This is a genomic window from Pseudomonas sp. JL2 (genome assembly GCF_031570495.1).
GTDB lineage: Bacteria > Pseudomonadota > Gammaproteobacteria > Pseudomonadales > Pseudomonadaceae > Aquipseudomonas > Aquipseudomonas rhizophila.
This window is the reverse complement of the sequence record NZ_JAKUDH010000027.1, coordinates 1-54,880: the sequence shown is the minus strand read 5'-3', so window position 1 is coordinate 54,880 and position 54,880 is coordinate 1. Positions and strand designations below refer to the sequence as shown.

General features: G+C 59.6%; 58 protein-coding genes and 1 pseudogene (1 of these 59 cut by a window edge). 26 read left to right on the top strand and 33 right to left on the bottom strand.

Annotated elements, in window-relative coordinates:
• The 11 genes and pseudogenes from def to MKS85_RS25370 all read left to right on the top strand — a co-directional run.
• Positions 1-115, top strand: the 3' end of a protein-coding gene (def, locus tag MKS85_RS25420) for a peptide deformylase (protein WP_003196300.1). It extends 392 nt beyond the left edge of the window; only the last 115 of its 507 coding nucleotides appear in the window; its start codon lies beyond the left edge, outside the window; it ends in the stop codon at positions 113-115.
• A gap of 69 nt (positions 116-184) precedes the next feature.
• Positions 185-1,144, top strand: a complete 960-nt coding sequence (gene fmt / locus MKS85_RS25415) for a methionyl-tRNA formyltransferase (protein ID WP_160891474.1) — start codon at positions 185-187, stop codon at positions 1,142-1,144.
• The gene (gene rsmB / locus MKS85_RS25410; RefSeq protein WP_188252226.1) at positions 1,141-2,451 is read left to right on the top strand and encodes a 16S rRNA (cytosine(967)-C(5))-methyltransferase RsmB; all 1,311 of its coding nucleotides are present in this window, start codon (positions 1,141-1,143) and stop codon (positions 2,449-2,451) included. The genes fmt and rsmB overlap by 4 nt, the downstream gene beginning before the upstream one ends.
• Before the next feature lie 24 nt (positions 2,452-2,475).
• Complete coding sequence (trkA, locus tag MKS85_RS25405) at positions 2,476-3,849, top strand: Trk system potassium transporter TrkA (protein ID WP_047229820.1); 1,374 nt, start codon at positions 2,476-2,478, stop codon at positions 3,847-3,849.
• A 176-nt stretch (positions 3,850-4,025) separates the two neighbouring features.
• On the top strand, positions 4,026-4,337 hold the full coding sequence (locus tag MKS85_RS25400) for a tetratricopeptide repeat protein (protein WP_047229821.1): 312 nt from the start codon (positions 4,026-4,028) through the stop codon (positions 4,335-4,337).
• A gap of 429 nt (positions 4,338-4,766) precedes the next feature.
• Entirely contained in the window at positions 4,767-6,755 is a 1,989-nt protein-coding gene (locus tag MKS85_RS25395; protein WP_188252227.1) for a M10 family metallopeptidase C-terminal domain-containing protein, read from the top strand.
• Between the two features lie 336 nt (positions 6,756-7,091).
• Positions 7,092-7,570, top strand: a pseudogene (locus MKS85_RS25390) (hypothetical protein).
• 12 nt (positions 7,571-7,582) lie between these two features.
• Positions 7,583-7,825, top strand: coding sequence for a hypothetical protein (locus tag MKS85_RS25385; protein ID WP_139048732.1), 243 nt, complete (start codon positions 7,583-7,585; stop codon positions 7,823-7,825).
• A gap of 82 nt (positions 7,826-7,907) precedes the next feature.
• A complete protein-coding gene (locus MKS85_RS25380; RefSeq protein ID WP_139048733.1) occupies positions 7,908-8,318 on the top strand; it encodes a hypothetical protein in 411 nt (136 codons plus the stop codon).
• Between the two features lie 157 nt (positions 8,319-8,475).
• Complete coding sequence (locus MKS85_RS25375; RefSeq protein ID WP_139048734.1) at positions 8,476-8,793, top strand: DUF6966 domain-containing protein; 318 nt, start codon at positions 8,476-8,478, stop codon at positions 8,791-8,793.
• 236 nt (positions 8,794-9,029) lie between these two features.
• Positions 9,030-9,707: a DUF2459 domain-containing protein gene (locus tag MKS85_RS25370; RefSeq protein ID WP_139048735.1), complete on the top strand. Its 678-nt coding sequence runs from the start codon at positions 9,030-9,032 to the stop codon at positions 9,705-9,707.
• Between the two features lie 95 nt (positions 9,708-9,802).
• On the opposite strand, the gene MKS85_RS25365 is transcribed toward MKS85_RS25370, so the two are convergent.
• A complete protein-coding gene (locus MKS85_RS25365; RefSeq protein WP_139048736.1) occupies positions 9,803-10,324 on the bottom strand; it encodes an AAA family ATPase in 522 nt (173 codons plus the stop codon).
• A 303-nt stretch (positions 10,325-10,627) separates the two neighbouring features.
• Here MKS85_RS25365 and MKS85_RS25360 point away from each other — a divergent pair, with 303 nt between their 5' ends.
• Together MKS85_RS25360 and MKS85_RS25355 are read left to right on the top strand one after the other, a co-directional pair.
• The gene (locus MKS85_RS25360; protein WP_139048737.1) at positions 10,628-11,146 is read left to right on the top strand and encodes a hypothetical protein; all 519 of its coding nucleotides are present in this window, start codon (positions 10,628-10,630) and stop codon (positions 11,144-11,146) included.
• 531 nt (positions 11,147-11,677) lie between these two features.
• Positions 11,678-12,841 carry an ATP-binding protein gene (locus MKS85_RS25355; protein WP_107323203.1) on the top strand — a complete coding sequence of 388 codons (1,164 nt, stop codon included), beginning with the start codon at positions 11,678-11,680 and terminating at the stop codon, positions 12,839-12,841.
• A 60-nt stretch (positions 12,842-12,901) separates the two neighbouring features.
• Here the strand turns inward: MKS85_RS25355 and MKS85_RS25350 are convergent, their stop codons facing one another.
• The 6 genes from MKS85_RS25350 to MKS85_RS25325 form a co-directional block, all read right to left on the bottom strand.
• A complete protein-coding gene (locus MKS85_RS25350) occupies positions 12,902-13,261 on the bottom strand; it encodes a DUF6124 family protein (RefSeq protein WP_139048738.1) in 360 nt (119 codons plus the stop codon).
• 685 nt (positions 13,262-13,946) lie between these two features.
• Complete coding sequence (locus MKS85_RS25345) at positions 13,947-14,582, bottom strand: SCO family protein (RefSeq protein ID WP_076383131.1); 636 nt, start codon at positions 14,580-14,582, stop codon at positions 13,947-13,949.
• On the bottom strand, positions 14,579-15,478 hold the full coding sequence (gene cyoE, locus MKS85_RS25340; protein WP_107323205.1) for a heme o synthase: 900 nt from the start codon (positions 15,476-15,478) through the stop codon (positions 14,579-14,581). Before cyoE ends, MKS85_RS25345 begins: the two co-directional genes overlap by 4 nt.
• Positions 15,466-16,545, bottom strand: a complete 1,080-nt coding sequence (locus tag MKS85_RS25335; RefSeq protein WP_188252228.1) for a heme A synthase — start codon at positions 16,543-16,545, stop codon at positions 15,466-15,468. The genes cyoE and MKS85_RS25335 overlap by 13 nt, the downstream gene beginning before the upstream one ends.
• Positions 16,546-16,555: 10 nt before the next feature.
• The gene (locus MKS85_RS25330; RefSeq protein ID WP_107323207.1) at positions 16,556-17,149 is read right to left on the bottom strand and encodes a hypothetical protein; all 594 of its coding nucleotides are present in this window, start codon (positions 17,147-17,149) and stop codon (positions 16,556-16,558) included.
• Positions 17,115-17,852: an SURF1 family protein gene (locus tag MKS85_RS25325; RefSeq protein ID WP_047230050.1), complete on the bottom strand. Its 738-nt coding sequence runs from the start codon at positions 17,850-17,852 to the stop codon at positions 17,115-17,117. Before MKS85_RS25325 ends, MKS85_RS25330 begins: the two co-directional genes overlap by 35 nt.
• 70 nt (positions 17,853-17,922) lie before the next feature.
• Here MKS85_RS25325 and MKS85_RS25320 point away from each other — a divergent pair, with 70 nt between their 5' ends.
• On the top strand, positions 17,923-18,126 hold the full coding sequence (locus MKS85_RS25320; RefSeq protein ID WP_014335867.1) for a twin transmembrane helix small protein: 204 nt from the start codon (positions 17,923-17,925) through the stop codon (positions 18,124-18,126).
• Positions 18,127-18,150: 24 nt separating this feature from the next.
• Here MKS85_RS25320 and MKS85_RS25315 read toward each other — a convergent pair whose 3' ends face one another.
• The 4 genes from MKS85_RS25315 to coxB form a co-directional block, all read right to left on the bottom strand.
• Positions 18,151-19,038, bottom strand: a complete 888-nt coding sequence (locus MKS85_RS25315) for a cytochrome c oxidase subunit 3 (protein ID WP_188252229.1) — start codon at positions 19,036-19,038, stop codon at positions 18,151-18,153.
• A gap of 24 nt (positions 19,039-19,062) precedes the next feature.
• The gene (locus MKS85_RS25310; protein WP_188252230.1) at positions 19,063-19,614 is read right to left on the bottom strand and encodes a cytochrome c oxidase assembly protein; all 552 of its coding nucleotides are present in this window, start codon (positions 19,612-19,614) and stop codon (positions 19,063-19,065) included.
• 121 nt (positions 19,615-19,735) lie between these two features.
• A complete protein-coding gene (gene ctaD / locus MKS85_RS25305; RefSeq protein ID WP_047230053.1) occupies positions 19,736-21,322 on the bottom strand; it encodes a cytochrome c oxidase subunit I in 1,587 nt (528 codons plus the stop codon).
• 82 nt (positions 21,323-21,404) lie between these two features.
• Entirely contained in the window at positions 21,405-22,532 is a 1,128-nt protein-coding gene (gene coxB / locus MKS85_RS25300) for a cytochrome c oxidase subunit II (RefSeq protein WP_188252231.1), read from the bottom strand.
• Between the two features lie 374 nt (positions 22,533-22,906).
• Between coxB and MKS85_RS25295 the strand changes: the two genes are divergently transcribed.
• Positions 22,907-23,557 (top strand): hypothetical protein, encoded by a 651-nt coding sequence (locus tag MKS85_RS25295; RefSeq protein ID WP_047230055.1) that lies wholly within the window; start codon positions 22,907-22,909, stop codon positions 23,555-23,557.
• Between the two features lie 164 nt (positions 23,558-23,721).
• Here MKS85_RS25295 and MKS85_RS25290 read toward each other — a convergent pair whose 3' ends face one another.
• The 3 genes from MKS85_RS25290 to MKS85_RS25280 form a co-directional block, all read right to left on the bottom strand.
• Positions 23,722-25,251, bottom strand: a complete 1,530-nt coding sequence (locus MKS85_RS25290; protein WP_188252232.1) for a SulP family inorganic anion transporter — start codon at positions 25,249-25,251, stop codon at positions 23,722-23,724.
• A 93-nt stretch (positions 25,252-25,344) separates the two neighbouring features.
• A complete protein-coding gene (locus MKS85_RS25285; RefSeq protein ID WP_047230057.1) occupies positions 25,345-26,076 on the bottom strand; it encodes a carbonic anhydrase in 732 nt (243 codons plus the stop codon).
• 203 nt (positions 26,077-26,279) lie between these two features.
• Positions 26,280-27,338, bottom strand: a complete 1,059-nt coding sequence (locus MKS85_RS25280) for a PA0069 family radical SAM protein (RefSeq protein WP_188252233.1) — start codon at positions 27,336-27,338, stop codon at positions 26,280-26,282.
• Between the two features lie 180 nt (positions 27,339-27,518).
• Here MKS85_RS25280 and MKS85_RS25275 point away from each other — a divergent pair, with 180 nt between their 5' ends.
• A complete protein-coding gene (locus MKS85_RS25275) occupies positions 27,519-28,199 on the top strand; it encodes a tyrosine-protein phosphatase (protein WP_188252234.1) in 681 nt (226 codons plus the stop codon).
• Here MKS85_RS25275 and MKS85_RS25270 read toward each other — a convergent pair.
• The 3 genes from MKS85_RS25270 to prlC form a co-directional block, all read right to left on the bottom strand.
• On the bottom strand, positions 28,180-30,192 hold the full coding sequence (locus MKS85_RS25270; protein ID WP_310663158.1) for a M3 family metallopeptidase: 2,013 nt from the start codon (positions 30,190-30,192) through the stop codon (positions 28,180-28,182). The two genes, MKS85_RS25275 and MKS85_RS25270, sit on opposite strands and share 20 nt — an antisense overlap.
• A gap of 115 nt (positions 30,193-30,307) precedes the next feature.
• The gene (locus MKS85_RS25265) at positions 30,308-30,586 is read right to left on the bottom strand and encodes a YheV family putative zinc ribbon protein (RefSeq protein WP_047230061.1); all 279 of its coding nucleotides are present in this window, start codon (positions 30,584-30,586) and stop codon (positions 30,308-30,310) included.
• Complete coding sequence (gene prlC / locus MKS85_RS25260; protein WP_188252236.1) at positions 30,583-32,661, bottom strand: oligopeptidase A; 2,079 nt, start codon at positions 32,659-32,661, stop codon at positions 30,583-30,585. The genes MKS85_RS25265 and prlC overlap by 4 nt, the downstream gene beginning before the upstream one ends.
• Positions 32,662-32,733: 72 nt before the next feature.
• Between prlC and MKS85_RS25255 the strand changes: the two genes are divergently transcribed.
• Positions 32,734-33,279: a gamma carbonic anhydrase family protein gene (locus MKS85_RS25255; RefSeq protein ID WP_139048747.1), complete on the top strand. Its 546-nt coding sequence runs from the start codon at positions 32,734-32,736 to the stop codon at positions 33,277-33,279.
• A gap of 28 nt (positions 33,280-33,307) precedes the next feature.
• The gene (locus tag MKS85_RS25250) at positions 33,308-33,958 is read left to right on the top strand and encodes an HAD family hydrolase (RefSeq protein ID WP_047230063.1); all 651 of its coding nucleotides are present in this window, start codon (positions 33,308-33,310) and stop codon (positions 33,956-33,958) included.
• Between the two features lie 112 nt (positions 33,959-34,070).
• On the opposite strand, the gene MKS85_RS25245 is transcribed toward MKS85_RS25250, so the two are convergent.
• Positions 34,071-35,162 carry an aminopeptidase gene (locus MKS85_RS25245; RefSeq protein ID WP_139048748.1) on the bottom strand — a complete coding sequence of 364 codons (1,092 nt, stop codon included), beginning with the start codon at positions 35,160-35,162 and terminating at the stop codon, positions 34,071-34,073.
• A 59-nt stretch (positions 35,163-35,221) separates the two neighbouring features.
• Here MKS85_RS25245 and MKS85_RS25240 point away from each other — a divergent pair, with 59 nt between their 5' ends.
• On the top strand, positions 35,222-35,635 hold the full coding sequence (locus MKS85_RS25240) for a hypothetical protein (RefSeq protein WP_188252237.1): 414 nt from the start codon (positions 35,222-35,224) through the stop codon (positions 35,633-35,635).
• A gap of 38 nt (positions 35,636-35,673) precedes the next feature.
• Entirely contained in the window at positions 35,674-36,099 is a 426-nt protein-coding gene (locus MKS85_RS25235; RefSeq protein ID WP_188252238.1) for a hypothetical protein, read from the top strand.
• Positions 36,100-36,105: 6 nt separating this feature from the next.
• Here MKS85_RS25235 and MKS85_RS25230 read toward each other — a convergent pair whose 3' ends face one another.
• On the bottom strand, positions 36,106-36,339 hold the full coding sequence (locus MKS85_RS25230; RefSeq protein WP_092399797.1) for a DUF1161 domain-containing protein: 234 nt from the start codon (positions 36,337-36,339) through the stop codon (positions 36,106-36,108).
• Between the two features lie 129 nt (positions 36,340-36,468).
• The gene (locus MKS85_RS25225; protein WP_047230069.1) at positions 36,469-36,900 is read right to left on the bottom strand and encodes an OsmC family protein; all 432 of its coding nucleotides are present in this window, start codon (positions 36,898-36,900) and stop codon (positions 36,469-36,471) included.
• Positions 36,901-37,138: 238 nt separating this feature from the next.
• Here MKS85_RS25225 and MKS85_RS25220 point away from each other — a divergent pair, with 238 nt between their 5' ends.
• Positions 37,139-38,140, top strand: coding sequence for an LLM class flavin-dependent oxidoreductase (locus MKS85_RS25220; protein WP_058544936.1), 1,002 nt, complete (start codon positions 37,139-37,141; stop codon positions 38,138-38,140).
• A gap of 52 nt (positions 38,141-38,192) precedes the next feature.
• Here MKS85_RS25220 and MKS85_RS25215 read toward each other — a convergent pair whose 3' ends face one another.
• Positions 38,193-38,417: a DUF1161 domain-containing protein gene (locus tag MKS85_RS25215; RefSeq protein WP_188252239.1), complete on the bottom strand. Its 225-nt coding sequence runs from the start codon at positions 38,415-38,417 to the stop codon at positions 38,193-38,195.
• Between the two features lie 116 nt (positions 38,418-38,533).
• Entirely contained in the window at positions 38,534-38,749 is a 216-nt protein-coding gene (locus tag MKS85_RS25210) for a dodecin (protein ID WP_003177209.1), read from the bottom strand.
• Between the two features lie 156 nt (positions 38,750-38,905).
• Between MKS85_RS25210 and MKS85_RS25205 the strand changes: the two genes are divergently transcribed.
• Positions 38,906-39,232: a YqjD family protein gene (locus MKS85_RS25205; RefSeq protein ID WP_003196426.1), complete on the top strand. Its 327-nt coding sequence runs from the start codon at positions 38,906-38,908 to the stop codon at positions 39,230-39,232.
• Here MKS85_RS25205 and MKS85_RS25200 read toward each other — a convergent pair.
• Entirely contained in the window at positions 39,205-40,122 is a 918-nt protein-coding gene (locus MKS85_RS25200; protein WP_047230072.1) for a LysR family transcriptional regulator, read from the bottom strand. The genes MKS85_RS25205 and MKS85_RS25200 overlap by 28 nt on opposite strands.
• Before the next feature lie 112 nt (positions 40,123-40,234).
• Between MKS85_RS25200 and trpB the strand changes: the two genes are divergently transcribed.
• Positions 40,235-41,467 (top strand): tryptophan synthase subunit beta, encoded by a 1,233-nt coding sequence (trpB, locus tag MKS85_RS25195; protein ID WP_047230073.1) that lies wholly within the window; start codon positions 40,235-40,237, stop codon positions 41,465-41,467.
• Entirely contained in the window at positions 41,467-42,279 is an 813-nt protein-coding gene (gene trpA, locus MKS85_RS25190) for a tryptophan synthase subunit alpha (protein WP_188252240.1), read from the top strand. The genes trpB and trpA overlap by 1 nt, the downstream gene beginning before the upstream one ends.
• A 66-nt stretch (positions 42,280-42,345) precedes the next feature.
• Here the strand turns inward: trpA and MKS85_RS25185 are convergent, their stop codons facing one another.
• The 10 genes from MKS85_RS25185 to MKS85_RS25140 form a co-directional block, all read right to left on the bottom strand.
• A complete protein-coding gene (locus MKS85_RS25185; protein WP_076383121.1) occupies positions 42,346-44,307 on the bottom strand; it encodes a DUF4105 domain-containing protein in 1,962 nt (653 codons plus the stop codon).
• Complete coding sequence (locus MKS85_RS25180; RefSeq protein ID WP_047230076.1) at positions 44,304-44,624, bottom strand: DUF2388 domain-containing protein; 321 nt, start codon at positions 44,622-44,624, stop codon at positions 44,304-44,306. Before MKS85_RS25180 ends, MKS85_RS25185 begins: the two co-directional genes overlap by 4 nt.
• Positions 44,625-44,650: 26 nt before the next feature.
• Entirely contained in the window at positions 44,651-44,959 is a 309-nt protein-coding gene (locus MKS85_RS25175) for a DUF2388 domain-containing protein (RefSeq protein ID WP_047230077.1), read from the bottom strand.
• A 108-nt stretch (positions 44,960-45,067) separates the two neighbouring features.
• Positions 45,068-45,385, bottom strand: coding sequence for a DUF2388 domain-containing protein (locus MKS85_RS25170; RefSeq protein WP_139048752.1), 318 nt, complete (start codon positions 45,383-45,385; stop codon positions 45,068-45,070).
• A 328-nt stretch (positions 45,386-45,713) separates the two neighbouring features.
• On the bottom strand, positions 45,714-45,929 hold the full coding sequence (locus MKS85_RS25165; RefSeq protein WP_047230079.1) for a DUF1127 domain-containing protein: 216 nt from the start codon (positions 45,927-45,929) through the stop codon (positions 45,714-45,716).
• A 318-nt stretch (positions 45,930-46,247) separates the two neighbouring features.
• The gene (locus tag MKS85_RS25160) at positions 46,248-47,741 is read right to left on the bottom strand and encodes an acetyl-CoA hydrolase/transferase family protein (RefSeq protein WP_139048753.1); all 1,494 of its coding nucleotides are present in this window, start codon (positions 47,739-47,741) and stop codon (positions 46,248-46,250) included.
• Between the two features lie 198 nt (positions 47,742-47,939).
• The gene (locus MKS85_RS25155; RefSeq protein ID WP_047230081.1) at positions 47,940-49,376 is read right to left on the bottom strand and encodes an NAD(P)(+) transhydrogenase (Re/Si-specific) subunit beta; all 1,437 of its coding nucleotides are present in this window, start codon (positions 49,374-49,376) and stop codon (positions 47,940-47,942) included.
• On the bottom strand, positions 49,376-49,699 hold the full coding sequence (locus MKS85_RS25150; RefSeq protein ID WP_003187010.1) for an NAD(P) transhydrogenase subunit alpha: 324 nt from the start codon (positions 49,697-49,699) through the stop codon (positions 49,376-49,378). Before MKS85_RS25150 ends, MKS85_RS25155 begins: the two co-directional genes overlap by 1 nt.
• Before the next feature lie 15 nt (positions 49,700-49,714).
• The gene (locus MKS85_RS25145) at positions 49,715-50,836 is read right to left on the bottom strand and encodes a Re/Si-specific NAD(P)(+) transhydrogenase subunit alpha (RefSeq protein WP_310663157.1); all 1,122 of its coding nucleotides are present in this window, start codon (positions 50,834-50,836) and stop codon (positions 49,715-49,717) included.
• A gap of 434 nt (positions 50,837-51,270) precedes the next feature.
• Positions 51,271-52,167, bottom strand: coding sequence for a LysR family transcriptional regulator (locus tag MKS85_RS25140; protein ID WP_076386503.1), 897 nt, complete (start codon positions 52,165-52,167; stop codon positions 51,271-51,273).
• A gap of 157 nt (positions 52,168-52,324) precedes the next feature.
• Between MKS85_RS25140 and MKS85_RS25135 the strand changes: the two genes are divergently transcribed.
• The gene (locus MKS85_RS25135) at positions 52,325-53,506 is read left to right on the top strand and encodes an acyl-CoA dehydrogenase (RefSeq protein WP_025216186.1); all 1,182 of its coding nucleotides are present in this window, start codon (positions 52,325-52,327) and stop codon (positions 53,504-53,506) included.
• A 13-nt stretch (positions 53,507-53,519) separates the two neighbouring features.
• Complete coding sequence (locus tag MKS85_RS25130; RefSeq protein ID WP_139048755.1) at positions 53,520-54,740, top strand: CaiB/BaiF CoA-transferase family protein; 1,221 nt, start codon at positions 53,520-53,522, stop codon at positions 54,738-54,740.
• Positions 54,741-54,880: the final 140 nt, after the last annotated feature.

Genomic DNA, 54,880 nt, shown 5'->3' with positions numbered 1-54,880 from the left:
CATCCAGCATGAGTGCGACCACCTCAACGGCAAGCTGTTCGTGGACTACCTGTCTACCCTCAAGCGTGACCGGATCAAGAAAAAACTGGAAAAACTTCATCGCCAGAATGCTTGACGCCCCCTTCAAAGGCTTGCCGCGGCAAGCCTTTTTCTTTTGCGACTGCTTTGTAAATGAGAGCTTCCCATGACTGAGCCACTGCGCATCGTCTTTGCCGGCACTCCCGAGTTCGCCGCCGAACACCTCAAGGCCCTGCTGGCCAGCCCCCATGAAATCATCGCGGTCTACACCCAGCCGGATCGGCCGGCCGGTCGCGGGCAAAAACTGATGCCCAGCCCGGTCAAGCAACTGGCCCTGGAGAACGGTCTGCAGGTCTTGCAGCCGCCGACCCTGCGCGACGCTCAGGCCCAGGCCGAATTGGCCGCGCTCAAACCCGACTTGATGGTGGTGGTCGCCTACGGCCTGATCCTGCCCCAAGTGGTGCTGGACATTCCGCGCCTGGGTTGCATCAACAGCCACGCCTCGCTGCTGCCGCGCTGGCGCGGTGCGGCGCCGATCCAGCGCGCCGTGCAAGCCGGCGATGCCGAGAGCGGCGTCACCGTGATGCGCATGGAAGCCGGTCTGGACACCGGGCCGATGCTGCTCAAGGTCAGCACGCCCATCAGCGCCGAAGACACCGGCGGCAGCCTGCACGACCGCCTCGCACTGATCGGCCCGCCCGCCGTGGTCCAGGCCATCGCCGGCCTCGCCGCCGGCACGCTGGAAGGCGAAGTGCAGGATGACAGCCTCGCCACCTACGCCCACAAACTGAACAAGGACGAAGCACGCATCGACTGGAGCCGCCCGGCCATCGAGCTGGAGCGTCTGGTGCGTGCCTTCAACCCGTGGCCGATCTGCCACAGCACCTTGAACGGCGAGGCTCTGAAAGTGCTGGCGGCAAGCCATGTCGAGGGGCAGGGCGCGCCGGGTGAAATCCTTGGTGCCAGCAAGGACGGCCTCGTCGTCGCCTGTGGCGAGCAGGCGCTGTGTCTGACACGTCTGCAATTACCCGGTGGCAAGGCGCTGAACTTCAGCGATTTGTACAACAGCCGCCGTGAGAAATTTGCCGTCGGCACAGTGCTGGGCCAAGCGGCGGACGCTTCATGAACCCGCGTCTGGCCGCCGCCAAGGCGCTTGCTGCGGTCCTGAGCGGAAAAGCCTCACTCAACAGTTCCCTGCCGACCCAACTGGACAAGGTTGAAGACCGTGATCGCGGTTTCACCCAGGACCTGGCATTCGGCACCGCCCGTTGGCAGCCACGGCTGTCGGCCCTGGCGGCGAAGCTGCTGCAGAAACCGTTCAAGGCCGCCGATGCCGACGTCGAAGCGCTGCTGCTGGTGGGGCTCTATCAATTGCTCTACACCCGCGTGCCTGCCCACGCCGCCATCGGTGAAACCGTGGGCTGCGCCGACAAACTGAAAAAGCCGTGGGCCAAGGCCCTGCTCAATGCCGTGCTGCGCCGCGCCCAACGGGAAAGCGAAACCCTGTTGGCCGAGCTGGAACACGACCCGGTGGTGCGCACTGCCCATCCGCGCTGGTTGCAAAAATCCCTGAAAGCCTTCTGGCCCGAGCAGTGGGAGGCCATCTGCGCGGCCAACAATGCCCATCCGCCGATGATCCTGCGGGTCAACCGTCGCCACCATACGCGCGATGCCTACCTGGCGTTACTGGGCGAGGCTGGTATCCCGGCCATCCCGTGCCAGTACAGCCGCGACGGTATCGTGCTGGAAACCCCCGGCGATGTACGCACGCTGCCGGGCTTTGCCGACGGTTGGATCAGCGTCCAGGACGAAGCCGCGCAACTGGCTGCCGACCTGCTGGAGCTGGCGCCCGGCCAACGCGTGCTGGATGCCTGCTGCGCACCGGGTGGCAAGACCTGCCACATCCTCGAGGCCGAGCCGAAACTGGCCGGCGTGGTGGCGGTGGACCTGGAAGCCAAGCGCCTGGTGCGCGTGAAGGAAAACCTCGAACGCCTTGGCCTGGACGCCGAACTGATTGCCGCCGATGGCCGCGACACCGCCAGCTGGTGGGATGGCAAGCCATTTCAACGCATCCTGCTGGACGCACCGTGTTCGGCCACCGGCGTGATCCGCCGTCATCCCGACATCAAGCTCACTCGCCAGCCGGACGATATCGCCGCACTGGCGGTATTGCAGGGGCAATTGCTCGATGCGTTGTGGATAACCCTGGAAGTGGGCGGCATGCTGCTGTATGCCACGTGTTCAACGTTGCCGACCGAGAACACCGAAGTGATCGAAGCATTCCTCGCCCGTACCCCCGGTGCCCGGGAGCTGGACATTGCCAGCCAGGCCGGGGTGAAGCAGCCCCATGGTCGGCAGTTGCTGGCCCAAGAGGGCGGCCACGACGGGTTCTACTACGCCAAACTGATCAAGATCGCCGCCGCACGCGGTTAAAACCGATTCGATAGGAGTGACCGGATGAAAATCATCATCCTCGGCGCAGGGCAGGTCGGCGGTTCGCTGGCTGAACATCTGGCCAGTGAAGCCAACGACATCACCGTGGTCGACACCGACGGTGACCGCCTGCGCGATCTCGGTGACCGCCTCGACATCCGTACCGTACAGGGCCGTGGCTCATTGCCTACGGTGTTGCGTCAGGCCGGTGCCGACGATGCCGACATGCTGGTGGCTGTCACCAACAGCGATGAAACCAACATGGTGGCCTGCCAGGTCGCTCACACGCTGTTCCACACCCCGACCAAGATCGCCCGGGTGCGCGAGGCGGCCTACCTGACCCGCGCCGACCTGTTCGACAACGAAGCGATCCCGGTGGATGTACTGATCAGCCCCGAGCAAGTGGTGACCAACTACATCAAGCGCCTGATCGAACACCCGGGCGCCTTGCAGGTGATCGACTTTGCCGAAGGCAAGGCGCAATTGGTCGCGGTCAAGGCCTACTACGGCGGACCGCTGGTGGGCCAGCAACTGCGCCAGCTGCGCGAGCACATGCCGAATGTGGAGACGCGGGTCGCGGCGATTTTCCGACGTGACCGGCCGATCCTGCCCCAGGGCGATACCGTGATCGAAGCGGACGACGAGGTATTTTTCATCGCCGCCAAGGCCAATATTCGCGCGGTGATGAGCGAAATGCGCCGTCTCGACGAAAACAACAAGCGCATCGTGATTGCCGGCGGCGGGCAGATCGGCGAGCGTCTGGCCGAAGCCATCGAAAGCCGCTATCAGGTCAAGATCATCGAGATGAACCCGGCGCGCTGCCGTTACCTCTCGGATAACCTCGACAGCACCGTGGTGTTGCAGGGCAGCGCCTCGGACCGTGACTTGCTCCTGGAAGAAAACATCGCCGACGCCGACATCTTCCTGGCCCTGACCAACGACGACGAAGCCAACATCATGTCGTCGCTGCTGGCCAAGCGCCTGGGGGCGAAGAAGGTGATGACCATCATCAACAACCCGGCCTACGTCGACCTGATCCAGGGTGGCGAGATCGACATCGCCATCAGCCCGCAACTGGCAACCATCGGCACCTTGCTGGCCCACGTGCGGCGCGGCGACATCGTCAGCGTGCACTCCCTGCGCCGTGGCGCGGCCGAAGCCATCGAGGCGATTGCCCATGGCGATGCCAAGTCCAGCAAAGTCATCGGCAAGGCCATCCGCGACCTCGGCCTGCCGCCAGGCACCACCATCGGCGCGATCATCCGCGACGAACAAGTGCTCATCGCCCACGACGACACCATGATCCAGACCGGCGACCATGTGATCCTGTTCCTGGTGGATAAAAAGCATATTCGCGATGTCGAGAAGCTGTTCCATGTGGGATTGAGTTTCTTCTGATCCAGGCTTTGCGGTGGCAGCAATGGCCTCATCGCGAGCAAGCTCGCTCCCACAGAGGATCTCCATGGCTCACAAATATCGTGGGCAACCCCAACCCCTGTGGGAGCGAGCCTGCTCGCGATAGCTATCTAGCAGCCAACGGATCAACCCCTGACACAACCGATAAGGACGCCGCCATGCTCGACTCCCTGGAAAAAATGCTCGCCAAAGGTGTGGATAACTCATTGCTGCGCTTCGGCCTGGGCAAGGGCTACCTGGACCTCGGCGAATTCGCCCGGGCCGCCGAACACTTCCAACGCTGCGTCGAACTCGACCCCAAATACTCAGCAGCATGGAAACTCTTAGGCAAAGCACACCAAGGCCAAGGCGACCTACCGGCAGCCCGCCAAGCCTGGGAACAAGGCCTCGAAGCCGCCCGCGCCCATGGCGACAAACAAGCCGAAAAAGAAATGACCGTGTTCCTCAAAAAACTGGACCGCCACCCCTGAACGCCACGTACCCGTGGCGAGGGAGCTTGCTCCCGCTTGAGTGCGAAGCACTCACAAAAAAGCCCACCGCGTTCTCACTACCCGCCCGCCAAACAACCAACACACAAAACCCTGTGGTNGAGGGAGCTTGCTCCCGCTTGAGTGCGAAGCACTCACAAAAAAGCCCACCGCGTTCTCACTACCCGCCCGCCAAACAACCAACACACAAAACCCTGTGGTGAGGGGATTTATCCCCGCTGGGCTGCGAAGCAGCCCCAAACAGCCAACACGCAACTTCAGCCAGCCTAGCGTTGTCTTGCGCAGTTGCCGGAGACCGGTTGCATCGATAGCAGAAGGTCGCCCAAGAACCTCCCTTCGTCTCGTAAAGTGGCAACCCGACCGACCCGTGCCTATAGTCTTTGGCGCTAGACAGCTACCGGAGGCATGGACATGAGCCAGAGCATTTCGCCCGCCGCTTCACTTGTGCAAAAAACAGGCATGGTCGCCACGACCTTATGGGGCTCGGACAAAATCGCAGGTATCACGGTCGATCCGGACGGTGCTATCTGGCTTGGCGCTTATAGCCGCCTGGGGCTAGGAGGCGAAGAGGATTCAGGCTTCACCGGCAGCCTGGTCCGGTTCAATGCCAACGGTAGCCTGGACCGCGACTTCAGCGGCGACGGTAAATCCCTTCTCCCGGTGTCGCTCGACATCGAGGACGGCGGTAATGCCGCCGTGCAGCCGGGCGGAGGCTACCTGGTGGCGCGCTACGTGAAAGTAGGCGATGCCTGGGTGTCGGGCATCAGTCGTAACTTGGCCGACGGCAGCCTCGATACGAGTTTCGGGAACGGCGGCACCGTGACAGTGCCTTTCTATTGGAATGAAGATCTAGGCCAGCAAGCGTCGTTCTCCGTGCAACGCGACGGCAGCTTCTTCGCAAGCGCTGGGTATCCGTCCGGGGAGATCTATATCGCCCGCTTCGACGCGACGGGGGCCTTGGTCTCGTCTTTCGCAGAGGCTGGGATCCTGCACCTACCCGCGTCCGTCGGCATTCACCCCAGCGGCACGTTCGACGTTTCATTGCAGGGAGACGGGAAGGTATTGGTCACGGGGCAAGATACCCTGACCCGCCTCAACCCGGACGGTACGCTGGATAGCAGCTTTGCGAACGGCGGCAGCCTGGCCCTGGATGTCCATGCAGACGCCCTCGTCATCCAGAATGACGGCAAAATCCTGCTGGCGGGCGCCTCGGGCGGCGTGGCGAGCGTCATCCGACTCAATGCCGACGGCTCACTCGACACCGGTTTCGGCGATCAGGGTCAGGTACGTTGGGGCTCGGAAAGCGCTCCTTTCGCAGTCGCCGACATGATCGTGCTGGCCGACGGCAAGCTATTGATAGGCGGAAGCCAAGGTACGAGCGCGGACGGCTATCTGGCCGCCTTGGTCCAGTTGAACCCCGACGGCAGCCTGGACCACAGCTTTGGCAATCCTGACGACGGCTATTACCACCTTGACGGTGGCCGCGATGATGACTTCTTGCTCGGGACCGCCTCGTTCGACGATGCGATCTTTGGCGGGGCCGGAAACGACCTGCTCGATGGCCAGCAAGGTCGTGACCTGCTGACGGGCGGCGCGGGGGACGATACGTTCCGTTACCTGTCAGTCACAGACAGCTACCGCACCGCAAACGCGGCCCATAGCGACCGCATCACCGACTTCGACCCCAGCAGCGATACCCTCGACCTCTCCTCCCTGGGCTTCCTCGGGCTTGGCAATGGCCATGACGGAACGCTGGCGATACGCGTCAATGAAAGCGGGACGCGGACCTACCTCAAGAGTTTCGAGGCCAACGCCGATGGGGAACGCTTCGAAGTGGTCTTCGACGGTAACTTGGGCCAAACGCTGAATGAAACCAATCTCCTGTTTCAGCAAGCCAGGTTGATGGGCATCGAAGGGGACGATCGTTTACAAGGCAACGCTCGAAGCGAAGTCATCGAAGGGGCCGCGGGCGATGATCGTCTTTATGGCGCGCTAGGGAATGATGTGTTGGTTGGCGGAGAGGGCCGGGACCTATTGGCGGGTGGCGGTAACAACGATGTGTTCCGCTTCGACGGACTGAGCGACAGCTACCGTACCGCCACCGAAAACCACACTGATCGCCTGATGGACTATACCGCGGGTGAAGACACGATCGACTTGTCCGCCTTGGGTTTTACCCGACTGGGAAATGGTTACGACGGCACGCTGGACGTGATTTTCAATGAAGCCAAGAACCTGACTTACTTGAAGAGCTACGAAGCCGACGCGTCCGGGGCTCGATTCGAGTTGAGCTTGGTGGGGGACCATTCCGGTTACCGCGACTTGAACATCATCTTCGCCGAGCCCTTGGATGAGGAGGCTATTCAATTGATTGGAGTGGCTAACGACTTCTGGGTGTAAAACACAAACTTGACCAGTTCAGATCGCCACTCCTGACTTCGCATAGGACCGCTTCTGTGGCGAGGGAGCTTGCTCCCGCTTGAGTGCGCAGCACTCATAAAAAAGCCGACCACGTCTTCAATAACAGCCCGCCAAACAGCCAACACACAAAACCTAGTGGCGAGGGGATTTATCCCCGCTGGGCTGCGAAGCAGACCCAAAAAAGCCAACGGAATCAGCCTGACACACTGCGACTCCTGCGCATGACCAACACACCCTGCCGGCAAGGCGAAATGATTTGAATCCAATCCGCTCCTTGTAGAAAATCGCCACCTTTACCCCAAAAGGATATGGGCGATGAAGTTCGAAGGGACTTTCCAATACATGGGCAATCACGGGATCGTCTTCAACGTCTCGCAGATCACCCTCACCGACAGCGAACGTGGGCGCTTGCGCGAGCTGCATTTTGGCGAAGCGAAAAGCGCCCACTATGAGGTCAACAGCAAGGTCGTCGAGGTGTACGACAAGATGCTGGCCAAAAACCTGCCGTGCGTGATGATGATCGGCATCTCCAAACCGTTGATCCGGCAACAGGGCGATGCCCTCAACGCCCAGCGCACCACGATCGCCAACCTTGCAGCCGCGGCCTTCGCATCCGCCGCCAAGGCTGTGGCCCCTCTTACGTGGCGGCATCTGTAGGGGGCGGTGTGCGCACGTATACCAATCAAACTCTACCCATCTACCATGCTGGCGACGTACTGGTCAGCATCGGGGCGCAGGTCAACGGCGGTATCGGCCCGCAACGCACCCTCTCGACATTGATCATCAAGGCCTGACCGGAGACGTACATGTCCGTAATTACTCAATTGGTCATTGCCTTGGTGTTGTCCTTTCTGCTCGATCGATTCCTCAAACCCTATCTGCTACGCAAGTGGCTAGGCGTGGTGTTGGTGGTGGCGGGTGCGGTTGGCTGCGTTTTGGCCGGTCAGACCCGCTTGTTGGGGTTTGATCTGGGGTTGCTGTCGGTTTTTGCCGTGGCGATAGGGATGGGGTTGTTCATGAAGCGGCGGCGGTTTGAGGAGGTTGGCTGAATGGTAAAGGGGAGAGTTCTTCTGAAAATGTATTCTTCGCCTTTCGCTCTTTTTATGCACCCGTCGCGATGAGGAGCCGTTGATGCAATTTCGAGGTTTTACGTTTGGCCACATTGAGGTCGAGGCCGAAGGACGAGCCCACGACCTACATAACTTCTATGCGGCCAGCGCCATTCACTATGCAGCGCTAGAGCGCACACTCATTCTCAGGTTTACTCGGCGCACCGAAGACTGGGTGCCACCAGAGGAAGCGAGACAGATCACCGTGAAATTCCGTGAGGTGAGCTACTTTCGTGCCGAGGGGCGCGATCCGGATTTGGCCGAGGATGATTGTGTACTTCATGCGATTGGAACTGTGGAGTCTGGTGCTGAGACGAAAAATTTTTACCTGGCGGATAACATTCCGGCAGACCAGCACTTAGTTGTGTGCTTTGCGTCAGGGCTGACGTTACGGATACAGGCGGAGGAAGCAATATGTGAGATTGATGTCTAGGCGCCCGCTGTGGCCGATTCTCGACTGTCGTCACCGGCAGAGAGCGGCCCCTGGACATCCTGATGGCGAAACAGTAGCTTTTTTAGCTAGTAGGCGAGAAATACTCAATAGCGAATCATCCTCCTCATGCCGCACTTCACTTGGACTATGTCGAGAAATGGGACCGAAAACTGAAGAGCTGATCTGCATTCTTGATCAGCTTGCAATAGTGCTTGAAAGCGGCGGAGACACCCACTGGAGTTTCTGGATGCGTAAGGCAAGGGCACTATTGCTGGATTCTGATTACTCTGGGATTGAGTATCTACTGTCAGCCTATGGCGGAATGGGCTCATTAAATGATCTCATTCTTGGTCAAAGCTATGTCGGTGGCGTCCTTTCCTGGAATCCAGGTCATGTCGAGCTAAACGAAAAATTCATTGAATTGCGCAACAACGCCGAGCAGCTCGCCTACGCAATAAAACGGTCTCAAGATTGATCAGGCACCTAAACAACGTCCCCCGCAGCCGCGTTTGTGCATTCCCTTCGCGTCAAACCTTAGACGGCAGTAGATGAATCCAACTCTCGACACGGAAGTGTCTAGTCCTGAAACAGGTGTAAACCTTATTCAGGACTAGACAAAATAAATCTGAGAATCATCTGGCCGGCCTTCCCCCTCACAGAGGTGGCGCAAAATTCAAGGTGCGAACTTAGACTTCTGCTGAGGAGGCTGTGATGAAATTCTGTGGCATAGACCTGCATTCGAACAGCAGCGTTGTAGTGCTGGCCCTGGTCCTCACGCTGTTCGGCTGCGCTACCGCGTCGGACCCGCCGAGGAGTGCGGGTGGCGATTGGCGGTCCTTCTATGTAGTGAATCATGGCCTGCATACCGGGTTGGTCATTGCGCGCCCCGATCTGCTTCAGGTGCTTCCCACACTGGCCGAAGCGTTCAGCGACGGCGACTTCGTGGAGTTCGGTTGGGGTGACGAGGATTTTTACCGAGCCCCACAGGCCACCTTGAGCCTCGCCCTGCGAGCCTTGTTCGGGTCGAAGGCAACCGTGCTGCATGCGGTCAAGATTGACGGGGATCCCAGGCGGCGTTTCGCCACAAGCGAGGTCATCGAGGTGCGGGTGACGGAGGACGGTTACCGACGACTGCTCGCGTTCGTGGCCGGGACCTTCACTCACTCAGCGACGGGCACCTTGGTGGTGCTCGGGCCTGGCTTGTATGGAGAGAGCCGGTTCTACCAGGCCGAGGGTCGCTATTCGCTGTTTTATACCTGCAATACCTGGGTCGCAGAGGCGCTGACCGCGAGCGGTTGCCCAATGTCGCCTACGACGGCGATTACGGCGGGGAACGTCATGTCGCAGTTACGCCGGGCGACAGCGGTCGGTGCGTCCTGCCTTGACTGAAAAGGGGACGACTGAAAAAGGGAGACTGACAAGGGGAAAGAGAGATCTTCTGAAAATGAATCCCTTTGTCCAAGGAGAACCGTGATGTGGCCTAGTCAGTCGACATTTCCAATGTTCGCGAGAAAAATCCTGGTGTCCCGATTAGACCGCAGACAGACTACGCGGCATGCCGATGGCGCAGTCGCCACAAGTTGTTCCATCTTCGCTCGTGCTGATTTTTTCGTCCGCCACATGAACCTGAAAAACTCCGGCAGATTAGCCAGTCGTTCGGGGCAGTTCTCCGGCAAGTCAGGCCGAGATCGACCGTGCTTAAGCAGCGTTCTGAGCAGTACGCGCCAGAATCTAAGCGTCGCCGATCGATCAATCCATATCAAAAGATCTGCGCGGCTCAATCGGTTGTCCCAAGTAGCTGAATGGCCTCCTTCGAATATCCAGCGATCACGGGCCTCGACCTCGCGACAGAGGCGCGTTTTTTCGTCACAGGTTCGTTCGACCCATCCTGGCAGCCAGTGAATAGTGTCGATATGAACGACAGGCAAGCCCGTATGCTCGCCAAGCTTACGTGCCAAGGTGCTCTTTCCAGACCCAGGCTGACCAACAATCATCACCCGTTGCATCGAAGCTCCTTTTCGCTATGCATGCTGATTTTGGGGGCGCGATTTTACGTCGATGCGCGTCTCCGTCAACTGCAAGGTGGGTTTACGTCCTTGGCGCTACTTCGGAAAGAGACCATGATTTTGCGTTCACCTGTAACCGGACCGTCTCATCATCGTGGGCTGTCGCCGTTTCAGTGAGTGGCTAGGGAGCTGTTGTCCCGAATCTGGTTGATACACCACCGAATCCATTATCATCAGCCCGCGATTCGGCAGCCCCAAGCCCCGGAAAGGTCAGGGCACCCAATGGAAATCAGGGAGAGATGGATGTACCTCAATCAAAAGTCCGGCCGCTGTATCTTGTTGGCCGGTGCGCTGGTAATTAGCGGTTGCACTTCTTTTTTGCAGGGCAAGCAGTATGTCGTTCCCGGCCCCAATGAACCCTCCGCAACGGTTCGCCTCAAGGCTGGAAATGGTGCGAGACTGGATGCCATGACCTTCAGCGATAATGGATGCTATGCGGGTTACACAATCCTGCCCTCTAACGGCGACTACATCGAATCCCGGGTTGCCGTGGACAAGGAGCTGATCCTGACCTATGGGCAGGTCGCAGGAAGCAGCGTGTGTCAAATACCGTTCTCCTTCACGCCACAGAACGGCGCCACCTACACCTTGATCCAAGGCTCCTGGAGCAAGCCCAAGGTGGGCATTCTCCCAATCTTCAACCGCGACGAATACTTCTGCGGGGTAGGCGTGATCAAGAAAGTCGGCGATCAGGAGAGCGTCGAACCCATTCAACAGCTGCAAATCAAGACTGGGTTCGCATGCCTGAGGTTCGTTAAATAAAGGCACTGCACGGCATCCGTTGCGCGTCGGTTGAATCTTTTCGGACGGATACTGAAGAATGAATTTGGCCTCGTTTTCAAATCTGCTCAACAACGCGGCACCGTCCGTAACACCAATGATTTCATGGATCACGGCGATTTTTAGGGGCGTGTGATCGAGCTGAAAATCTGAGTTGTTGCGGGAACTGGGGACAGATCACGATTTTGCGCTCACCTGTAATCGGACCGTCTCATAATCGTGGTCTGTCCCGTTTCCTTCCCCGTTTCCGCGCGTTTGCCCATGTCCCCGTTTCCGCAGGCGGAAAAGGAAATGACCGAGTTTCTCAAGAAACTGGACCGTCACCCCTGATACCCCCCGGCGACTCGATCTACCGTGGCGAGGGCGCTTGCCCCCGCTTGAGTGCGCAGCACTCATAGAAAACATCAGAAATAAATCCGCTTCTATTGAATGATAGCAATGCATAGCAAAAACTAGGTATTTCAGCTAGCTTTAGCTATCTTTCTATAGATTTTGCTATTTCGTGAGGTCGACATGGATCCCTACCGTAATCCGTTTGCGCCCGGGGCGGGCAGCAGGCCCCCTGAACTGGCGGGGCGCGACCTGATTCTTGAGGCGGCAAGAATTGCCTGTGGGCGAGCCGTCAATGGGCGAAGTGCTCGTTCCATCATGCTCCTTGGCTTAAGAGGCACGGGTAAGACGGTCCTGTTGAATGAGATAGGAAAAATTGCAAAGGAGGAAGGTCTTTTCGTCTCCAAAGTGGAGGCGCCAGAACGTGAAAGCCTTGCACGTCTTCTTTATCCTGAAATGCGAAAGGTCATGCGCGCGCTTTCCAGCGTTGAGGTCGCCAAGCAAATTGCTAATCGTGGGCTAAAAGGACTTCGCAGCTTTGCATCAATCTTCAAGATTGATATTGGCGGTATTGAGATTGGTGTTGAGCCTGAGCCTGGACTCGCGGATAGCGGAAATCTTCAATACGACCTTCCAGATCTTTTTACTGTAATAGGTGAAGCCGCACAGGCCGCCGGTAAAGGCTGGATTCTTCTCATTGATGAAGTCCAATACCTCACCGAAGCAGATCTATCGGCACTGATTGTCTCTATCCATCGCATGTCGCAAGAAGGGCTTCCGGTGCTGCTGGTCGGTGCAGGTCTTCCGCAAGTTGCTCGGTTGGCGGGTGAGGCGAAGTCATATGCCGAGCGGCTTTTCCTTTACCCGGAGGTGGGGGCGCTTGATCAACCGTCTGCGGCTCAAGCCGTTCAAAAGCCGATCCTAGAGGAGCAAGCCTCTATCGACACTGCAGCTCTGGACAGCATTGTTGATCGGACGCAGGGCTATCCTTTCTTTCTTCAAGAGTGGGCATCCACGGCATGGAACAACGCCGAGGGACCTGAAATTACCGCTGACGATGTCGAGCATTCTTATTCGGAGACATTGGCCTCTCTCGATGCGGGCTTCTTCAGGGTCCGTATCGATCGGCTTACACCTTCGGAGGTTCAGTTTGTAAAAGCCATGTCCACCCTTGGCGATGGCCCCTATGCCATCGCTGATGTTGCGAAGGTTATGGGGCGTCCTCAATCATCGCTTGGTCCGACTCGGGCCAACATCATTTCCAAGGGAATGATCTACAGCACAGATCACGGATATCTGAATTTTACAGTTCCTCTTTTCGCAGAGTTCATGCGTCGCCAGGAATGAGGGCCTGCAATGTGTGGCGAGGGGAATATCTCCTCGCCACACAGCTTGATGGTGTTGCGGTTAACGTGGCTCCACGTTATCCAACACCCGATTCGCCAACAACGAACTCAGCTCAATCAACTGCTGAATCCCCTGCGCCACATGGCGCCTCGATCCATCCAGATCAAACGCCAGATCACTCACCATGGCATCAGCCGAAGCTAACGTCTCGCTGAGGTTGGCGAGCAAGCATTCGTTATCAAGGCCTTTCACAACGGTGTATAGCTGCCCCGGTTTGGGGTCGTCTTGAGATTTTTCAGATTTCGGCAGCAAGTAGTGATCAAGCACGCGTTTTGTGGTTTCGTCTTGCTGCTTGGCTTTCGATTTTGCGGATGTAGAAGTGGAATCTGCCTCTGGCGGATTCGGGGTTATTTTGAACATAGGTGTGGGCCTCATATTAGGCCGCACCATCTCGCTACTAAACGAAAGGGTGGCGGCTGTGCGCAAGTTAGTAGACCGGTAACCCACACCAAACCCGGCGCGCCCGAGGGCGCCATGCGCACAGCCACCATCGAGAACAGGCAAATGCCTGACTGATGAGACTTGTACAACCGAAGTGGGACCCGAGCTACTAAACCCGACCACTGATGGGCAGTGGCAGGAAGACAATAGAACCCCGGGACAAGGCGCACAAGCGGGCGGATTCTGGCGTAGTTGTAGGCAAAGGCGCAAGGATGCGTGGCTTGGTGAAGGTGTGTGGGCAGGTTCTGTAGGAGCGGGGTTTGCCGGCGATGCGGGTGACTTGTTTTGGTCTGGAACCGCGTCGATTTCATCGCGAGCAGGCTCGCTCCCACAGGGGGCTGCGTTGGGCTGGATATTCGGTTCGACACAAACCACCTGTGGCGAGGGAGCTTGCTCCCGCTGGCCTGCGCAGCGGGCCCCTGCATTTCTTCAGGCAAACCGCATCGTCCGGTTTTGCGACTGCTGCGCAGCCGAGCGGGAGCAAGCTCCCTCGCCACGGGGTTGTCTGGGCTGGCGTCGGCATGTTCAACATTGATGCAAGCTGACCCGCCGCTTTCGCGAGCAAGCCCGCTCACCGCAAGGAGTTGTGGTGGGAGCAGGGGCTTTATTTGCGTTTCAGCATCTCCGGCAACTGCGCCACTAGCTTCTGGTTGTTCAACGGCGCACGAATAAACCCGCGTTGGGTGCCATCCGGGCCAATCACGGCCAGGTTACCGCTGTGATCAACCGTGTAGTTGGGTTTGCTGGTGTCCGCCGGGATGAACGGAATGCTCACCGCGTTGGCGAGTTTCTGCAGGTCTTCGATCGATGACGGGGTCAGGCCGATAAACTGCGGATCGAAGTAACCCAGGTACTGCTTGAGTTGCTTGGGCGTGTCGCGGTTCGGGTCGACGCTTACCAGCACGATCTGCAATTTATCCACAGCCTCGGGCGGCAGTTCGCTTTTGATCTGGCGCAGTTGGGCGAGGGTGGTCGGGCATATGTCCGGGCAGAAGGTGTAGCCGAAGAACAGCAGGCTCCATTTGTCTTTCAACCCGTCCATCGTCACTGGCTGACCGTCCTGGTCGGTCATTTTCACGTCCGGCAGGTTGCGGCTTTGAGGCAGCAGGATGATGCCGGCGTCGATCAGCGCCGTGGGGTCGCCTTCGCCTTTGCCGGTCAGCACTTTATTGATGGTAAGGCCGAGGATCAGCGCGATCACGGCCACGAGAATGAAGACGGTTTTCTGGGTTCGAGTCATAGGCTCAACAGTAAGTAGTGATCTACAAGCAGGGCGATGAACAGCAGGAACAAGTACCAGATAGAGTACTTGAACGTGTTGATCGCCGCGTGCGGCCGACTGCCACGGTACAACACCACGGCCCATTGCAGAAACCGGGCGCCCAGCACGAGGGCGCAAACCAGATACAGCAAGCCGCTCATCTGGATCACAAAGGGCATCAGGCTCACCGCCAGCAGCGCCAGGGTGTACAGCAGGATATGGATTTTGGTGTAGTGCTCGCCATGGGTCACCGGCAGCATCGGGATATCGGCCTTGGCGTATTCCTCCTTGCGATGAATCGCCAGGGCCCAGAAATGCGGCGGGGTCCAGGCGAAGATGATCAGCACCAGCAGCAGCGGTTCGGCGCTGACATGACCGGTGGCGGCCACCCAGCCCAGCAACGGTGGTGCCGCGCCGGCCAGGCCGCCGATGACGATGTTCTGCGGCGTCGCCCGTTTGAGGAAGCCGGTGTAGATCACCGCATAACCGAGCAAGGAGGCCAGGGTCAGCCAGGCGGTCAGCGGGTTGGTGAACGCCAGCAACAGCGCTTGGCCGGCCACAGCCAGTGCCAGGGCGAAGGTCAGTGCGGCGGCCGGTGAGACTCGGCCTTCGGCCAGTGGGCGTTTATGGGTACGGGCCATCACCGCATCGATGCGCCGGTCCACCACATGGTTGACCGCCGCCGCGCCGCCGGCACACAGGGCGATGCCCAGGTTGCCGAACACCAGCACCGTCCACGGCACCCCGGCGCGGGTGGCGAGGAACATGCCCACCAGCGAGGTGATCAGCATCAGCACCACCACTTTGGGCTTGGTCAGCTCCAGATAATCGCGCCAGATCGCTTGGCTGTGGCGTTCACCGGTCAAGGTTGCCATGGCATCTCTCCTTTTATTGTTATGGGGCTGGGGCCGTGTTTATGCGGGTTGAAGCGCCAGCGCAGCGGGACTTGATGCTTGACCCGGACCAGGCTGGTACGGGCGTGATAATTGACCAGCACCAGGCTCAACAACAGCGCGGCGCCTCCTGCGTTGTGGGCCACGGCGACCGGCAGCGGCAGGTGGAACAGCACGTTGCTGATGCCCAGGCTGATCTGGGCCGCCAGGGCCACCAACACCAGCCCCGCCAGGCGTGTCATGCCGACGGTCTTCAACTGCCAGGCCAGCCCCAGCAGCACCACCGTCACCAGCAACGCGCCGATACGGTGGGTCAAGTGAATGGCGGTGCGCGCATCGCTGTCGAGTTGGCCACCCAGGTAGTTGGGGCCGATGTGCTGGGTCAGATGAAAGCCGTTGGCAAAGTCCGCCGGTGGCAGCCATTGGCCGTGGCAGGTCGGGAAATCAACGCAGGCTACGGCGGCGTAATTGGAACTGACCCAACCGCCGAGGGCGATCTGGCCGATCACCAGCAGTAACCCGGCGGTGGCCCAATGTTGCAGACGCTTGGGCACGGTCAGCGCCGGCAACACACCAGACAATCTCAACGTGAGCAGAAACAGCAGGCTGAGGGTCGCGAACCCGCCCAGCAAATGCCCGGTCACCACTTGCGGCCACAGCTTGAGGGTCACGGTCCACATGCCGAACGCCGCCTGGGCAAAGACCACCGCCAGCAGAAACAGCGGCAGCTTCAAGGGCAGGCCTGGGTGACGCCGGTTCATCCAGGCCCGGGCAGCCAGCACGGTAATCATCAGCCCCAGAAGGCCGGCGAAGTAGCGGTGGACCATCTCGTTCCAGCCCTTGTGGGCTTCCACCGGGGCGTCGGGAAAGTGCAGTTCGGCATGTGCCAGCTGGGCTTCGCTCTTGGGTACGCTGATGAAGCCGTAGCAACCGGGCCAGTCCGGGCAGCCGAGGCCGGCGTGGGTGAGCCGGGTGTAGGCGCCCAGCAGTACGACGATCAGTGCCAGCAACGTGGCAAACAGCGCGAGGCGAAATCCAGGTTTGGCCATGTCGTTGCCCTCATCCGATGTTCGACAGTTTCAACAGATGTCGCAGGTCGTTGAGCAGTGCCTTGCCCTTGACCCGGGCGTCATAGCGCAGCACCAGGTTGCTATGGGGGTCGATGATCCACAGCTGCGCTTCGCCGTTGCCTTGGGCGCCTTTCTGATAGGCCGGCAGGTCCAGCGGGTAGCGTTGCAGTTGGGGGTATTCGCGTTGCAGTTGGGCGTCGTATTGCGCGTCCAGCGGCTGGGCGATGGCCAGGGCATGGCTGGCGCGGGAGGCGTCGCGACCCAGGCCGATCTGCACCTGACGGGCCAGGTAGACCAGTTGCCGGCAATCAGCCGAACATTCCTGCGGCGCCGTGACCAGGATCTGCCAGCGCTGCTCATCGGCTTGTACGCCGATCTCGGCGCGGGTCTGGCCGTTGCCGATCAGTTCGCCGTGGTAGCTGCGGCTTTCCGGGACCCAGAACTGGAATTTGTACATGCCGGTGGCCAGGATCATCGGGCCGATCACCCCGAGCACGATCAGCAGCAGTTGTAGGCGCCCCTTGCGACGGTTGCGCGCCGTAGGTGCCTCAGACGTGTTGGTTGGATTCATGGTGGTTCCCATGCTGTCTCCCTGCGTTATGCCATCCGAGATAAAGAAAGAGGCCGAACAGCGCCGCCGCCATGGCGAACCACTGCACGGCATAGCCGAGGTGTTTTTCCGGCCCCATGGCCACTACCGGCCAATCGGTCCGATAGGCGCCGGGGCCACTTTGCTGGCGTAATTGGTAGGCGAAACCGTTGCGGCCCAGTTCGGCCCAGAGCTTGTCCGGCTCGACCGCGGTCACCAGTCGCGGCCACGGCGCGTCGGCTGGGTCGGCGTGGAGCTGGAACGTGGTGCCCGGAGCAACGTAGACCCAGGCTTGAAGGTTCACCGCTTGTTCGGGGGTGCTGAAGGCCGGCGGAGTGCGCCGGTCAGGCCAGGGCAACCAGCCACGATTGACCAGCAGCCAGAGCCCGGTCGCCTGGTCTAGAAAGGGTTGTAGCAACTCCACGCCGACCTTGCCGTCGTGCTGGCGGTTATCCAGCAGGATGCTGTGTTCGGCGTCGAACTGGCCCCGCAGGCTGACCGGTCGAAAGGCCGGGTCCGCCGTGTGTTGCAACTCCACGCTTGCCATCGGCTGCGCCACGCGGCGTTCGGCGTAACTGTCCATGAGCACGCGCTTTTGTTCGCCCCGGCTCAATTGCCAGAACCCCAGGCACACCATCACCGGCAACAGCACGGCTACCACCAGTGACGGCACGATGCCTGGCCGGAAGCCTTTCATGGCGCCGTTCCAAAGCTGTCGAACGAGATAGCTATACTCACGTGCATCGCGTCCCCCCGGAGTGTCCCTAATGCTAAAAGCAGCCATCGTCCTGATGCTGATTGCCACGATTGCGAGCCTGTTCAGCGGCCTGTTTTTTCTGGTCAAGGACGACAGCAGTTCCAATCGCCTGGTCATCGCCCTGGCGATTCGGGTCAGTCTGGCCGCCGCCACCGTCGGCTTGATTGCCTGGGGTTTTTTCAGCGGCCAGTTGGTGTCGCATGCTCCTTGGTAAAGAGCCGCCTTGGTAACGGCTGCCTCAGAGGATGTAGACGAAGAAGAACAAGCCGATCCATACCACATCGACGAAGTGCCAGTACCAGCTCGCGGCCTCGAAGCCGAACTGATGCTCGCTGTCGAAATGCCCGCGCATGATGCGCATCAGCATCACGAACAAAATGATCGTGCCGATGGTGACGTGAGCGCCGTGGAAACCGGTGAGCATGAAGAACGTTGCGCCATAGATTCCCGAGCCCAGCGTCAGGCCCAGCTCTTTATAGGCGTGGATGTATTCCTCGGCCTGGAAGCCCAGGAAGGCGCAACCCAGCAGCACGGTGATAGCCAGCCAGATTTTCAGCGCCCCGCGATGGCCTTTTTTCAGGGCATGGTGGGCGATGGTCACGGTGACGCTGGAACTGACCAGCAGGATGGTGTTGAGCAGCGGCAAGCCCCAAGGGCTGATCACATCCTTGGGCGGTGGGAAGAGCTTGGGGTCGGGGTTGTTCAGCAACGGCCAGACGTATTCGAAGTTCGGCCAAAGCATCTCCGACAGGCCCTTGCTGCCTTCACCGGCCAAGCCGGGCGCCGAGATCATGCGCACATAGAACAGCGCGCCGAAGAAGGCGATGAAGAACATCACTTCAGAGAAGATGAACCAGCTCATGCCCCAGCGAAATGAGCGGTCGAGCTGCGCACTGTAGAGCCCGGCGCGACTTTCCTTGATGACCGCGCCGAACCAGCCGAACAGCATGTAGGCCAGCAACAGGCCGCCGACAAAAAAGATCAGCGGGCCGTTGGAGTCGGGCCGGTCAGCCTTCAGGTCGTTGAACCAGGTCGCCAGGCCGTACACCGTGACGAACATCCCGACGGTGGCGATGATCGGCCATTTACTCTGGGCCGGAACGTAATAGTGTTCGTGAGTTGCCATTTATTGTTCTCCTTATCGGGCACGCTATCGGTCAGTGTTTACAGCCACCGGTGGATGACGAGCGGTGATATCGAACAGCGTGTAGGACAGCGTCAGGTGCTTCACTTCCTTGGGCATGTCCCGGTCAACGATGAAGCGCATGGGCATTTCGATACGTTCGCCGGGTTGCAGCACTTGCTGGGTAAAACAAAAGCATTCGGTCTTGTGGAAATAGGCCGCCGCGTTGCTCGGTGCGATGCTGGGAACCGCCTGGGCGCTCATCGGCCGATCGGTGGGGTTGTGGGCAATGAACACCATCTCGTTCACGGCCCCCGGCTGAACCACCAGTTCATCGCCCTTGGGGTAGAAATCCCAGACCATGTCCACTGAGTTGGTCGACAGGAACTGCACGCGAACCTGGCGCGACTCATCCACGGTTTGCTCGCCTTCGTACTGCCCGGCGGTCTTGCCGTTGATGCCGAAGGCTTTGCACATCACGTCGTAGATCGGCACCAGGGCAAACCCGAAGACAAACATCGCCACCACCACCAGCAACAGGCGCGTGACCAGTTTCTTCAGCGAAATCGAATCAGCCATGATTTCCAGTCCCTACCGAGAACCCTGTGGGAGCGAGCTTGCTCGCGATGGCGGCGACTCGGTGTGTCAGACACACCGCTATCGCGAGCAAGCTCGCTCCCACATAAGCCCCCGGTGTCATCTATTTCACTTCCGGCGGCGTAGTGAAGGTGTGATACGGCGCCGGTGAAGGCACGCTCCACTCCAACCCCTCAGCCCCATCCCACGGCTTGGCCGGAGCCGGCTCGCCGCCGCGGATGGTCTTGATCACGATGAACAGGAAGAACAACTGCGTGGTGCCGAACATGAACGCGCCGATGGACGAGACCATGTTGAAGTCGGCGAACTGCAGGTTGTAGTCCGGGATCCGCCGGGGCATGCCCGCCAGGCCTACGAAGTGCATCGGGAAGAACGCCAGGTTCATGCCGACGAACGACAGCCAGAAGTGCAGCTTGCCGAGGGTTTCGTCGTACATGTGGCCGGTCCATTTCGGCAGCCAGTAGTAGGCGGAGGCGAAGATCCCGAAGATCGCGCCGGGCACCAGCACATAGTGGAAGTGCGCGACCACGAAGTAGGTGTCCTGGTACTGGAAGTCCGCCGGAGCGATGGCCAGCATCAGTCCGGAGAAGCCGCCGATGGAAAACAGGATCACGAAGGCCACGGCAAACAGCATCGGCGTCTCGAAGGTCAGCGAGCCTTGCCACATAGTGCTGGCCCAGTTGAACACCTTAACCCCGGTGGGCACGGCGATCAGCAGGGTGGCGTACATGAAGAACAGCTCGCCCACCAGCGGAATGCCCACCACGAACATGTGGTGCGCCCAGACGATGAACGACAGGAACGCAATGGCGGCCGTGGCGTAGACCATGGAGGTGTAGCCAAACAACGGTTTGCGCGAGAAGGCCGGGATGATCGAGCTGACGGCACCGAAGGCCGGCAGGATCATGATGTACACCTCGGGATGGCCGAAGAACCAGAACACGTGCTGGAACAGCACCGGGTCACCGCCGCCGGCAGCACTGAAGAAGCTGGTGCCGAAGTGGATGTCCATCAGCATCATCGTCACGCAACCGGCCAGCACCGGCATCACCGCGATCAGCAGGAACGCAGTGATCAGCCAGGTCCAGACGAACAGCGGCATCTTCATCAGGGTCATGCCGGGGGCGCGCAGGTTGAGGATGGTGGCGACCACGTTGATCGCGCCCATGATCGAGCTGATGCCCATCAGGTGGATGGCAAAGATAAAGAACGTCACGCTTTCCGGCGCATAGGTGGTGGACAGCGGCGCGTAGAAGGTCCAGCCGAAGTTCGGCCCGCCGCCAGGGGTGAACAGGGTCGACACCAGCATCAGGAACGCCGCCGGCAACAACCAGAAACTGAAGTTGTTCATCCGTGGCAGGGCCATGTCCGGCGCCCCGATCATCAGCGGGATCATCCAGTTGGCCAGACCGACGAAGGCCGGCATCACCGCGCCGAAGACCATCACCAGGCCATGCATGGTGGTCATCTGATTGAAGAACTCCGGCTGCACGATCTGCAGGCCGGGCTGGAACAGCTCGGCACGGATCACCATGGCGAACGAGCCGCCGAGCAGGAACATGGAGAAGGCGAACCACAGGTACAGCGTGCCGATATCCTTGTGGTTGGTGGTCAGTACCCAGCGCATCAGCCCTTTGGCGGGGCCGTGGGCGTGGTCGGCATGACCGTGGTCATCGATCACAGCACTCATGTCCTGTCTCCTTCGAACGAGTGGGCTGGGCGGCGCGCGGCGATGAGCTGCGACCGGTTGAGGGAACAAACGTCAGGCCGGCTCATTGGCTTTCTGCCTGTTTGAGTTCCAGCACTTGTTTAGGCGTAACCATGTCGCCCTTGTTGTTGCCCCAGGCGTTACGTTCATAGGTCACGACCGCCGCGATATCGACTTCCGACAACTGTTTGCCGAACGCCGCCATGGAGGTGCCCGGTTTGCCGTGGAAGACAATGTTCAGGTGATCAGCCACAGGGCCAGTGGCGATTTTCGAGCCCTTGAGCGCCGGGAACATCGGCGGCAGGCCCTGGCCTTCGGCCTGGTGACAGGCCACGCAGGTGGTGTGATAGACCTTGTCGCCACGTTCGATGAGCTCTTGCAGGGTCCATTCCTTGCTGGTCAGCTCTTTGAGTTGCGCGGCTTCGGTCTTGCGCTCGGCCAGCCATGCTTCGTAGTCGGGCTTGCTCTTGACCTCGACAACGATGGGCATGAACCCGTGGTCCTTACCGCACAGTTCGGCGCATTGGCCGCGATACAGGCCGGGCTTGTCGACGCGGGTCCAGGCTTCGTTGACGAAGCCGGGAATCGCATCGCGCTTGACCGCGAACGCCGGCACCCACCAGGAGTGGATCACGTCGGCGGAGGTGACCAGAAAGCGCACCTTGGCATCGACCGGCAGCACCAGCGGCTTGTCGACTTCCAGCAGGTAATGTTCGCCCTTGGCGCTCTGGTTATTGATTTGTTCGGCGGGGGTGGCCAGGTTGCTGAAGAACTCGACGTCCTGCCCCAGGTACTTGTAGTGCCACTTCCACTGATAGCCGGTGACCTGGATATCGATGTCCGACTCGCTGGAGTCGTACATCTTGATCAGGGTCGCGGTGGCGGGAACCGCCATGGCAACCAGGATCAGGAAAGGCACGATGGTCCAGAGGATTTCGACGCGGGTGTTTTCGTGGAAATTGGCCGCGTTCTGGCCGGTTGAGCGGCGGTGCATCATCATCGACCAGAACATGGCGCCGAAGACGATGATGCCGATCACTACACAGATCCAGAAGATGGTCATGTGCAGGTCGAACACTGCATTGCTGATCTGTGTCGCTCCAGGCGCCATATTCACAGTCCAGGCTGCTTGCGCCTGGCTGAAAATCGACCACAACAGGAGGCCCATCCATACGTGTGGATGTCGCGTCATTGCGGGTTCCCCTTATCGTTCTTGTTATCCCGTCGGCGTAACGCCAGCGGCAAGGGATCGGCTACTTCAGACTACCAACTTGACTCGCCGCGCCTTGCTGCACATGCAATCGGGTGTCATCAGCTAACTCCATTCCAAACCGAGTATAGACAGCGACTGCAACCTCGCAACGCGATGGCGTAAATCGTTTGAAACAGGCAGGGCTTGCGCTAGAGCCCACGAATGGAGAAGGATGCGAACCTGAGTGATGGCAAACCGATATAACTGCGACGTATCAAGGATGAGTAGGTTTATGAAAAATAGGTCTTAGGAGTGTTTTTGCGCCAGCTAAGTTATGTCTTCCTTATTTCATTGCCTTGTTCCCTGGAGTTGTCATGAACACCGCCGCATTGCGCGAGCAGATCCAAAAAGCCCAACAACATGAGGCCGAGACCGGCCAACTGACGCGTCAGCTGGAAGCCCAGCTGCCGAACCTGCACGCCGCGATCCAACTGCCGGACATCGACGCCAAGGGCGTGATGACCCGCTTTGTCACCGCGTATATCGAGCAAGTGCCCGACCTGCTGGACGCAGCCAACGAGGTGGCCCGCGAAGCTGGCATCGAATCGCAGATCAAACCGGTGCTGAAAATCGCCGAGCAGTTTTTCCTCCAGCCACCCAAGGTCATGGAGGGTCACGTCGGCCTGGACAGCCTGCTGGACGAAGCCTACCTGGCCCATCGGCTGGTGGAAGAGGTCAACGACCTGTACATCAAGCACTTCGGCCAGCCGCTGATTCCGTTGGATATGACGGTGGCCAACCTGATCGCTCACCATTTGATCGGCGAACCCTTTGCCAATCAACTGGATGAAGCGGTGCATCACGCGGTCGATGAAATGCTCGACGAAGACAGCTTTGCGCTGGAGTCGGTGGAGTCTTACCGGGAAAAACTCAGCAACCCGGACACGGGCGCTGCCTGGAAACGCTGGCCGTGCCTGTCGCGGCAGTTGGGCGTAGGGCTGGAGCTGGATCAGCCGGCGGCTTGATCTGGCCGAAACACTCATCCCCTGTGGGTGTTCACAGAAATTGTGTCCACCACAGATCCCTGTGGGAGCGAGCCTGCTCGCGATAGCGGTTGAACCTGCAACATTAATGTCGACTGATTCACCGCTATCGCGAGCAGGCTCGCTCCCACATTTTGCTCAAGGTGTCAGGTGGCCGCTGCGCCCACCCCCACCGTGGTGCGCAAGCGCCCTTCCAGCCTGCGCTTGAGCCCACGGGATTCGATCAACAGCTTCGAGCCCTTGCTGGCATTCGCCCGGCCCCATTCTTCCAAAAGCTCCAGGCACGAATGGTCGATGTAGCTCAGGTTATTGAGCGGCACATGCACCGTCGCGCCTGTGGGAATGGTGCCCAGCACCTGGGTCAGCGCCGGAACCTTCAGGAAGGTTGCCGCCCCCACCAGTCGCAATTCCATCTCACCGTCCTGGGGCAGATCGATCAGGCTGATTTTCAGTCGGGAGGCTTTCCAGGCCAGTTTTGCCAGGGTCAGGCCGAAACCGATCAATACGCCGGTCAGCAGGTCGGTGAAGATGATCGCCAGCGCCGTCGCGGCATAGGTGAACATCGGCATCCGGCCATACCGTCCCAGCCCGCGAAACGCCTTGAGATCCACCAGTTTGAAACCGGTGTACACCAACACACCCGCCAGGCTCGCCACCGGAATGCTCTGTAGCACGCTGGACAGCAGAAGCACGAAGAGCAACAGCCACAGGCCATGGAAAATCGTCGACATCCGCGTGGTGGCCCCGGCCTGGACGTTGGCCGAACTGCGCACGATCACGCCGGTCATCGGCAGGGCGCCGAGCAGACCGCAGAGCATATTACCGATGCCCTGGGCGGACAGTTCCCGGTCGAAGTCTGCGCGTTCGCCGCTGTGCATGCGGTCCACGGCAGCGGCCGAGAGCAGCGTTTCGGCACTGGCGATGAAAGCGACAGCGAACGCGGCGATCAGCAACGTGGGGTCGGCCAGGTTCAGCAGGTCCGCCGGGCGCAGCCAATCAATGGCTTCGGCAAGGTTTTCCGGGACCTCCACGCGCTTGACCTGCAAGGCCAACAGCAGGCTGGCAATGGTCGCCAGGCCCACGCCGAGCAAGGCACCGGGAACAAAGCGCAAGCTGTGAGGGCGAAACTTTTCCCACAACCACATCACCGCAATCGTCGACAAACCGAGCAGACCCGCCTGCCAGCCAAACGACGGCAACGCCTGGGCCACTGCCGCCGGGAACGCCGCCAGATTATCCAGCCCCGACGGCTTAGGCACCGCGTCGAGCATCACATGGACCTGGGACAAGACGATCAGCACACCGATACCCGCCAGCATGCCGTAGACCACCGCGGGCGCGGTTACCCGGAACCAGCAGCCCAGGCGAAAGCGCCCGGCCAGTAACTGTAGAAGACCGGCCAACAGCAGAATCGGCCCGAGCATCGCGACGCCGTGCTGGCGCACCAGTTCGAAGACCAGTACCGCCAACCCGGCGGCCGGGCCGCTGACTTGCAACTTGGAGCCGGCCAGAAAACCCACCACCAGACCACCGATGATGCCGGTGATCAGACCTTTGGCCGGTGGCAGGCCGGACGCGATGGCAATGCCCATGCACAAGGGCAGCGCCACCAGAAACACCACCACGGAAGCCAACAGCTCCCGTGGCAGAACAGCTTTTAATTGAGCAGCACGCATGGCGACTCTCCCGAAGTTTTCTTCAGGCATGGCAAGGCCCGACCGCTCAAATGGCAGGCTGGGCTTGTACCACGCAAGGATGTTTAGGAGTGGTTAGAAGCGCGCTTTAGGCGTCGCCACCGGTATCGGATGGCTGCCATCGAGCGGCAGGAAACAGCCCTGGTCCGCGTCGTAGGCTTTGATCTCGCTGGTCTCGATGTTGTACACCCAGCCATGGATGAACAATTGGCCGTTGGCCATGCGAGAGGCGACCGAGGGATGCGTTCGCAAATGCTGCAACTGCGCGATCACGTTCTCCTCAGTGAGGATGGGCATGATCTGTTTTTCGTCGCCGCACGGGCAGTTGTCATGAACCATGGTCTTGGCCACTTCGGCGTGGCGCAACCAAGCTTTGACCGTGGGCATTTTTTCCAGGGTGTCGGGATTCAACACCGCACGCATGGCGCCGCAGTCGGAGTGACCGCAGACGATGATGTGCTGCACACCCAGGGCCAGCACGGCGTATTCGATGGCGGTGGAGACGCCGCCGTTCATCTGCCCGTACGGCGGAACGACGTTGCCGACGTTGCGGGTCACAAACAGGTCGCCTGGGGAGCTATGGGTAATCAGCTCGGGCACGATGCGCGAATCGGCGCAGGTGATGAACATCGCCCTGGGCGCTTGCGCCGTGGCGAGTTTCTTGAAGAGCTCTTCCTGCTGGGGAAAGATTTCGTGATGGAAATGCAAAAAGCCGTCAACAATATGCTGCAGCGCTGCATCGGCGGTTTCCGCCTCGGGTTGGGCTGAAGCCGACGCAGCCAACGGCTGTTTATCCTTGTCACTCATGATTCATCCTCTTTGACGGTATAGCGCCAGTGGCTGGTTAAAAAACATCCAGGTCGAAATGTTCGACTTGTCAGTCACTCGATGAACAAGGTAGCGACCGAAACTTAACTCAAACTGAATCAAAGGCTCTAGAACAACGATTACAGGTGTGACCGGGAAGCAAGCGCCGCTCATGCCTGCCCATGCCCCACGTTCAACTTTAATCAAATCAAAGACATCTGTCGGCCCGGCGGACAAAAGGCGTTGCAATCGAGATTGTAACCTTCCCGGCGCTCAAGCCCCAGACGCTTGAGCGCCTTGGCGAAACGCTGGGCCAGCAGGTCGGCGAACGGGCCTTCGCCACGCATCCGAGAACCGAAGCGGCTGTCATACAGTTCGCCGCCACGGCTCTGGCGAACCAGGCTCAGTACATGAGCCGCGCGTTGCGGGTAGTGCGCCTGCAGCCATTCTTCAAACAGCGGCGCGACCTCCAATGGCAGGCGCAACATGATGTAGGAAGCACTCTGCGCGCCGGCGGCGTGGGCCTCGGCCAGCAGATTTTCAATCTCGCTGTCATTGATCATCGGGATCATCGGCGAACACAGCACCCCCACGGCAATGCCCGCCTCGCGCATGACCTTGATCGCCCGTAATCGCGCCTTGGGCGCCGCCGCGCGCGGTTCGAGGATGCGCTTGAGTTCATCGTCCAGGGTGGTGAGGCTGATCATGACCTTTACCAGGCGCTGTTGCGCCAGCTCGGTCAGCAGGTCCAAGTCGCGCAGAATCAGCGAGCCTTTGGTGACGATGGTCACCGGATGACGGTAGCGCAGCAGCACTTCGAGAATCCGGCGCGTAATGCGATGTTCGCGTTCGATCGGCTGGTAAGGGTCGGTATTGGAGCCCAGGTTGATTGGGGCGCATTGATAGCCACGCCTGGACAGCTGTTCCTCCAGTACGTCGGCGGCATTGGTCTTGGCGATCAGTCTGGTTTCGAAATCCAGCCCGGGCGACATGTCCCAGTAAGCGTGGCTGGGCCGCGCATAGCAGTAGATACAGCCATGTTCACAGCCCCGGTATGGATTGATGGAGCGATCGAAAGGCAGATCCGGCGAGGTGTTGCGGGTGATGATGGTTTTGGCCGTTTCGATCCGCACTTCGGTGCCTTGGGTCGGCGGTACTTCCTGATACCAGCCATCATCTTCGACCACCGAGCGACTCGGGGCGAAGCGGTTGTGTGGGTTGGTGGCGGTGCCACGGCCACGGGGCGGAAGAGAGATGGACATTGGAAGGCTCCGTTGCTGTACGTGCATACAGTATTCGCTGGGATTCAATTAGGCCAGCGCCGTTCAGCAGCCCACCGCCACGGATCGTGTTCACGTCGTGTTGACGTCTTGCTCACAGGCCTTTAACCGGCTCGTGCCGAAACTGACCGTCTCGTTCTTCTTCGTTTCGGTCGTCCACGCATGTTCAAACTCTATTCCCGCTCGCTGCTCCTCCTGTCCTTGTTCCTGGTCTTTGCCGAGTCCCAAGCCCGGGCGGCCGATCTGGGCGAGGCAAGGTCTTCCGAATGGGCCCAGCCGGTGGAAAAGCGCTACAACCTTTATCAAATGTCGCCGGCGCTTTACCGCAGCGCCTTGCCGGACGCTGATGCCTTGCCTCTGCTGACGAGGCTCAACATCGGCACAGTCATCACATTTCTGCCGGATTCGGACGCGAGTTGGTTATCCACACCCGGCGTCAAGCAAGTGCAGTTGCCTTATCGCACCAATCATGTGGACGACAGCGACATCCTCGCCGCCTTGCGCGCCATTCAGACTGCCGAAACCGATGGCCCGGTATTGATGCACTGCAAGCATGGTTCGGACCGCACCGGGTTGGTGGCGGCCATGTACAGGGTGGTCGTACAGGGCTGGAGCAAAGAGGAGGCCTTGAACGAAATGACTGAAGGCGGCTTCGGCAACAACCCGCACTTCAAGGACGGGGTTCGTTACATGATGCGGGCCGATGTTGAGAAGCTCCGTGTTGCGCTGGCCAACGGCGACTGCAGTACCAGCGTTTTTGCTCTTTGCTCGCTGCAAAGCTGGGTCGGTTCCGTCATCACGACTCGTCAGCCCGACCCACAGGTTATTCGCCCTTCACCCTGACGGCTGGCATCCCTGCAAAGGCTGCCACGGACTCGGCCAGAGGCCTTGAATCGCCAGGGCCGAATATTGTTTCACGCAACGCCCGGCCTGTTGTCCCGTTGAACAACCCCTCCTGCTCAAACCTTTGGAACGCGGTGATTGCCAACGCTTTTGACCAGGCATAGGCGTAAATCCGGGCCGCATAACCGGTCACCATGTAATCCAGGCCATTGGGCCAGCGTTCGCTCCCCCATACGGGCAGATGCCCGACTTGGGCGCTGACTTGATCGAATACCTGCTGAGCCGTGCGCCCATCGCCGTGGGTCAGGTGCAGTTCCATGTCAAACAGCGCGTTGCGCAGCAGCGAGGCGGTTTCCCAGCTGGCTTGAGTGTTGGCGAAGGTCAGCAACTGATCGGCGATGGCATCGGGCATGGCCGCGCCGGTCTGGTAATGCTTTGACAGACGGACCAGGCATTGCCGGGTAAAGCACCATTGTTCCAGTAGCACCCCGGCAAATTCCGAGGTGTCCCGGGAGAGCTCGGTGATGCCCGATACGTCGCGATACTCGGCGCGGGTCAACACATGGTGCAAGCAATGGCCGAACTCATGAAAGAGAATTCGCAGTTGCAGATGGTCGAGCAAGACCGGCGATGCATCTGAGCTGCGCGCCAGCCAGCCGTGCAACACGGCGATGGGATGTCGGGGCCGGCCCTCGGCCGTGATGCGGCGGTTTCGCAGGGTGGTGGTGTTCGGGTAACCGTCTCTGTTCGCATCCTCGAACGGATCGAAATAGATGTAGCCGATGGTCTGGTCCCACTCGCGGACTTCGAAAAGACGCACGTCCGGATGCCACGTGGCCGCGTCAGCGCGTTCGAGAATGTCCACCCCAAACAGATCCTTGGCGATCAGCAATAGCTGTGAAAAGGTGGACTCCAGCTCGAACCAGACGCTGAGGGCCAGCTTCGAGATGCCGGCCGTATGCTGACGAAGTTTTTCTACCAGATATGGGTAATCCCAAGGTTGAAGCTCGGTGAAACCTTGCCTTCGGGCAAATGCCCTGAGTTGTTCGGCGTCGCGGGCAAAGAGGTCCTGTTGTTGTTCAAGCTGATCGCGCAAGAACCCCATCACCTGTTCGGGAGACTCGGCTTGCTCAGGCTCGATGACCATTTGAGCGAAATTCGAATAACCCAGTAACGTCGCATACCGACGACGATCTTCCAGCAAGCGTCTGAGCACCTCGCTGTTATCAAACCGGCCAGCGTCGGGGCCCTGGTCCGAGGCGCGTGTGCTGTAGGCCAGGTACACCTCTTTGCGCAAAAGACGATTGTCCGCGTAGCTGGTGACGATGCCAAACGATGCATCACTGAGGGTCAGCAGCCATCCCGTGCGCCCGGCCTCGCGGGCCTGTTTGGCCAGCTGTTGTTTGAATTGCGGCGCCAGGCCGCTCAACTGAGCCTCATCGTCGAACGCTTTGCTCCAGGCCTTGTTGGCCTTGTGCAACTGATCGAGGAACAATTCCCGGCCCTGTTGAATGCGTTGCTGCAGGACTTTCAAATCTGACGGTGCGGTATGGGCCAACCCGTGCTGGCGAAACTGGCGCAGGGCCTTCTCCAGAACTCTTTTACGAGGCGGTTCGAAGTGCCTGGCAATCTCGCTGTTGGCCAAGCGCTCATAGAGTTGGAACAATTGGCAATTGTGTCTCAGCGCGCTCTGGAAATCGTGCACCCGTTCGCTGCAGTCGAGCGAAGCCTGGGCCCAGTCGTCTCCTGGCCGGGTGGACGCCAGCAGATCCAGCAGGTCGTCGAAACCCTTCAAGCGGGCGTGAATCTCGTCCATGGCCAACACCAGATCGTCCCAGGTGGGGAAGGGTGTCTGAGTCTTGATGATGTCGGCCACTTGATCGCGGCTCTCGGCAAGGATCCGGTCGAGGGCCGGTGAAAAATGTTTGGCTTGGATCTGCGCAAAGGGGGGCAGGTCATAGGCCTGCAACAGCGGATTGTCATTGTCGGGCATGGCAGCCTTCCTGTCTGTCTGGACTGGGGAACAGTCTGGAGAGGAAGGCGTGACGCGTTGCGGTATATATGTATCGCTTCCGGGCCGGGCGGCCCGGAAGGTGATGCCGAAGATTTCAGTCGGTTTTTTTCTTCAACTTGGGATTGGGGAAAAACTGTACCGCCTGGACCTTGGCGTCCGGGACTTTGAGCGCCGATGTGTTGACCCGGGTGCCCAACTCCTTGGGCACCGACAGGCCTTGTTCGTTGAGCGTGTCGGAATAACCGCAGGCCACACACTCACGGTGCGGCACGCCGTCTTCGTTCCACATCATCAACTTGTCCGGTTCGCTGCACGCCGGGCAGACTGCCCCGGCGATAAAGCGCCTTTTGGTAATCACAGGCCCCTCGCTCATGCTGCTGCGTCCTCGGTCAGGCCGCTGTGGCGCAAGAGTGCGTCAATCGATGGCTCACGGCCACGGAAGTCGACGAACAGCACCATCGGCTCCTGGGAGCCGCCACGGGCCAGGATCGCTTCACGGAAGGCGCGACCGGTGTCGGCGTTGAGCACGCCGTCCTCTTCGAACTTGGAGAACGCATCGGCCGACAACACTTCCGCCCACTTATAGCTGTAGTAGCCCGCCGCATAACCGCCGGCGAAGATGTGGGCAAAGCTGTTGGGGAAGCGGTTGTAGGCCGGTGGACGCATCACCGAGACTTCGTCGCGCACGCCTTCGAGCACTTGCAGCACGCTGCGTCCATCGCCATGGGTGGCGTGCAGCTCGAAGTCGAACAGCGAGAACTCCAGTTGGCGGACCATCATCAGGCCGGACTGGAAGTTTTTCGCCGCGAGCATTTTTTCCAGCAGGTCCTGGGGCAGCGGTTCGCCGGTTTCATAGTGACCGGAAATCAGCGCCAGGCCTTCGGGCTCCCAGCACCAGTTTTCCATGAACTGGCTCGGCAGCTCCACGGCATCCCAGGCCACACCGTTGATGCCGGACACTCCGGCATGTTCGACGCGGGTCAGCAGGTGGTGCAGGCCATGGCCGAACTCGTGGAACAGGGTGGTGACTTCGTCGTGGGTCAGCAGCGCGGGTTTGCCGCTGTCGGCCGGGGTGAAGTTGCACACCAGGTTGGCGACCGGGCTTTGCAGCACGCCATCGAAGGTGCGCCGACGGTCGCGGGCGCCGTCCATCCAGGCGCCGCCGCGCTTGTTGGCGCGGGCGTAGAGATCGAAGAAGAAGCGGCCAACGTGCTGACCGTTCTCCTTGATTTCGAACAGGCGCACGTCCGGGTGCCAGGTGTCGAAGCCTTTCAGCTCGGCGATCTCGATGCCGTAGAGGCGCTGCACGATGGCGAACAGGCCGCTCAGTACCTTGTCGATCGGGAAGTAGGCGCGCAGGGCTTCCTGGGCCACGCTGTAACGCTGCTGGCGCAGCTTTTCACCGTAGAAGCCGCTGTCCCAGCTTTGCAGGTCGGGGCAGCCCTGTTCGGCGGCGAACGCCTTCAGCTGTTCCAGATCCAGGGCGGCGAATGGTTTGCTGCGCTTGGCCAGGTCGCGCAGGAAACTGAGCACCTGATCGCTGGATTCGGCCATTTTGGTCGCCAAGCTCAACTCGGCGAAGTTGGCGAAGCCCAGCAGTTGGGCCAATTCCTGGCGCAGGTCGAGGATTTCTTCCATCACTGGAGTGTTATCGTTCTGACCGGCGTTGGGGCCCTGGTCTGACGCGCGTGTGCAGTACGCGGCGTAGACTTCTTCACGCAGGGCGCGGTCTTCGGCGTAGGTCATCACCGCGTAATAGCTGGGGAATTCCAGGTTGATCAGCCAACCGTCCAGCTCTTTGGCCTGGGCGGCTGCGGCCATTTGCGCCTTGGCCGAGTCGGTCAGGCCGGCGAGGGCGGCCTCAGAGGTGATGTGTTTGGTCCAGGCCTGGGTCGCGTCCAGCAACTGGTTGGAGAAGCGGCTGCCCAGTTCCGACAGTTTGCTTTGCACTTCGGCATAGCGTTGCTGCTGCTCGGGCGGCAGATCGATACCCGACAGACGGAAGTCCCGCAGGGAATGTTCCAGGATGGTTTTCTGCGCCACGTCGAAACCGGCGGCTTCGGGGCTGTTCGCCAGGGCTTCGAACGCCTGGAACAGCTCGCGGTTCTGGCCCAGCTCCGTGGAGTAAGCACTCAGCGCCGGCAGGCAGGCCTCGTAGGCTTCGCGCAGTTCGGGGCTGTTACGCACGGCGTTCAAATGGCTCACCGGGCTCCAGGCCGCGCCCAGGCGATCATTGAGCTCGTCCATCGCCAGCACCAGGCCGGCCCAGGTAGGCTGAGTGCCCTGGGTCTTGAGGATCTGGGCAATGGCGGCACGGTTGTCAGCCAGGATCTGCTCGATGGCCGGTTGCACGTGCTCGGCACGGATCGTCGAGAACGGCGGCAGGTCGTAGGGTTGCAAAAGAGGGTTGTTCACGCTCACGGTTGACACCTTGGCTGGAAGAAACATGGACCCATCTTAATTACAATCGACGTTCACCGCAGCTAGCAGCGCCTATCACCGGATAAGAGAGAGCCTATCGTGACCCTTCGCACGTACCAGAATCACAGCCCACGGCTTGCCCGCGGCGCTTTTGTCGACAGCACCGCGGTGGTGATCGGCGACGTTGAAATCGGCGAAGACAGCTCCGTCTGGCCGCTGACGGTCATTCGCGGCGACATGCACCGCATCCGTATCGGTGCCCGTACCAGCGTCCAGGATGGCTGCGTGCTGCACATCACCCACGCCGGTCCCTTCAATCCCGATGGCTTCCCGCTGCTGATCGGCGATGACGTGACCATTGCCCACAAGGTCATGCTCCATGGCTGCTCGGTGGGCAGCCGGGTCTTGATCGGCATGGGCAGCATCGTCATGGACGGCGCGGTGGTTGAAGATGACGTAATCATCGGCGCCGGCAGCCTTGTACCGCCGGGCAAACGCCTGGAGAGCGGCTTCCTGTATGTAGGCAGTCCGGTAAAACAGGCCCGGCCGCTGACCGACAAGGAACGCGCCTTTTTCACCTACAGCGCGGCGAACTACGTGAAGCTCAAGGACCTGCATCTGGCCGAAGGCTACGACCGGCTCTGAATCGTCCCGCCCTTACCCAGGAATTTGCATGCATTACCAGACCGTACTCTTCGACCTCGACGGCACCCTCACCGACCCCCGCGAGGGCATTACCCGTTCGATCCAGTTCGCCCTGAGCCAACTGGGCATCGACGAACCCGACCTGACCCGTCTCGAACACTTTATCGGCCCGCCACTGTTGCAGGCCTTCATGCAGTTTTATGACTTCGATGAGGCGAAAGCCTGGGAGGCGGTGAATTTCTATCGCGAACGCTTCAAAGTCACCGGGTTGTACGAAAACCGCGTCTTCGACGGTGTGATGCCCCTGCTGGAAACCCTGGGCGAGCAGGGCCGGCAGTTGTACATCGCCACCTCCAAACCCTGGGTCTTCGCCCGCGAAATCGCCCGCCACTTTGACTTCGCCCGGCACTTCAAAGTGATCTATGGCAGTGAGCTGGACGGTACGCGCACCGACAAAGTTGAGTTGATTGCTCACCTGATGGCTGAAGAAGGGCTCGACCCGGCGAATACCTTGATGATTGGCGACCGCAAACACGATTTGATTGGCGCTCGTAGCAATGGGCTGGATGCCGCGGCGGTGGGCTATGGGTTTGGCAGTTATGAGGAGCTGAATGCCGAGGGCCCGGCGTATCACTTTCAGACGCTGGATGAGTTGCATCGGGCATTTTTGCAGGGGTAGTCATATTGCGATCGCGGGCAAGCCTTGCTCCCACAAGGGGGCGGTGTTGTACATGCAAGCCGCGTTCACTGAGATCTATTGTGGGAGCGAGCCTGCTCGCGATGAGGCCGGTTCAATCACCAGAAATTTTCGATCCTGCCAGCGCCTTCAGTGCCGCTTTGCGCTCATCAATCGGCAAACTGCCAAGCTTTTCCACTGCGGCATAAAACGCAACCCAGTCTCCGCCTTCCTGTTGAAACAGCGCCGCAAACGCTGGCACCCACTGGCTATACAGGCCGAACGGCAATAGCCGCGCATTGTTCAGCGGCGCATAGATCCACGCGTCGTAGCGTTTGTCGCCTGCCCACCGGGTGTCGCGCAGTCGCTGATAATCAGCGCGCAGGCGCTCGAACTCCTGGGCCTTGCGCTGGCGCATCTGTTCGGCCGGCAGGGGTTGGGTATAGAGCTGTTCCAGCCGCTGACGCGTGTCCAGGACCAGTTGGATGAATTGCTCGCGCTGGCGCATCCGTTTGCCATTGTCCGGGGCCAGCCCGCGACTGGCGCGCCATTGCCGGGTGCCTTGCTGTTCGACGAAGGTGGCAAAGGATTCATTGAATTCGGTGTCGTCCTTTACGTAGAAGCGCTGGTGCGCCAGTTCATGAAAGATCAGCGTCGCCAGGCGTTCGTCGCCCCAGTGCATCATCGAGCTCAGGATCGGGTCGTTGAACCAGCCCAGCGTCGAGTAGGCCTCTACGCCACCAATCGCCACATCCATGCCCCGCAAGCGTTGCAAGGCTGCCTCGCCACGGGCGGCGCCCTGGCTGTAGTAGCCGCGATAGGCCACGCAACCGGCGATGGGGAAACAGTGGTTTTGCGGGGCCAGGGAAAATTCTGGCGTGGCGAAGACATTCCAGACCACGAAAGGGCGGCCAATGTCCGCATACAGGCGGTAGCTTTTGTTGTCCGGCAGGTGCAACTGCGCACTGGCGAATGTGCGTGCCGCACGCGCCTGGGCCAGATGAGCCCGCAATGTGGGATCACGGGCGGGGTCGGCAATCACTTGGTCGATTGGCTCGCGGGCCTGCAACAGCCGTAGCTGTCCACTGGCAAGCTGACTGTAGTAACCCACGCTTGCACAACCGTTGAGTAACAAAAGCAGGAGGCCTGGAAACAAAATCCGGAAAACACGGTCGAGTAACCGATGGCTTGGATGCGGCCTGATCAATTGGAATCACCCTGGGAAAGTCTGCCCACAAGACTATCCCGCCTGCCTGGAGCTTCGCTATGCGCGTATTGATGCTGACGAGTGGCCTGTTGCTGCTGAACGGTTGCGCCGGTTTGCCCGATCCCGATCCGTCGCAGGCATGGATCGACCTGGGAAGCCATCAGGACACGGCGCTGCAAGCGCTGGAAGTCGATGACAAGACGTCTCTCGACCGACGTTATTTTGAAGTGCAGCCGGGCAGCCATGAGCTGACGGTGCGTTATCAATTTGCCGTCGAGCCCGGCAACATCGGCCCGAATGCCGAGCCACTGTGGCGCGATTGCCGGTTGAATGTGAAGTTCAAGGATTTCAACGCAGGCCAGCGTTATCAGTTGCAGGCTGGCAACATCGGTTTCCGGCCATGGGCCAAGCTCTATGATCAACAGCGAAAAGTCGTGGGCCAAGGCACGCCAGCAGGCTGTCAGCAAAGCTGATCGGCGCTATGCTCATTGTCTGACTTCAGGAAATCATCATGCGCCTACCTCTGCTGCTATTGGCCTTTGTCTCCATGAGCGGCTGTGCAACCAGCCCGCCGCCCAAGATTGATCCGAACATGGCCTGGATCGACTTCGCCACGCCCATGCCGGGTGGCAAGATGCTGATGGCTGAAAGCCTGGATGGCCAACGACTGCGAGACGGACGTTTCTTCCAGGTTTCTCCGGGCAGCCACGAACTGAAAGTGCGTTTCGACTTCGAGGTGCCTGGCGGTGGTGGGCTGGGCATGCAAGCCGAGCCGCAAGAGCGGCTGTGCTACATGCTTGTGCGTTACGACCATTTCGAGGCGGGCCAGCGTTATCGCCTGGAGGGTCGCAATCTGGCGTTTACCCCCAGCGCCCGACTCTATAACGCCAAGCGTGAAATCGTGGCCGAAGAACGGCAGGTCAATTGCGTTCCGTAGGACGGCTTAGCTGTCGTTCTTCTGGTAGATGATCTTTTTGGTGCCGTTTTCGCAACTGCCCACGACCATATTTTCATCATGCACTTCATCATTGGTCACGATTTCCAATGTGTAGGAAGGCACGTTATTCGCCTGGATCTTCGCTTCGATTTCAGCTTTCAGTTCTTCGCAGGATTTGGGGGCCGCGAGGGCCGACGTGGCCAATGCGCAACTGATGACCGCCAGGGCGAATCGTTTCATGCTCGAATTCCTCATGACAGCGCGCACTGCCTGTGCGCTGAAACTGCAGGTGTGCATTCGACCACAATTGCTGCAGGGTAAACAGATCACAGCCTTCAGCCGCAGTTGAAGGCTGTGATGGGTATCGCATCAGCTCACCAGCGTCGCATCCAGCGTAATCTTGGCGTTCAGCACTTTGGAAACCGGGCAACCTTCCTTGGCCTTGTTGCTCAGCTCTTCGAATTGCTCCTGGCTGGCGCCGGGGATCTTCGCTTTAAGCGTCAGTTTCACTGCCGTAATCGCAAAGCCGCCCTCGACCTGATCGAGGGTGACATCGGCGTTGGTATCGATACTGCTGGCTGTGAGCCCAGCCTCGCCAAGGATCATCGAAAACGCCATGGAGAAGCAGCCCGCATGGGCCGCGCCGATCAGTTCTTCCGGGTTGGTGCCCTTGCCGCCTTCGAAGCGCGCCTTGAAGCCATAGGGGGCTTCGCGCAGCACGCCGGTTTCCGTGGAGATGGAGCCGATGCCGGTTTTCAGGTCACCTTCCCAATGAGCCGATGCTTTCTTGATGATAGCCATGTCTGCCTCCTCAATATCCGGCGCGAGGGTTCGCGCCTGGGTGTTTTTCGTTGTCAGGGTTGTGAGGATAGACCGCCCGATAAAGTTCATCCTGTCGATTAGCCGACCGATTTAGTAGGAAATTTCATGGTAGCTATTGAAACTCGGGTATATGCCCACATTGCATGGAACACACCTATAGAAACGGCAGGCTTTTGCCCGTAGGAAAAGCCCCTCATGCCGTTGGAGATTCCGGCCCATGAAACAGCTGTCCGAAGTGAAGTTCTCGACCCTCGACCTCGTGCCTGTGCGCGCTGATGGCAACGCTGCCCAGTCCTTGCGCAACTCGCTGGACCTGGCGCAGCACGTGGAAAAATACGGCTATACCCGCTTCTGGGTCGCCGAGCACCACAACATGGATGGCATCGCCAGCTCCGCGACGGCGGTACTGCTGGGCTATCTGGCGGGGGGCACTTCGACCATTCGGGTCGGCTCCGGCGGCGTGATGCTGCCCAACCATGCGCCGTTGATCATCGCCGAACAGTTCGGCACGCTCGAAAGCCTCTATCCAGGCCGTATTGATCTTGGCCTGGGGCGCGCGCCCGGGTCCGATCAGATGACTGCCCGGGCGTTGCGTCGCGAGCGCTCCGGTAGCGCGGACGATTTCCCTGAAGACGTGGCCGAACTGATGCGCTACCTCGGCCCACGTACGCCGGATCAACGCATCATCGCCATGCCCGGCACCGGGACCAACGTGCCGGTCTGGCTGCTGGGCTCGAGCCTGTTCAGTGCGCAACTGGCCGGCGAGCGCGGCTTGCCCTACGCCTTCGCTTCCCATTTCGCACCGCGCTACATGCATGAGGCGATCCGTATTTATCGCAATCACTTCAAGCCGTCGGCGGTGCTCGACAAGCCTTACGTGATGCTCGGCGTGCCTTTGGTGGCAGCCGACACGGACGAACAGGCTGATTACCTGGCGACCTCGGTGTATCAGCGGATCCTGGCCCTGATGCGTGGCCAGAGCCTGGTGCAGCGCCCGCCTGTGGAAACCATGAACGGTCTCTGGTTGCCCCATGAGAAAGAGGCGGTTGGTGACTTCCTGGGCCTGGCCATGGTCGGCGGCCCGCAGAAAATTCGCGCCAAGCTCGAAGTGCTGATCGAGCAAACCCAGGCCGATGAATTGATCTTCACCAGCGACCTGTATGAGCATGCTGATCGCCTGCACTCCTATGAGTTGCTGGCGCAGGTCATGAAAGGCTGATCACGCGCATAAAAAAGCCGACGCATGCGTCGGCTTTGACCTTCCTGAAGTATCAGCCCTTCTTGTAGACGATTTCCTTCGTGCCGCCTTCGCAGGAGCCGACGACGTCTCCGTCAGTAGCCGTACCCTTATCGACAATTTCCAGCGTATAACCCGATGCACCTTTGGCATCGATTTTCGCTGCGATCTCGCCTTTCAGCTCCTCGCATGGCTTGCCGGCGGCAAACGCAGTACCCGCAAGGCTCAGCAAACCCAGGGCCAACATCAAATTTTTCATCGCTCGCACTCCTTGGTCGGATCAATAGGGCAGGGATCGAACAGACATGACGCGCTTGCCAGATAGCGCATCGCCATTCCCTATGGCACTCCGCCAGCGTGCAAGTTCACAGCCCGTCAGCTATTGGCAATGCGGAAGCCGACTTTAATGGTCACCTGAAAGTGCGCGGCCCGGCCATTTTCGATGTGTCCGCGGGTTTCCGTGACTTCGAACCACTCCAGGTGCTTGAGGCTTTTGCTGGCTTCGGCCAGCGCATTGTTGATGGCGTCTTCGATGCTGGTGGGAGAGGAGCCGACCAGCTCGACTTTTTTGTACGTGTGATGATCACTCATGACGTTCTCCTTGGTTGTCTTTAACAGCCTAGCAGCGAATTTTCGCCTTACGTGTGTCGCCTTTTACCGGGTGAAAGTTCAGATTTACTGCACTTTCAGAAACGGCTGGAGTCCCAATTCACACACGCCACTCAACCACTGCAGGAGAGAGCCACCATGGCCAGCAATTCGTTACGTAAAGCCTCGTTGCAAAGCATGGAAGCGGAGATCGAGAGTCTGCTCAAGTCGTTGGAAAGCCTGAAGGACGACGCTTCGGACGAGTCGCGTAAGACCCTCAAGTCGCTGAAGGCAAACGCCGAAAACGCGCTGAAACATTCCCGGCATCTGCTGAGCGACGCGTATGAAGAGGTCAAGGTGAAAACCCGTGAAACCGGAATCGCCACCCGTGATTACGCTCAGGAGCATCCTTGGACCACCGCTGGCGTCGCGGTCGGGGCCCTGGGTTTGTTGGCGGCTTATTTGCTGTGCAAGCGCGGCGACTGAGTCGGCTGGTTCAGCTCATGCCTGAGCCATTGCGCCAATTGCCGAGCGCGCCCGTCCGCGGCGCGCTTGGGTAGCCACAACGCCAGTCGCGCCGGGGTTTCGTCAAAGCCCCACGGCGCGACCAGGCGCCCGGCGCGCACATCCTCGGCGACCAGCGGTTCGGGTGCGATGGCCACGCCTAGCCCTGCCACGGCCGCCTCCAGCAAGTAATACAAATGCTCGAAACCCTGCCCGAATTTCAGGGCCTTGGGTTCAAGGGCGTTTTGCCGTGCCCAAGTGGGCCACGCCTGGGGACGAGAGGTGGTATGCAGCAGCGCCTCGCCCAGGATTGCACTTGGCGGGGCGTTTTGCAGGCGGGCGAAACCGGCGTAATGAGGGCTCATGACCGGGCCGATCCGCTCGCTGACCAGTTCATAGACCTGCATGTCTGCCGGCCACGGCGGTTCTGCGAATACCAGCAACGCGTCAAGCCCCGGTCGCCTCGGGTCCAGGTCGCCTTCGCCAGCGGAGAGATGCAAACGCAGATCCGGCAGGTCGGCGTTGAGCCGGCCCAGGCGAGGAATGAACCAGCGCGCCAGCAGACTACCGGAACAGCCCAATACGAATGGTGCATCTGCCGTGCTTTGCGTCAGCTGCGCACAGACGGTGCGTAATCGCTCGAACGCCTCGGCGCTGGCGTCGCGCAGACGCATGCCTGCATCTGTGAGTTTAAGGCCGCGCCCCTCCTTGATGAACAGGCTGACGCCCAAGTGTTCTTCCAGCACCTTCAACTGTCGGCTAACTGCACCATGGGTGACGTGCAGCTGTTCGGCCGCCTGACTGACGCTGTTCAGGCGGGCAGTGGCTTCGAAGGCGCGCAAGGCGTTGAGCGGGGGAAGGTCATGGCTCATTTTATCTGTGAGTTTTCCTGACAGGTTGCGGCGATCTTATCGGTTTTCAGCGCGGGATGTCAGGGGTAGAGTGAACCTCATTGTCTTTCTACGCATTCGCCTGGAGCCCCCGATGACCCAGCCTACAACCCCTTTCAACCTGCGCAGTGGCCCGGACGCCAACGGCCTGTTCGGTGCATTCGGCGGTCGTTATGTGGCCGAAACCCTGATGCCGCTGATCCTCGATCTGGCCCGCGAATACGAAGCGGCGAAGGAAGATCCGGCGTTCATTGAAGAACTGGCCTACTTCCAGCGTGACTACGTCGGACGCCCAAGCCCGCTGTATTTCGCTGAGCGCCTGACCGAATACTGCGGCGGCGCCAAGATCTACCTCAAGCGCGAAGAGCTGAACCACACTGGCGCGCACAAGATCAACAACTGCATCGGCCAGATCCTGCTGGCGCGGCGCATGGGCAAGAAACGCATCATTGCCGAGACCGGCGCCGGCATGCACGGCGTGGCCACGGCGACCGTGGCCGCACGTTTCGGTCTGGATTGCGTGATCTACATGGGGACCACCGACATCGAGCGCCAGCAGGCCAACGTGTTCCGCATGAAGCTGCTCGGTGCCGAAGTCATCCCAGTGGTCGCCGGCACCGGTACCCTCAAGGATGCTATGAACGAGGCGCTGCGCGACTGGGTGACCAACGTTGACAGCACGTTCTACCTGATCGGCACCGTGGCCGGCCCGCACCCGTACCCGGCCATGGTCCGCGACTTCCAGGCAGTGATTGGCAAGGAAACCCGCGATCAGTTGCAAGCCCAGGAAGGTCGTTTGCCCGACAGCCTGGTGGCGTGCATCGGCGGCGGTTCCAACGCCATGGGCCTGTTCCATCCGTTCCTGGACGACAAGAGCGTGGAAATCATCGGCGTCGAAGCCGCCGGCTACGGTATCGAGACCGGCAAGCATGCTGCCAGCCTGAACGGCGGCGTCCCCGGTGTATTGCACGGCAATCGTACTTTCCTGTTGCAGGACGACGACGGCCAGATCATCGATGCCCATTCGATTTCCGCTGGCCTCGATTACCCGGGTATTGGCCCTGAACACGCCTGGTTGCACGACATTGGTCGAGTCCAGTACACCTCTGTCACCGACGCCGAAGCCCTGGAAGCCTTTCACAAATGCTGTCGCCTGGAGGGAATCATTCCTGCCCTGGAAAGCGCCCATGCCCTGGCTGAAGTGTTCAAGCGTGCCCCGAACCTGCCCAAGGATCACCTGATGGTGGTCAACCTGTCCGGCCGTGGCGACAAAGACATGCAAACCGTAATGCACCACATGGAACAGTCCCAGCAGGAGAAACACTGATGAGCCGCCTGCAAACTCGTTTTGCCGAACTCAAAGAACAGAACCGCGCCGCCCTGGTGACTTTCGTGACCGCTGGCGACCCGGACTACGACACTTCGCTGGCGATCCTCAAGGGCTTGCCGGCGGCGGGTGCTGACGTGATTGAGCTGGGCATGCCGTTCACCGACCCGATGGCCGACGGTCCGGCGATCCAGTTGGCGAACATCCGCGCCTTGGGCGCACAGCAGAATCTGGCGAAAACCCTGCAGATGGTTCGCGAGTTCCGTGAAGACAATAGCGATACGCCGCTGGTGCTGATGGGCTACTTCAATCCGATCCATCGCTACGGCGTGCAGCGTTTCATTGGCGAAGCGCTGGACTCTGGCGTGGACGGGCTGATCGTGGTGGACATGCCACCTGAGCACAACAGTGAGCTGTGCGAGCCGGCCCAGGCCGCCGGTCTGGACTTCATTCGCCTGACCACGCCGACCACCGATGACGTGCGTTTGCCGACCGTGCTCAACGGCAGTTCTGGCTTTGTGTATTACGTCTCGGTGGCCGGCGTGACCGGCGCCGGCGCCGCGACGCTGGAACATGTGGAAGAAGCCGTGACGCGCCTGCGTCGTCACACCGATCTGCCGATCAGCATTGGTTTCGGCATTCGCACGCCGGAACAAGCTGCGGCCATCGCACGGTTGGCCGACGGGGTTGTGGTCGGTTCGGCCCTGATCGACCATATCGCCTGCGCTGAGACGCCGGAGCAGGCGATCGATGGGGTGTTGAGCCTATGTGCTGCCTTGGCTGATGGGGTGCGTAAGGCGCGGATTAGCTGATTGCCTGATTGAGTCTGCCAGTAATAAAAAGGGGTTCAGAACCGAGTTCTGAACCCCTTTTTGGCTTCAAGGCAACTCCAACCCGCCACCCGCCTTGTGCAGCTTACGCAAATGCTCGCCTATCTCTTTGACGTTAGCCTCACTGGCACTGATTTCTGCCGCGCGGCTTGGCTCAAGCAAGGCCCTGACTTCCTTATCCAAATCCCCTGTCAGTGTTTGAAGCTGTTTCTGACGCAAGCTGCTTTCGGATTCCAGTCGCTGCCATTCGCTGGGCTGCGGTAGCCCGTAACCGCTGCTGCCCAGCAACTCGGCGGGGCGGCTCAGGAAACCGCTGTTGGCGAGGATCTGCTGCAGTGTCGCGTTGGCCCTTTCCATGCCGCCGTTCTGTAATTCACGGGCACCGAGGTAGCGCTGCTTGACCTCATCCTGGGCCAATAACAGTTGTCGGCGATAGCTGGCCTGTTCCAGCAGGAGTAACGCCGCGCTGGTGCGCAGGTCGGCCCGTTCAAACCATGGCCGGCGTTCTGCGGCGCTCAGGGCCAGCCAGTCTTCCACGTTTTGTTGCTTGATCGGCAAGTGTTTCTTCAACACCTCGAACATGGCCTGGTACCGCTCGCGGAAAGAGTCGAAGCGGTAACCCAGGCGCAAGGCCTCCTTGGGATCATCGAGCACGCTGGTATCCGCCAGACCTCGCCCCTTGAGCACTTCCAGCAAACCGTTGGGCATGATGCTGTCCAACCCCTTGAGCTGCGCATTGTTGCTGCCGCTGCGCAGCAATTTCAGGCTTTCCACCGCGCAATTGTTGGACAGGAAGTAATAGTTGCCGTCATAGCTCCAGTGCATTTCGGCGGCGTGTTCAACCGTTTCCTCGATCTCGGACCGTGTCAGGTTCAGCGGCACCGAGGCCAGGCTGCGCAGTTCGGTCTTGGTGTATTCATCGATGACCTGGGCCAGCGGCAGTACGAACAGGCGCGACGGGTATTTGCCCACCAGGCCATCCCAGCTCGACAGCTGCACATCGCCCACGAAGGCGCGGTATGACAGCACCAGGTGTTGATCCAGATCCAGCCGGCAATCCGGCCCACGGGGGCGGTCCGGCGCGCAGATCACCAGCCGCAGCATGCTGTGGCCCCAGCGGCTGACCCAGTTCTGGTTGGCTTCGGCCAAGAGGTAATCGATGGCGTAGACCCGCTCTGGATCAACCTTGCCCAGTGGCGTCTTGGCAAAGTCGTTGCCGGCGTTGAGGAACGCGAATGACGGGGCGCAGGTATTCTTGGCGGCGGGGGCCCAGCCAAAGTGTTCCTGATAATAGCGATACAGTGCTGGCCGTCGGCAGGCATAACTCGGGTCCAGGAGAAAGTACTCCATGTTGACCGCGACGAACTCCTTGGGGCTGCTCGTTTCGTAGATGTCCGGGCTGCGGGCGACCTGGCGATTATGCTGTTCCCGTTCACCACGACGGCCGACGTATTGCGGCCAGCCGGCGAGGTCCAGCAAGCGGGGATCATCACTGAGGGTGAAGCGGCGGTCGTTCTGGCCCCGGCATTCATCGGGAAGGCCGATCAGCCCGGCGCTGCTGGTGCGTCGGGTGCAGCGTTGGATCAGCGCGCGTTCGGCGTTTGGCCATAAACGCGAGCGATCATAAATGTGGGTCAGTTCATGCAGGACCGTGGCGAGCATTTCCCGCCGCACGGTGCCGTGGGGCCGATGGGTCTTTTGCGTGGCGGCACTGCCGTCGGTGAGGCTGTCGAGCAGGTTGCGATTGAGGTCCAACTGCGACACCAGCGAGGCCTGGCCGTAGGCGTTGGCGGGCATCCGGTCGGTCCAGCCCACATTGATGCGTCGGTCCAGCTGTTCGATGAATCGCGGCGGCAGGGCCTGCATCGCTTCATCGAGCAGCGCCTGGCTGGCCTGCTGTTGCGCCGGGGTCAGTCCTTCGTCGTTAAGGTGCAGTTGCAGGCCGGCCTGGGCGGTGCTGCTCAAGAGCAGCACGACCCCGGCCGTCAGCCAGACGGCGAACGGCCTCACAATGCGAGGATGGCTTCGGCGAGAACCTGGTCACTGGCGTCGCGGGCTTCCGGTACGCGGGTGCGCAAGGTGTCGAAGGCGGCCTCGAGGTGAGCGCCACGAATTTCCCCGTTACTGGCGACGAAACTGGCCGCATCGTCATGGGCTTCACGAACGATTTTCGAGTCACGGATGGATGTGGTGGTGTCGGAGGTGAAATCGATCGTGCGCTGGGAGGCGCGAACGACGATGTTACTGGTGGCTACCAGGGTTTGTGCCTGGGCCACATCGGCCAACACCAGCAGGCCTAGGGTGGCAGCAATCAGCGGGCTACGCATGGAACGACTCCGAAGAATAAAGATAACTATTGGACGAGAATTGCCTGTGCCAGTTCAAGGTCGCTGACGTGAAGTTTTGGTTGGGTCCGGTGTAGATAATCCAGGGCCGACTCCAGTTGCGCACCTCTCAACTGCCCATCGCTGGCAACGAATGCCGCAGCATCATCGTGGGCGGCGGCGATCAGTTTATGGTCGAAGGGCGCGGAGGTCACCATGCTCGTGGCATAGCCGCTGATCACGACTTGCTGGGTGGAGACATCGAAAGCATGGGCCGGAACGGACCAGCATAAAGCGCTGAAGAAAAAAGCGAGGGACAGATCTGAGTAGAAACGCATGGGACTCGACTGTTGATGGTGAGTCCGAAGGCTAGCGCAAACCACTGCGCCAGAGCCAGCGCTGAAACATCGGAACACCATTGGCGTCCCGATGTTTCATGTCTGGAATCAGATCACCAGGATGGCTTGGGCCAGCTGCGCGTCGGAGGCGTTCAACTGCGGTGCCTGCTGACGGATGTAATCCAGAGCGCTTTCCAGTTTCACACCACGGATGGCGCCGTTAGTGGCGACGAAACTGGCAGCATCGTCACGAGCGGCCAGGACAATTTTGTCGTCGCGAAACGACGAAGTGATATCGGACGTTGCGTCGGAAGTGGCCTTGAGCGCACCCACGAGGGAGTCGGTGGTGACGATAAAACTACTGGCATTGGAGTGGGCGGCTACGGCCAGCAGGGCGGCGGCGCTGAGCAGACGAAGACGGATCATGATGAAACTCCTTGAATAATGAAGTGGTGCCGGTGCGTGTAGCTGGAAGAGAAGACGCATGCTCGACCCGCTTCGCCACGTTCGTTTCGATATTAGGTCAGAACGAGGTGGATGACAGCTTGGCCATTGGCAATTTCCACGCTTCTACAACAGCTCGATAAAACTGTACTGGTTATTTTCTAGCTATTCTTAACTGTGCAGGTGCGTGGTTTTTGGCAAAACCAGGCCTCTGAAACGACAAGACCCGTCGCGGTTTCCCGCGACGGGTCTTGTTTGTTTAATTCGGTGCTGGCGGTGGACCCGATGGGTCAGGGCCAGCGACGCTGAGTTAGCGCCAGAACGGCTTGCTCAGCTCTTCGTAGCGTTGTGCTTCGCTGATACCGGCGTCAGCCAGCAGGCGTGCATCCAGACGGGCCAGTTGGTGGCGGCTGGCGATGCGGCGCTGCCACAACATCAGGTTAGCGATAACGCGAAGAGGCAGGGAAGCCTGGTTTTTTTCAGCTTTGTCTTCGAAGAACAGCTCGGAACTGAGTGTACGTTCCATGGTTGACATCCTTCCGCTTATGGCGGGATTAGGTAGTGGTTTAACTGGTGCCCATGATCCTCTCGTTTGGCCAGTCTCTCTAGATACAGTTCACCTGTAATGTGAGAGACCAGTTAACTGTTAAACAGTGGTGTACTGGTCAATATTGAGGCAACTGTACCTGTGCGCACTATTTATGTGCATTTTTGCTGTGAAAGCAGAGATGCGTAGGAGTTTGCTGTAGGAAATCACAGGTACAGTAGTACAGTTTTTGTGGTTTGTGGGTTGAAAGCGATGGCCAGTGAAAACTGTATTTGTTGCCCGGGTGATCCAGCTGTATTAAACCGCCAGCATCTGCCCGGTCTCTTCCAGATTCAGGTGCCAACTCAGTGCATCGCGCAGGATGTGCGGTGTATGTCCGCCCAAGGCGCACGCCGCTTCAAAATACTCGTTCAATGCCTGGCGATAGGCCGGATGCACGCAATTGTCGATGACCACCCGCGCCCGCTCCCTTGGCGCCAGGCCACGCAGGTCGGCCAGGCCGATCTCCGTCACCAGGATGTCGACATCGTGCTCGGTATGGTCCACATGGCTGACCATTGGCACGACACTGGAAATTGCGCCGCCCTTGGCGATCGACTTGGTGACGAAAATCGCCAGATGCGCATTACGCGCAAAGTCCCCCGAGCCGCCTATCCCATTCATCATCCGCGTGCCGCAGACATGGGTGGAGTTGACGTTGCCGTAGAGGTCGAACTCCAGTGCCGTATTGATGGCGATGATGCCCAGGCGGCGTACCACCTCGGGGTGGTTGGAAATTTCCTGGGGGCGCAGGACCAGCTTGTCCTTGTACTTCTCCAGATTGCCGAATACGTCGGCATTGCGCCGGCCCGACAGCGTAATGGAGCTGCCAGAGGCGAAGCTCAGTTTGCCGGCGTCGATAAGGTCGAATGTAGAGTCCTGCAGGACCTCTGAATACATGGTCAAGTCTTCGAATGGGGAGTCGATCAGCCCGCACATCACGGCATTGGCGATGTTGCCGATCCCGGCCTGTAATGGACCGAGTTTATTGGTCATGCGCCCGGCGGCGACTTCCTGTTTGAAGAAGCCGATCAAATGATCGGCAATGGCCTGGGTGTCGCTGTCCGGCGGCATGACTGTCGAAGGCGAATCCGGCTGATTGGTGATGACAATGGCGGCGATTTTTTCCGGCGGTATCGGGATGGCGGTGCTGCCGATACGGTCGTCGACCTTCACCAAGGGAATCGGTGTGCGGGTCGGGCGATAGGTCGGGATATAGATGTCATGCAACCCTTCCAGATCAGGGTTGTGGGCCAGGTTGATTTCAACAATGACCTGCCTGGCGAAAATAGCGAAGCTGGCCGAGTTGCCCACCGAGGTGGTGGGCACGATATGGCCTTGCTCGGTAATGGCCACGGCTTCGATCACTGCAATGTCCGGCAACTTGAGCTGGGCGTTACGCAATTGCTCGACGGTTTCCGACAGGTGCTGGTCGATGAACATCACCTCGCCAGCGTTGATGGCCTTGCGCAACGTGCTGTCGACCTGGAATGGCATGCGCCGGGCGAGTACGCCGGCTTCGGTGAGTTCCTTGTCGAGGTCGTTCCCCAGGCTCGCACCGGTCATAAGACTGATTTTCAGTGGCGTGACCTTGGCGCGCTCAGCCAGGGCGTGGGGCACTGCTTTCGCTTCTCCGGCGCGGGTGAAACCGCTCATGCCGACGGTCATGCCGTCCTGAATCAGCAAGGCTGCTTCGGCAGCGCTCATCACTTTGTTCAACAACGAAGGCAGGCGGATGCGATCACGGTACATGGGTGGTTATCTCGGGCTGGAAGCTGGATGCGCAGTCTAGTGAATTCGCGCCGTGCCCGACCCGCTACAAAAGTCGCATTTAAGGCGTCTATTACGGGCGTTTCAGGCAAAACATTATTACCGGATCGGTAACGTTCGGCCTTGATACAAATCAAAACGCCCCGACAAGTCGGGGCGTTAGTGGCGAAGCAGTGAGCGTTATTCCACCGCTTTGACCATGTCTTCGATAACCTTCTTGGCGTCACCGAACACCATCATGGTCTTGTCGAGGTAGAACAGCTCGTTGTCCAGGCCGGCGTAACCGCTGGCCATCGAGCGCTTGTTGACGATGATGGTCTTGGCCTTGAAGGCTTCGAGGATCGGCATGCCGGCAATCGGCGACTTCGGATCGTTCTTCGCCGCCGGGTTGACCACGTCGTTGGCACCCAGTACCAGCACCACGTCGGCCTGGCCGAACTCGGAGTTGATGTCTTCCATCTCGAACACCTGGTCGTAAGGCACTTCGGCCTCGGCCAGCAATACGTTCATGTGCCCGGGCATACGACCGGCCACTGGGTGGATCGCGTATTTGACGGTCACGCCGTGATGGGTCAGCTTCTCGGTCAGCTCTTTCAGCGCGTGCTGCGCCCGTGCCACCGCCAGGCCATAGCCCGGCACGATGATCACGGTATCGGCATTGGTCAGCAGGAAGGTGGCGTCGTCAGCCGAGCCGGATTTCACCGGACGGGCTTCTTTTGAGCCTGCCGGGCCAGCGGCATCCGCCGTGTTGCCGAAACCGCCGAGCAGCACGTTGAAGAACGAACGGTTCATCGCCTTGCACATGATGTACGAGAGGATCGCACCGCTGGAACCCACCAGGGAGCCAGCGATGATCAGCATCGAGTTGTTCAGCGAGAAGCCGATACCCGCTGCAGCCCAGCCGGAATAGCTGTTGAGCATCGACACCACCACCGGCATGTCGGCACCGCCGATCGGGATGATGATCAGCACGCCCAACACAAACGCCAGGGCCAGCATCAGGGCGAATGCCCCGAGGTTGCCGGTGAACATGAACATCAGGCCCAGACCCAGTGTTGCCAGGCCCAGGATCAGGTTGAGCTTGTGCTGGCCGCCAAACTGTACCGGTGCGCCCTGGAACAGGCGGAACTTGTACTTGCCCGACAGCTTGCCGAAGGCGATCACCGAACCGGAGAAGGTGATTGCACCGATGGCGGCCCCAAGGAACAGCTCCAGACGGTTACCGGCCGGAATTGAATCCCCTAGTTGCTTGACGATGCCCAGGGACTGCGGCTCGACCACGGCGGCGATGGCGATAAATACCGCGGCCAGGCCGATCATGCTGTGCATGAACGCCACCAGCTCGGGCATCTTGGTCATCTCGACGCGCTTGGCCATGATTGACCCGGCAGTGCCGCCGACCAGCAGACCGACGATCACATAGCCGATGCCTGCGGTAGCCAGCTCGGCGCCCAACTTATAGATGAGACCCACGGTAGTGAGCACCGCCAGCGCCATGCCGAGCATGCCGAACAGGTTGCCTCGGCGAGATGTAGTGGGGTGCGACAGGCCTTTGAGGGCCTGGATGAAGCAGATCGACGCGATCAGGTAGAGCGTCGTTACCAGGTTCATGCTCATTACTTGGGCGCCTCTTCTTTTACGGCTTTCGGGGCTTTTTTCTTGAACATCTCAAGCATGCGGCGCGTCACCAGGAAGCCGCCGAACACGTTCACTGCGGCCAGGGCCACGGCGAGGGTGCCCATGGTCTTGCCCAGCGGGGTCACGGTCAGTGCGGCGGCAAGCATGGCGCCGACGATCACAATGGCCGAAATGGCATTGGTCACCGCCATCAGCGGTGTGTGCAGCGCGGGCGTTACGTTCCAGACCACGTGGTAACCGACATAAATCGCCAGCACAAAGATGATCAGGTTGTAGATACCGGGGGAGATAAGCTCTTCCATTGTCTGAATCCCTGCTTAGGCGTTTTTGCGGATGACTTGGCCGTCGCGGCACATCAGGCACGCGGCGACGATGTCGTCTTCCAGGTTCACGTCGAACTGACCTTCCTTGGTGAAGACCAGCTTCAGGAAGTCCAGCAGGTTACGGGCGTACAGCGCCGAAGCGTCTGCCGCGACTTCGCCGGCCAGGTTGGTCGGACCGCAAATGGTCACGCCATTTTCGATCACCACCTGATCGGCCACGGTCAGCGGGCAGTTACCGCCCTGGGCTGCCGCGAGGTCAATGACCACCGAGCCGGGTTTCATCTGTGCGACGGTTTCGGCACTGAGCAAAGTCGGTGCCTTGCGGCCCGGAATCAATGCGGTGGTGATGACGATGTCAGCCTGCTTGGCGCGCTCGTGCACGGCCTGGGCCTGGCGCTGCATCCAGCTGGCGGGCATGGGTCGGGCGTAGCCGCCAACGCCGACGGCGCATTCACGCTCTTCGTCGGTTTCGTAAGGTACATCGACGAACTTGGCGCCGAGGGATTCGATTTGTTCCTTCACTGCCGGACGCACGTCCGACGCCTCGATCACCGCACCCAGGCGCTTGGCCGTGGCAATCGCCTGCAACCCAGCCACGCCAGCACCGAGAATCAGCACCCGCGCCGCTTTCACGGTACCCGCGGCGGTCATCAGCATCGGCATGAAGCGTGGGTAATGGTGGGCGGCCAGCAGCAAGGCCTTGTAGCCGGCAATGTTCGCTTGAGACGACAGCACATCCAGGCTCTGGGCGCGGGAGGTACGTGGCGCGGCCTCAAGGGCGAAAGCAGTAATGCCGCGTTCGGCCAGCTTGGCAATGGTTTCGTTATTGAACGGATTGAGCATGCCCACCAGAACGGTACCGCTCTTGATCAGCGTCAGTTCGCTGTCGCTGGGGGCGACCACCTTGAGAATCAGTTCGGCCCCGAAAGCATCACTGGCGCTGCCAATGGTGGCGCCCGCTGCTTCATAGGCACTGTCGATAACGCTGGCCTTGGTGCCGGCGCCGCTTTGAACAGTGACCTTATGGCCTTGGCCGATCAGCTTCTTGATGGTTTCCGGGGTTGCAGCAACCCGCGTTTCACCCGTCTGGGTTTCGAGAGGAACACCAATGTGCACGTCAAATCTCCTGCGTGATCTTATTGAGTAAACCCAGGCACTTCGGATGGTGCGGCTGGGGCGGCCGATCAGCACGATCCCGCCGAATCAGGCGGGGCGCGGCATTTTGCAGGCGAAAATTCAGCCCTTCAAGGGATTATGACGGGTGACGGAAAATTAACTACAAGTCACCCTGTGACCGAATGTCGCAACGATCGGCATATATCCCTTGTAGGCTGGGCTTTCCAGGGTTTCAGGCCAAATTTGACGATTTTTCCATTGGCGACGTGAATGAACCCTGATGAGCTGCGTAACGTGGCTCAAAGCCACGTATTTGAACGGTTATGAGACTACGATACTGATTTCGTAACAGATTGACTGTATGCGACATAAATTTATATCTGTAGCGCTTTTGATTAGCTTACTACCGGAGTCGGATATAGATTTTTTCCTTGTTAATCAAGGCTGTAGCTACTAGCTTGATTAACCAGCCAATCGCGAAAAGCCCTCAGAGAGGCCGATTCGACCTTTCGTTCGGGGATCATCAGGTAGTAGGCCTTGATGCTCGACAAGGCATTTCGATTGGCAACGACCAATCGTTTCTCGGCCAGCTCGCGCTGTATCAAAAAAGGTGGAATCAAGGCGATTCCCATGTCATGCATCGCCGCTTGGGCAAGCATGGAGAATAGTTCATAACGCGGGCCTGTCAGGTCTCGCGCGATATTGAGGTTTTGAGCGTTGAACCACTGGCGCCACGCATACGGGCGGGTGGTTTGCTGAAGTAGGGGCAGTTCGGCGATGGCTTGCGGTGTCAGGCTGTTCCGGTTGCCCAGTAAGGTAGGGCTGCACACGGGCATCGGGTTTTCTCCCATCAGCTTGTGGGATTCGGTACCGGACCAGTCCGCATCGCCGAAATAAATGGCTGCGTCAAAATCCGTATCCGCAAAGAGAAACGGCCGCGTGCGATTGGTCAGATTGACCGTGACTTCTGGATGCTGCTGTTGGAAGTCCTTGAGGCGCGGTAGCAGCCATTGAGTACCAAACGTCGGAACCACTGCCAGCTCTATCACGTTGGCGCCGGTATGCCCCATCACTGAAAGAGTATCGCGCTCCACGGCGTCCAGTTGAGTGGCAACGCGGCGGCTGTAGGAGAGTCCGGCCTCTGTCAGTTTGACTCCCCGCCGTGAGCGTCGGAACAACTCCACACCGAGGAAGTCCTCCAGGCTGGCGATCTGTCGACAAATAGCACCCTGTGTGAGGGAAAGCTCCTGTGCGGCCTTGGTGAAGCTCTCATGACGTGCGGCGGCCTCGAAGCTGACCAGGGCGGCGGTGCTGGGGATTTTTCTGCGCATGTACATCAACCTCACTCGTCAGGATCGTAAACGGGGTTCAGGGCGTTTACGGAGTGAGAAATTAGCACAAGAGCGTGCGTAATCCTCGTTTGCTCTGATAGGAAAGCGCGCCTAGGATCAATCCACGATTTTTAATCTGATTGGCGAGGATTCTTTCATGGCCGGTAAAGCGAGTTTCAACTGGATTGATCCATTGTTGTTGGACCAGCAACTCACCGAAGAAGAACGCATGATTCGCGACACTGCCGAGCAGTTCGCCCAACAGAAGCTCGCGCCGCGGGTGTTGGAAGCGTTCCGTCATGAAAAAACCGACCCGGCGATTTTTCGTGAGATGGGTGAGGTCGGCTTGTTGGGCGCAACCATTCCTGAACAGTACGGCGGCAGCGGCTTGAACTACGTCAGCTATGGCTTGATCGCTCGTGAAGTGGAACGCGTTGATTCAGGTTATCGCTCGATGATGAGCGTGCAGTCCTCGTTGGTCATGGTGCCGATCAATGAGTTCGGTACCGAAGCTCAAAAGCAGAAGTACCTGCCGAAGCTGGCTTCCGGCGAGTGGATCGGCTGCTTTGGTCTGACAGAGCCGAACCACGGTTCCGACCCGGGAGCGATGATTACCCGTGCGCGTAAAGTGGAAGGCGGCTACAGCCTGACGGGTAGCAAGATGTGGATCACCAACAGCCCGATTGCCGATGTATTTGTCGTCTGGGGTAAGGATGACGCCGGTGATATCCGCGGCTTTGTTCTCGAGAAAGGCTGGAAAGGCCTGAGTGCACCGGCGATTCACGGCAAGGTCGGTCTGCGCGCTTCGATCACTGGCGAGATCGTCATGGATAACGTCTTCGTTCCAGAAGAAAACATCTTTCCGGATGTGCGTGGGCTGAAAGGGCCTTTTACCTGTCTGAACTCGGCTCGCTATGGCATCTCCTGGGGGGCCTTGGGTGCCGCCGAATTCTGCTGGCACACCGCCCGCCAGTACACCCTGGATCGGCAGCAGTTTGGTCGTCCTTTGGCTGCCACTCAGTTGATCCAGAAAAAGCTGGCCGACATGCAGACTGAAATCACCCTTGCCCTACAAGGATGCCTGCGTCTGGGGCGTATGAAGGATGAGGGTACGGCCGCTGTTGAAATCACATCGATCATGAAGCGCAACTCCTGCGGCAAGTCCCTGGATATTGCTCGCATGGCGCGGGACATGCTGGGCGGCAATGGCATCTCCGATGAGTTCGGCATCGCTCGCCATCTCGTGAACCTGGAAGTGGTGAACACTTACGAAGGTACTCATGACGTTCATGCACTGATCCTGGGGCGTGCGCAAACCGGTATCCAGGCGTTCTATTAATAGGGGGAACGGCATGGGCGCGCTTTCGCATCTGCGGGTACTGGATTTATCGAGGGTGCTGGCCGGCCCGTGGGCTGGTCAGATCCTGGCGGACCTGGGAGCTGAGGTCATCAAGGTCGAGCGGCCGGGTGGTGGTGACGATACGCGCGCCTGGGGGCCGCCGTTCCTGAAGGATGCGTCTGGCGAGAATACGACCGAGGCGGCCTATTACTTGTCGGCCAATCGCAACAAGCAATCGGTGACCATCGATTTCACGCACCCCGAGGGGCAAAGGTTGGTGCGGGAGTTGGCGGCCAAGTCCGACATTCTGATTGAGAACTTCAAGGTAGGTGGGCTGGCGGCCTATGGCCTGGACTACGACTCGCTGAAGGAGATCAACCCACAACTGATCTATTGCTCGATTACCGGGTTTGGTCAAACCGGTCCTTACGCCAAGCGCGCCGGATATGACTTCATGATCCAGGGGTTGGGGGGCTTGATGAGTCTCACCGGCCGGCCTGAAGGTGATGCGGGGGCGGGCCCGGTGAAGGTAGGGGTGGCGCTGACGGATATCCTGACCGGTGTCTATTCGGCCGTGGCCATCCTGGCAGCGTTGGCTCACCGCGATCATGCCGGCGGCGGGCAGCATATCGACATGGCCTTGCTGGACGTTCAAGTGGCTTGCCTGGCGAACCAGGCGATGAATTATCTGACTACGGGTAACGCGCCGAAGCGGTTGGGGAACGCTCATCCGAACATAGTGCCTTATCAGGATTTTCCTACGGCGGACGGTGACTTCATCCTTACGGTGGGCAATGACGGTCAGTTCCGAAAGTTCGCCGAGGTCGCGGGTCAGCCGCAGTGGGCTGATGACCCTCGTTTTGCGACAAACAAGTTGCGGGTGGCGAACCGTGCAGTATTGATACCTTTGATTCGCCAGGCGACGGTATTCAAGACCACTGCCGAATGGGTCGCTCAGTTGGAGCAGGCTGGTGTCCCCTGTGGGCCGATCAACGATTTGTCCCAGGTGTTTGCTGATCCTCAGGTCCAGGCGCGTGGGCTGGCGATGGAGTTGCCTCATGCACTGGCGGGTAAAGTGCCGCAGGTTGCCAACCCGATCCGGCTGTCCGCGACCCCGGTGGAATATCGCAATGCGCCTCCTTTATTAGGGGAGCACACGCGGGATGTCCTGCAGCGAGTATTGGGGTTGGATGAGGCGATGGTGACGGGGTTGAGAGAGGCTGGGGTGCTCTGATTCTCTCTGCTATATAGAAGAGGCTTTTTGAGGGGCACGGTGGCTTTTTCGAATGCCCTGCAACTTATTGATAGAAAAACGAAATTAAGTGTTGACGGCAAATTCTGGACGTCTATAATTCGCCCCACTTCCGGCGCAGT

What these genes read in the sequence shown, in the direction of transcription:
- ctaD (WP_047230053.1), bottom strand. Translation starts at nt 21,322, where the DNA reads ATGAGTGCTGTGATCGATGACCACGGTCATGCCGACCACGCCCACGGC.
- MKS85_RS25170 (WP_139048752.1), bottom strand. Translation starts at nt 45,385, where the DNA reads ATGATCCGTCTTCGTCTGCTCAGCGCCGCCGCCCTGCTGGCCGTAGCC.
- coxB (WP_188252231.1), bottom strand. Translation starts at nt 22,532, where the DNA reads ATGACGCGACATCCACACGTATGGATGGGCCTCCTGTTGTGGTCGATT.
- MKS85_RS25380 (WP_139048733.1), top strand. Translation starts at nt 7,908, where the DNA reads ATGCAATTTCGAGGTTTTACGTTTGGCCACATTGAGGTCGAGGCCGAA.
- MKS85_RS25210 (WP_003177209.1), bottom strand. Translation starts at nt 38,749, where the DNA reads ATGAGTGATCATCACACGTACAAAAAAGTCGAGCTGGTCGGCTCCTCT.
- rsmB (WP_188252226.1), top strand. Translation starts at nt 1,141, where the DNA reads ATGAACCCGCGTCTGGCCGCCGCCAAGGCGCTTGCTGCGGTCCTGAGC.
- MKS85_RS25375 (WP_139048734.1), top strand. Translation starts at nt 8,476, where the DNA reads ATGGGACCGAAAACTGAAGAGCTGATCTGCATTCTTGATCAGCTTGCA.
- MKS85_RS25370 (WP_139048735.1), top strand. Translation starts at nt 9,030, where the DNA reads ATGAAATTCTGTGGCATAGACCTGCATTCGAACAGCAGCGTTGTAGTG.
- MKS85_RS25280 (WP_188252233.1), bottom strand. Translation starts at nt 27,338, where the DNA reads ATGTCCATCTCTCTTCCGCCCCGTGGCCGTGGCACCGCCACCAACCCA.
- MKS85_RS25385 (WP_139048732.1), top strand. Translation starts at nt 7,583, where the DNA reads ATGTCCGTAATTACTCAATTGGTCATTGCCTTGGTGTTGTCCTTTCTG.
- MKS85_RS25205 (WP_003196426.1), top strand. Translation starts at nt 38,906, where the DNA reads ATGGCCAGCAATTCGTTACGTAAAGCCTCGTTGCAAAGCATGGAAGCG.
- MKS85_RS25400 (WP_047229821.1), top strand. Translation starts at nt 4,026, where the DNA reads ATGCTCGACTCCCTGGAAAAAATGCTCGCCAAAGGTGTGGATAACTCA.
- trpB (WP_047230073.1), top strand. Translation starts at nt 40,235, where the DNA reads ATGACCCAGCCTACAACCCCTTTCAACCTGCGCAGTGGCCCGGACGCC.
- MKS85_RS25175 (WP_047230077.1), bottom strand. Translation starts at nt 44,959, where the DNA reads ATGCGTTTCTACTCAGATCTGTCCCTCGCTTTTTTCTTCAGCGCTTTA.
- prlC (WP_188252236.1), bottom strand. Translation starts at nt 32,661, where the DNA reads ATGTTTCTTCCAGCCAAGGTGTCAACCGTGAGCGTGAACAACCCTCTT.
- MKS85_RS25345 (WP_076383131.1), bottom strand. Translation starts at nt 14,582, where the DNA reads ATGACTCGAACCCAGAAAACCGTCTTCATTCTCGTGGCCGTGATCGCG.
- MKS85_RS25140 (WP_076386503.1), bottom strand. Translation starts at nt 52,167, where the DNA reads ATGCGCAGAAAAATCCCCAGCACCGCCGCCCTGGTCAGCTTCGAGGCC.
- MKS85_RS25250 (WP_047230063.1), top strand. Translation starts at nt 33,308, where the DNA reads ATGCATTACCAGACCGTACTCTTCGACCTCGACGGCACCCTCACCGAC.
- MKS85_RS25200 (WP_047230072.1), bottom strand. Translation starts at nt 40,122, where the DNA reads ATGAGCCATGACCTTCCCCCGCTCAACGCCTTGCGCGCCTTCGAAGCC.
- MKS85_RS25325 (WP_047230050.1), bottom strand. Translation starts at nt 17,852, where the DNA reads ATGAAAGGCTTCCGGCCAGGCATCGTGCCGTCACTGGTGGTAGCCGTG.
- MKS85_RS25130 (WP_139048755.1), top strand. Translation starts at nt 53,520, where the DNA reads ATGGGCGCGCTTTCGCATCTGCGGGTACTGGATTTATCGAGGGTGCTG.
- MKS85_RS25165 (WP_047230079.1), bottom strand. Translation starts at nt 45,929, where the DNA reads ATGGAACGTACACTCAGTTCCGAGCTGTTCTTCGAAGACAAAGCTGAA.
- MKS85_RS25285 (WP_047230057.1), bottom strand. Translation starts at nt 26,076, where the DNA reads ATGAGTGACAAGGATAAACAGCCGTTGGCTGCGTCGGCTTCAGCCCAA.
- MKS85_RS25240 (WP_188252237.1), top strand. Translation starts at nt 35,222, where the DNA reads ATGCGCGTATTGATGCTGACGAGTGGCCTGTTGCTGCTGAACGGTTGC.
- MKS85_RS25295 (WP_047230055.1), top strand. Translation starts at nt 22,907, where the DNA reads ATGAACACCGCCGCATTGCGCGAGCAGATCCAAAAAGCCCAACAACAT.
- trkA (WP_047229820.1), top strand. Translation starts at nt 2,476, where the DNA reads ATGAAAATCATCATCCTCGGCGCAGGGCAGGTCGGCGGTTCGCTGGCT.
- MKS85_RS25275 (WP_188252234.1), top strand. Translation starts at nt 27,519, where the DNA reads ATGTTCAAACTCTATTCCCGCTCGCTGCTCCTCCTGTCCTTGTTCCTG.
- MKS85_RS25315 (WP_188252229.1), bottom strand. Translation starts at nt 19,038, where the DNA reads ATGGCAACTCACGAACACTATTACGTTCCGGCCCAGAGTAAATGGCCG.
- MKS85_RS25135 (WP_025216186.1), top strand. Translation starts at nt 52,325, where the DNA reads ATGGCCGGTAAAGCGAGTTTCAACTGGATTGATCCATTGTTGTTGGAC.
- MKS85_RS25395 (WP_188252227.1), top strand. Translation starts at nt 4,767, where the DNA reads ATGAGCCAGAGCATTTCGCCCGCCGCTTCACTTGTGCAAAAAACAGGC.
- MKS85_RS25180 (WP_047230076.1), bottom strand. Translation starts at nt 44,624, where the DNA reads ATGCGTAGCCCGCTGATTGCTGCCACCCTAGGCCTGCTGGTGTTGGCC.
- MKS85_RS25355 (WP_107323203.1), top strand. Translation starts at nt 11,678, where the DNA reads ATGGATCCCTACCGTAATCCGTTTGCGCCCGGGGCGGGCAGCAGGCCC.
- MKS85_RS25320 (WP_014335867.1), top strand. Translation starts at nt 17,923, where the DNA reads ATGCTAAAAGCAGCCATCGTCCTGATGCTGATTGCCACGATTGCGAGC.
- MKS85_RS25290 (WP_188252232.1), bottom strand. Translation starts at nt 25,251, where the DNA reads ATGCGTGCTGCTCAATTAAAAGCTGTTCTGCCACGGGAGCTGTTGGCT.
- MKS85_RS25310 (WP_188252230.1), bottom strand. Translation starts at nt 19,614, where the DNA reads ATGGCTGATTCGATTTCGCTGAAGAAACTGGTCACGCGCCTGTTGCTG.
- MKS85_RS25155 (WP_047230081.1), bottom strand. Translation starts at nt 49,376, where the DNA reads ATGAGCATGAACCTGGTAACGACGCTCTACCTGATCGCGTCGATCTGC.
- MKS85_RS25350 (WP_139048738.1), bottom strand. Translation starts at nt 13,261, where the DNA reads ATGTTCAAAATAACCCCGAATCCGCCAGAGGCAGATTCCACTTCTACA.
- MKS85_RS25360 (WP_139048737.1), top strand. Translation starts at nt 10,628, where the DNA reads ATGTACCTCAATCAAAAGTCCGGCCGCTGTATCTTGTTGGCCGGTGCG.
- MKS85_RS25265 (WP_047230061.1), bottom strand. Translation starts at nt 30,586, where the DNA reads ATGAGCGAGGGGCCTGTGATTACCAAAAGGCGCTTTATCGCCGGGGCA.
- cyoE (WP_107323205.1), bottom strand. Translation starts at nt 15,478, where the DNA reads ATGGCAACCTTGACCGGTGAACGCCACAGCCAAGCGATCTGGCGCGAT.
- MKS85_RS25215 (WP_188252239.1), bottom strand. Translation starts at nt 38,417, where the DNA reads ATGAAAAATTTGATGTTGGCCCTGGGTTTGCTGAGCCTTGCGGGTACT.
- MKS85_RS25335 (WP_188252228.1), bottom strand. Translation starts at nt 16,545, where the DNA reads ATGGCCAAACCTGGATTTCGCCTCGCGCTGTTTGCCACGTTGCTGGCA.
- trpA (WP_188252240.1), top strand. Translation starts at nt 41,467, where the DNA reads ATGAGCCGCCTGCAAACTCGTTTTGCCGAACTCAAAGAACAGAACCGC.
- MKS85_RS25330 (WP_107323207.1), bottom strand. Translation starts at nt 17,149, where the DNA reads ATGGGAACCACCATGAATCCAACCAACACGTCTGAGGCACCTACGGCG.
- MKS85_RS25160 (WP_139048753.1), bottom strand. Translation starts at nt 47,741, where the DNA reads ATGTACCGTGATCGCATCCGCCTGCCTTCGTTGTTGAACAAAGTGATG.
- MKS85_RS25230 (WP_092399797.1), bottom strand. Translation starts at nt 36,339, where the DNA reads ATGAAACGATTCGCCCTGGCGGTCATCAGTTGCGCATTGGCCACGTCG.
- MKS85_RS25150 (WP_003187010.1), bottom strand. Translation starts at nt 49,699, where the DNA reads ATGGAAGAGCTTATCTCCCCCGGTATCTACAACCTGATCATCTTTGTG.
- fmt (WP_160891474.1), top strand. Translation starts at nt 185, where the DNA reads ATGACTGAGCCACTGCGCATCGTCTTTGCCGGCACTCCCGAGTTCGCC.
- MKS85_RS25235 (WP_188252238.1), top strand. Translation starts at nt 35,674, where the DNA reads ATGCGCCTACCTCTGCTGCTATTGGCCTTTGTCTCCATGAGCGGCTGT.
- MKS85_RS25270 (WP_310663158.1), bottom strand. Translation starts at nt 30,192, where the DNA reads ATGCCCGACAATGACAATCCGCTGTTGCAGGCCTATGACCTGCCCCCC.
- MKS85_RS25365 (WP_139048736.1), bottom strand. Translation starts at nt 10,324, where the DNA reads ATGCAACGGGTGATGATTGTTGGTCAGCCTGGGTCTGGAAAGAGCACC.
- MKS85_RS25220 (WP_058544936.1), top strand. Translation starts at nt 37,139, where the DNA reads ATGAAACAGCTGTCCGAAGTGAAGTTCTCGACCCTCGACCTCGTGCCT.
- MKS85_RS25225 (WP_047230069.1), bottom strand. Translation starts at nt 36,900, where the DNA reads ATGGCTATCATCAAGAAAGCATCGGCTCATTGGGAAGGTGACCTGAAA.